Origin of the sequence: Actinophytocola sp. (assembly GCF_036555685.1) — a bacterium.
In the GTDB taxonomy this organism is placed as follows: Bacteria; Actinomycetota; Actinomycetes; order Mycobacteriales; family Pseudonocardiaceae; genus Actinophytocola.
In genome coordinates this window covers 1-49,721 of the sequence record NZ_DATBKY010000197.1, presented here as the reverse complement: position 1 = coordinate 49,721, position 49,721 = coordinate 1, and the positions used below count along the sequence as shown (strand labels likewise).

Annotated in this window: 46 protein-coding genes and 2 tRNA genes; 18 read left to right on the top strand and 30 right to left on the bottom strand. The window is 72.1% G+C overall.

The window, feature by feature from the left end:
• Positions 1 to 230 precede the first annotated feature (230 nt).
• Positions 231 to 605 carry a hypothetical protein gene (locus tag VH969_RS18765; protein WP_331975912.1) on the bottom strand — a complete coding sequence of 125 codons (375 nt, stop codon included), beginning with the start codon at positions 603 to 605 and terminating at the stop codon, positions 231 to 233.
• 133 nt (positions 606 to 738) lie between these two features.
• Positions 739 to 1,335, bottom strand: coding sequence for a CGNR zinc finger domain-containing protein (locus VH969_RS18760; RefSeq protein ID WP_331975910.1), 597 nt, complete (start codon positions 1,333 to 1,335; stop codon positions 739 to 741).
• 74 nt (positions 1,336 to 1,409) lie between these two features.
• On the opposite strand from VH969_RS18760, the gene VH969_RS18755 reads away from it, so the two are divergent.
• A complete protein-coding gene (locus VH969_RS18755; protein WP_331975908.1) occupies positions 1,410 to 1,943 on the top strand; it encodes a hypothetical protein in 534 nt (177 codons plus the stop codon).
• Positions 1,944 to 1,955: 12 nt separating this feature from the next.
• On the opposite strand, the gene VH969_RS18750 is transcribed toward VH969_RS18755, so the two are convergent.
• Positions 1,956 to 5,330 (bottom strand): pyruvate carboxylase, encoded by a 3,375-nt coding sequence (locus VH969_RS18750; RefSeq protein ID WP_331975906.1) that lies wholly within the window; start codon positions 5,328 to 5,330, stop codon positions 1,956 to 1,958.
• A gap of 150 nt (positions 5,331 to 5,480) precedes the next feature.
• Complete coding sequence (locus VH969_RS18745; RefSeq protein ID WP_331975904.1) at positions 5,481 to 6,635, bottom strand: S8 family peptidase; 1,155 nt, start codon at positions 6,633 to 6,635, stop codon at positions 5,481 to 5,483.
• Between the two features lie 185 nt (positions 6,636 to 6,820).
• On the opposite strand from VH969_RS18745, the gene VH969_RS18740 reads away from it, so the two are divergent.
• Positions 6,821 to 9,016 carry an MMPL family transporter gene (locus VH969_RS18740; protein ID WP_331975902.1) on the top strand — a complete coding sequence of 732 codons (2,196 nt, stop codon included), beginning with the start codon at positions 6,821 to 6,823 and terminating at the stop codon, positions 9,014 to 9,016.
• A gap of 122 nt (positions 9,017 to 9,138) precedes the next feature.
• On the top strand, positions 9,139 to 10,755 hold the full coding sequence (locus VH969_RS18735) for a coiled-coil domain-containing protein (RefSeq protein ID WP_331975900.1): 1,617 nt from the start codon (positions 9,139 to 9,141) through the stop codon (positions 10,753 to 10,755).
• A gap of 147 nt (positions 10,756 to 10,902) precedes the next feature.
• Here the strand turns inward: VH969_RS18735 and recG are convergent, their stop codons facing one another.
• On the bottom strand, positions 10,903 to 13,083 hold the full coding sequence (gene recG / locus VH969_RS18730; RefSeq protein ID WP_331975898.1) for an ATP-dependent DNA helicase RecG: 2,181 nt from the start codon (positions 13,081 to 13,083) through the stop codon (positions 10,903 to 10,905).
• A 112-nt stretch (positions 13,084 to 13,195) separates the two neighbouring features.
• On the opposite strand from recG, the gene VH969_RS18725 reads away from it, so the two are divergent.
• Positions 13,196 to 13,741, top strand: a complete 546-nt coding sequence (locus VH969_RS18725; RefSeq protein WP_331975896.1) for a DinB family protein — start codon at positions 13,196 to 13,198, stop codon at positions 13,739 to 13,741.
• A gap of 12 nt (positions 13,742 to 13,753) precedes the next feature.
• Here VH969_RS18725 and fakA read toward each other — a convergent pair whose 3' ends face one another.
• On the bottom strand, positions 13,754 to 15,424 hold the full coding sequence (gene fakA / locus VH969_RS18720) for a fatty acid kinase ATP-binding subunit FakA (RefSeq protein WP_331975894.1): 1,671 nt from the start codon (positions 15,422 to 15,424) through the stop codon (positions 13,754 to 13,756).
• A 201-nt stretch (positions 15,425 to 15,625) separates the two neighbouring features.
• Here fakA and rpmB point away from each other — a divergent pair, with 201 nt between their 5' ends.
• On the top strand, positions 15,626 to 15,817 hold the full coding sequence (rpmB, locus tag VH969_RS18715) for a 50S ribosomal protein L28 (protein ID WP_331975892.1): 192 nt from the start codon (positions 15,626 to 15,628) through the stop codon (positions 15,815 to 15,817).
• 91 nt (positions 15,818 to 15,908) lie between these two features.
• Here rpmB and VH969_RS18710 read toward each other — a convergent pair whose 3' ends face one another.
• From VH969_RS18710 to VH969_RS18695, 4 genes are read right to left on the bottom strand one after another with little or no spacing between them, the layout of a single operon-like run.
• Complete coding sequence (locus VH969_RS18710; RefSeq protein WP_331975890.1) at positions 15,909 to 16,586, bottom strand: uracil-DNA glycosylase; 678 nt, start codon at positions 16,584 to 16,586, stop codon at positions 15,909 to 15,911.
• Positions 16,587 to 16,634: 48 nt separating this feature from the next.
• Entirely contained in the window at positions 16,635 to 17,156 is a 522-nt protein-coding gene (locus VH969_RS18705) for a gamma carbonic anhydrase family protein (RefSeq protein ID WP_331975888.1), read from the bottom strand.
• Positions 17,138 to 17,623: a GNAT family N-acetyltransferase gene (locus tag VH969_RS18700; protein WP_331975886.1), complete on the bottom strand. Its 486-nt coding sequence runs from the start codon at positions 17,621 to 17,623 to the stop codon at positions 17,138 to 17,140. Before VH969_RS18700 ends, VH969_RS18705 begins: the two co-directional genes overlap by 19 nt.
• Positions 17,624 to 17,633: 10 nt before the next feature.
• Positions 17,634 to 18,596, bottom strand: a complete 963-nt coding sequence (locus VH969_RS18695; RefSeq protein ID WP_414638561.1) for a thiamine-phosphate kinase — start codon at positions 18,594 to 18,596, stop codon at positions 17,634 to 17,636.
• A gap of 121 nt (positions 18,597 to 18,717) precedes the next feature.
• Here VH969_RS18695 and VH969_RS18690 point away from each other — a divergent pair, with 121 nt between their 5' ends.
• Entirely contained in the window at positions 18,718 to 18,951 is a 234-nt protein-coding gene (locus VH969_RS18690) for an Lrp/AsnC ligand binding domain-containing protein (RefSeq protein WP_331975882.1), read from the top strand.
• A 19-nt stretch (positions 18,952 to 18,970) separates the two neighbouring features.
• Complete coding sequence (locus tag VH969_RS18685) at positions 18,971 to 19,540, top strand: DUF3515 domain-containing protein (protein ID WP_331975880.1); 570 nt, start codon at positions 18,971 to 18,973, stop codon at positions 19,538 to 19,540.
• 8 nt (positions 19,541 to 19,548) lie between these two features.
• Here the strand turns inward: VH969_RS18685 and VH969_RS18680 are convergent, their stop codons facing one another.
• Both VH969_RS18680 and pdxR read right to left on the bottom strand, forming a co-directional pair.
• Positions 19,549 to 20,646 carry a D-alanine--D-alanine ligase family protein gene (locus tag VH969_RS18680; RefSeq protein ID WP_331975878.1) on the bottom strand — a complete coding sequence of 366 codons (1,098 nt, stop codon included), beginning with the start codon at positions 20,644 to 20,646 and terminating at the stop codon, positions 19,549 to 19,551.
• A gap of 25 nt (positions 20,647 to 20,671) precedes the next feature.
• The gene (gene pdxR, locus VH969_RS18675) at positions 20,672 to 22,069 is read right to left on the bottom strand and encodes a MocR-like pyridoxine biosynthesis transcription factor PdxR (protein WP_331975876.1); all 1,398 of its coding nucleotides are present in this window, start codon (positions 22,067 to 22,069) and stop codon (positions 20,672 to 20,674) included.
• Between the two features lie 71 nt (positions 22,070 to 22,140).
• Here pdxR and VH969_RS18670 point away from each other — a divergent pair, with 71 nt between their 5' ends.
• Positions 22,141 to 22,818, top strand: a complete 678-nt coding sequence (locus VH969_RS18670; protein WP_331975874.1) for a pyridoxamine 5'-phosphate oxidase family protein — start codon at positions 22,141 to 22,143, stop codon at positions 22,816 to 22,818.
• Here VH969_RS18670 and VH969_RS18665 read toward each other — a convergent pair.
• Positions 22,815 to 23,258, bottom strand: a complete 444-nt coding sequence (locus VH969_RS18665) for a cysteine dioxygenase (protein WP_331975872.1) — start codon at positions 23,256 to 23,258, stop codon at positions 22,815 to 22,817. The two genes, VH969_RS18670 and VH969_RS18665, sit on opposite strands and share 4 nt — an antisense overlap.
• 256 nt (positions 23,259 to 23,514) lie before the next feature.
• Here VH969_RS18665 and VH969_RS18660 point away from each other — a divergent pair, with 256 nt between their 5' ends.
• Both VH969_RS18660 and VH969_RS18655 read left to right on the top strand, forming a co-directional pair.
• Positions 23,515 to 24,102, top strand: a complete 588-nt coding sequence (locus VH969_RS18660; protein WP_331975870.1) for an ECF RNA polymerase sigma factor SigK — start codon at positions 23,515 to 23,517, stop codon at positions 24,100 to 24,102.
• Positions 24,099 to 24,830: an anti-sigma factor gene (locus tag VH969_RS18655; RefSeq protein WP_331975868.1), complete on the top strand. Its 732-nt coding sequence runs from the start codon at positions 24,099 to 24,101 to the stop codon at positions 24,828 to 24,830. The genes VH969_RS18660 and VH969_RS18655 overlap by 4 nt, the downstream gene beginning before the upstream one ends.
• 4 nt (positions 24,831 to 24,834) lie before the next feature.
• On the opposite strand, the gene VH969_RS18650 is transcribed toward VH969_RS18655, so the two are convergent.
• Together VH969_RS18650 and VH969_RS18645 are read right to left on the bottom strand one after the other, a co-directional pair.
• Positions 24,835 to 25,845: an NAD(P)H-dependent glycerol-3-phosphate dehydrogenase gene (locus tag VH969_RS18650; protein ID WP_331975866.1), complete on the bottom strand. Its 1,011-nt coding sequence runs from the start codon at positions 25,843 to 25,845 to the stop codon at positions 24,835 to 24,837.
• Positions 25,838 to 26,581, bottom strand: a complete 744-nt coding sequence (locus tag VH969_RS18645) for a lysophospholipid acyltransferase family protein (protein WP_331975864.1) — start codon at positions 26,579 to 26,581, stop codon at positions 25,838 to 25,840. Before VH969_RS18645 ends, VH969_RS18650 begins: the two co-directional genes overlap by 8 nt.
• A 152-nt stretch (positions 26,582 to 26,733) precedes the next feature.
• Here VH969_RS18645 and cofC point away from each other — a divergent pair, with 152 nt between their 5' ends.
• From cofC to VH969_RS18630, 3 genes are all read left to right on the top strand, one after another.
• A complete protein-coding gene (cofC, locus tag VH969_RS18640) occupies positions 26,734 to 27,354 on the top strand; it encodes a 2-phospho-L-lactate guanylyltransferase (protein WP_331975916.1) in 621 nt (206 codons plus the stop codon).
• A gap of 96 nt (positions 27,355 to 27,450) precedes the next feature.
• The gene (locus VH969_RS18635) at positions 27,451 to 29,661 is read left to right on the top strand and encodes an RNA degradosome polyphosphate kinase (protein WP_414638560.1); all 2,211 of its coding nucleotides are present in this window, start codon (positions 27,451 to 27,453) and stop codon (positions 29,659 to 29,661) included.
• A 3-nt stretch (positions 29,662 to 29,664) separates the two neighbouring features.
• Positions 29,665 to 30,573 carry an NUDIX hydrolase gene (locus VH969_RS18630; RefSeq protein WP_331975862.1) on the top strand — a complete coding sequence of 303 codons (909 nt, stop codon included), beginning with the start codon at positions 29,665 to 29,667 and terminating at the stop codon, positions 30,571 to 30,573.
• A 171-nt stretch (positions 30,574 to 30,744) separates the two neighbouring features.
• Here VH969_RS18630 and VH969_RS18625 read toward each other — a convergent pair whose 3' ends face one another.
• From VH969_RS18625 to leuC, 3 genes are all read right to left on the bottom strand, one after another.
• On the bottom strand, positions 30,745 to 31,392 hold the full coding sequence (locus VH969_RS18625; RefSeq protein ID WP_331975860.1) for an HU family DNA-binding protein: 648 nt from the start codon (positions 31,390 to 31,392) through the stop codon (positions 30,745 to 30,747).
• Between the two features lie 155 nt (positions 31,393 to 31,547).
• Positions 31,548 to 32,150, bottom strand: a complete 603-nt coding sequence (gene leuD, locus VH969_RS18620) for a 3-isopropylmalate dehydratase small subunit (protein ID WP_331975858.1) — start codon at positions 32,148 to 32,150, stop codon at positions 31,548 to 31,550.
• A 15-nt stretch (positions 32,151 to 32,165) separates the two neighbouring features.
• Complete coding sequence (leuC, locus tag VH969_RS18615; protein ID WP_331975856.1) at positions 32,166 to 33,569, bottom strand: 3-isopropylmalate dehydratase large subunit; 1,404 nt, start codon at positions 33,567 to 33,569, stop codon at positions 32,166 to 32,168.
• 77 nt (positions 33,570 to 33,646) lie between these two features.
• Between leuC and VH969_RS18610 the strand changes: the two genes are divergently transcribed.
• Complete coding sequence (locus tag VH969_RS18610) at positions 33,647 to 34,348, top strand: IclR family transcriptional regulator (protein ID WP_331975854.1); 702 nt, start codon at positions 33,647 to 33,649, stop codon at positions 34,346 to 34,348.
• Here the strand turns inward: VH969_RS18610 and VH969_RS18605 are convergent.
• Positions 34,331 to 35,350 carry an AraC family transcriptional regulator gene (locus tag VH969_RS18605; RefSeq protein ID WP_331975852.1) on the bottom strand — a complete coding sequence of 340 codons (1,020 nt, stop codon included), beginning with the start codon at positions 35,348 to 35,350 and terminating at the stop codon, positions 34,331 to 34,333. The genes VH969_RS18610 and VH969_RS18605 overlap by 18 nt on opposite strands.
• Here VH969_RS18605 and VH969_RS18600 point away from each other — a divergent pair.
• A complete protein-coding gene (locus VH969_RS18600) occupies positions 35,349 to 35,849 on the top strand; it encodes a VOC family protein (protein WP_331975850.1) in 501 nt (166 codons plus the stop codon). The genes VH969_RS18605 and VH969_RS18600 overlap by 2 nt on opposite strands.
• Here the strand turns inward: VH969_RS18600 and VH969_RS18595 are convergent.
• Entirely contained in the window at positions 35,798 to 36,943 is a 1,146-nt protein-coding gene (locus VH969_RS18595; RefSeq protein WP_331975848.1) for an MFS transporter, read from the bottom strand. The two genes, VH969_RS18600 and VH969_RS18595, sit on opposite strands and share 52 nt — an antisense overlap.
• Positions 36,944 to 37,007: 64 nt before the next feature.
• On the opposite strand from VH969_RS18595, the gene VH969_RS18590 reads away from it, so the two are divergent.
• Entirely contained in the window at positions 37,008 to 38,654 is a 1,647-nt protein-coding gene (locus tag VH969_RS18590; protein WP_331975846.1) for a family 43 glycosylhydrolase, read from the top strand.
• 198 nt (positions 38,655 to 38,852) lie between these two features.
• Positions 38,853 to 39,389 carry a COG4315 family predicted lipoprotein gene (locus VH969_RS18585; RefSeq protein WP_331975844.1) on the top strand — a complete coding sequence of 179 codons (537 nt, stop codon included), beginning with the start codon at positions 38,853 to 38,855 and terminating at the stop codon, positions 39,387 to 39,389.
• A gap of 93 nt (positions 39,390 to 39,482) precedes the next feature.
• Here the strand turns inward: VH969_RS18585 and VH969_RS18580 are convergent.
• The 4 genes from VH969_RS18580 to gltX all read right to left on the bottom strand — a co-directional run bounded on the left by VH969_RS18580 (position 39,483) and on the right by gltX (position 42,215).
• Positions 39,483 to 39,555: transfer RNA gene (locus VH969_RS18580), tRNA-Glu, on the bottom strand.
• 59 nt (positions 39,556 to 39,614) lie between these two features.
• Positions 39,615 to 39,686, bottom strand: a tRNA-Gln gene (locus VH969_RS18575).
• Between the two features lie 28 nt (positions 39,687 to 39,714).
• A complete protein-coding gene (locus tag VH969_RS18570) occupies positions 39,715 to 40,572 on the bottom strand; it encodes an HAD family hydrolase (RefSeq protein ID WP_331975842.1) in 858 nt (285 codons plus the stop codon).
• Between the two features lie 158 nt (positions 40,573 to 40,730).
• Positions 40,731 to 42,215, bottom strand: coding sequence for a glutamate--tRNA ligase (gene gltX, locus VH969_RS18565; protein ID WP_331975840.1), 1,485 nt, complete (start codon positions 42,213 to 42,215; stop codon positions 40,731 to 40,733).
• Positions 42,216 to 42,303: 88 nt separating this feature from the next.
• Between gltX and VH969_RS18560 the strand changes: the two genes are divergently transcribed.
• A complete protein-coding gene (locus VH969_RS18560) occupies positions 42,304 to 43,542 on the top strand; it encodes an FAD-dependent oxidoreductase (protein ID WP_331975838.1) in 1,239 nt (412 codons plus the stop codon).
• 426 nt (positions 43,543 to 43,968) lie between these two features.
• Here VH969_RS18560 and VH969_RS18555 read toward each other — a convergent pair whose 3' ends face one another.
• The 6 genes from VH969_RS18555 to VH969_RS18530 form a co-directional block, all read right to left on the bottom strand.
• Positions 43,969 to 44,586, bottom strand: coding sequence for a DinB family protein (locus VH969_RS18555; RefSeq protein WP_331975836.1), 618 nt, complete (start codon positions 44,584 to 44,586; stop codon positions 43,969 to 43,971).
• Complete coding sequence (locus tag VH969_RS18550) at positions 44,580 to 45,947, bottom strand: L-serine ammonia-lyase (RefSeq protein ID WP_331975834.1); 1,368 nt, start codon at positions 45,945 to 45,947, stop codon at positions 44,580 to 44,582. The genes VH969_RS18555 and VH969_RS18550 overlap by 7 nt, the downstream gene beginning before the upstream one ends.
• Positions 45,948 to 46,054: 107 nt before the next feature.
• Positions 46,055 to 46,561, bottom strand: coding sequence for a sarcosine oxidase subunit gamma (locus tag VH969_RS18545; protein WP_331975832.1), 507 nt, complete (start codon positions 46,559 to 46,561; stop codon positions 46,055 to 46,057).
• Entirely contained in the window at positions 46,551 to 49,181 is a 2,631-nt protein-coding gene (locus tag VH969_RS18540) for a 2Fe-2S iron-sulfur cluster-binding protein (protein WP_331975830.1), read from the bottom strand. Before VH969_RS18540 ends, VH969_RS18545 begins: the two co-directional genes overlap by 11 nt.
• Positions 49,178 to 49,429: a sarcosine oxidase subunit delta gene (locus VH969_RS18535; protein ID WP_331975828.1), complete on the bottom strand. Its 252-nt coding sequence runs from the start codon at positions 49,427 to 49,429 to the stop codon at positions 49,178 to 49,180. The genes VH969_RS18540 and VH969_RS18535 overlap by 4 nt, the downstream gene beginning before the upstream one ends.
• A 19-nt stretch (positions 49,430 to 49,448) precedes the next feature.
• A partial coding sequence (locus tag VH969_RS18530) for an FAD-dependent oxidoreductase (protein ID WP_331975826.1) occupies positions 49,449 to 49,721 on the bottom strand: 273 nt, incomplete at its 5' end.

The following is a 49,721-nucleotide window of genomic DNA, read 5'->3' as shown; positions in this document are numbered from 1 at the left end:
CCCCCCCCCCCCCCCCCCGCCGCGGTCAGCGGACCCGGATCAGGCCCCACACCCCTCGGTGACCGCCCACCGCGGCACCCCGGACCGGCAGGCGTAGTCACCGCGGGTCCGCCGCCGTGAACCGGAGCGTGCGAACGCCTGCGACGTGCGACGCCCCGATGGCCCCACCGCGCGGCGAGGTCAGGTGCTCCGCCACCGGCCAGGTCTGCCGTGCACCAGGAAAGCCCGGCTCACCGGGCACGTGGACGTCGGCGTAGCGCCCGTCGACGACCGGCAGGCATGTCGCCGGATCCGTCCACTGTGCACCGGCCGGCTCGACGACGTGCGCCGTGGGCGTTCGCCCCTTCCTCGCCGCCACGCAGGTCGGCGAGGTCGCCGACGTGGATCCGCAACCGGCGCGGCCGGACGAGCGGGTCGGGTTGTGGCATCAGCTCGGCAGGCTCGCCCAGGTCGGGGAACGGGTCGGGCCAGCCGTCCTCGACGGCAGGCAGCGCGGCCTCGTTCTCGCCGAGTGCGAAGATCGTCCCGTTGCGGTCGTGGTCGCCGAGCGCGTCGAAGTCGGTTGGCACCTGAGGCGCGGCGACGTCGTACAAACGGACACTCATTCGGAACCCCCAGTTCCAAGCCGATCGGTCCCCACCGATCGAACCGGCCCCAGCCGGTGGCACACCGTAACGTCGGACGCCCCAAGATCACCAGAACCTGACCAAATCTGACGAAAACGGATTGCTCGAACTCTCACTTGCCGATCACGCGCTGCCGGGCCGCGTGCGCGCGGACCTTGGCCCGGTTGCCGCAGGCCGCCATGCTGCACCACACCCGCCGGCCGCGCGGGTCGAGGAAGAGCCAGCCGCAGTCGTGCGCCGGGCAGGCACGGACATCGGCGCGCTCCGGGCGGGTGAGCAGGTCGGCACCGGCGAGGGCGACCGCGTGCAGCGGCAGCCGGACGTCGCGGGACGGCGGGAGGGCGAGCGACACCTCGCCGTCCGGCGCCGCGGTGAGCCGGCGCAGCGCGTTCGCCTCGTCGACCCGCCCGGCCACCTCGGCGAAGCCGGTGCCGTCGAGGAGCAGACCGTACAGCGCGGCGCGGAACGACCGGACGTCGTCGAGGACCCCGGCCGCCGCCCGCGACGTGGCCGGCAGCTCGTCGGCCGCCGGGACCAGCCCGGTGAACTCGGCCCACACGGCGAGCGTGCGGTAGTCCCGCAGCCAGTCGGACGGCGCCGGCGCGCCCCAGCCCGCGAGCGTGTTGCACAGCTCCAGCGCCGGGTGCCCGCCGATCGGCTTGGGCAGCATGTGCTCGCCGACCCGCACGGCATACGGCGGGACCTTCACCCGACCCCCTTGACAGTTCGCTCCGCTAACCACTTGAATCAATTCTACCGGTTAGCAGTGAAGGAGACTGGGTCATGCGTTTCTCGGCGGTGTCCGCGGTGACCGTGGTGTTGTTCGCCTGTCTTTCGGGGGGTACCGCGGCCGCCGCCGAGACGCAGACCGCGAGCTTTGATCCGGAGCCGTGGCAACCGTTCCGCGCCACGAACTTCACCGCGCCGGCGGGCCGGTACTGCGACTTCGACCTCCAGGTCACCGCGGTCGAGGACGAGGAGGAGGTCCGCGTCGACGCCCGCTACCCGGACGGCGCGATCCGGCTGAACGAGTACCGGGGCAAGCTCGTCTCCCGGTTCACGAACCTCGCCACCGGCGAGTCGGTGCTGCGCGACCTGTCCGGCCGCGGCTTCGAGGAGCGCTACCCGGACGGCCGCACACTCAAGTCGTTCACCGTGATCGGCCCGTTCTCGTTCGGCTTCCGCGACGGCGACGGGTTCCCGAAGGGCTACTACCGCCTCTCCGGCCTGCACTCGATCTCGCTGACCCAGACCGGCGTCCGCTCGATGGCCGTGGACGCCGGCCCGGAGGAGAACATGTGCGAGACGCTCGGCTAGACCCCGCGGCGCTCAGCCCAGTACGGCCAGCAGGTCGCCGCCCTCGACCTGGGCGACGGAGCTGATCGCCAGGCGCTCCACGGTGCCGGCCTTCGGGGCGGTGATCGACGCCTCCATCTTCATCGCCTCGATCGTGGCGACCGTGTCGCCCGCCTCGACCTTGTCGCCCTCGCCCACCTGCAGCGTCACGACGCCCGCGAACGGCGCCGCCACGTGGCCCGGGTTGGACCGGTCGGCGCGCTCGGCGGCCGGCAGGTCGGAGGCCACGGAGCGGTCGCGGACCTGGATCGTCCGCAGCTGCCCGTTGAGGTTCGCCATCACGTTGCGCATGCCGCGCTCGTCGGCCTCGCCGATGGCCTCGAGCTCGATCAGCAGCCGGACACCGCGGTCCAGGTCCACCGGGTACTCGATCATCGGCTTGAGGCCGTAGAAGAAGTCCTTGCTGGCGAGCACGCTCGTGTCGCCGAACTGCTCGCGGTGGGCACCGAACTCCTTGGCGGGCTCGGGGAACAGCAGCCGGTTCAGCGTGGCGCGGCGGTCGCCGGCCAGCCCCGTACGGTCCTCTTCGGACAGCTCCGCCACCGGCTTCGGGTCCGCACGACCCTTGAGCGCCTTGCTCCGGAACGGCTCCGGCCAGCCGCCGGCCGGGTCACCGAGGTCGCCGCGCAGGAAGCCGATCACGGAGCCGGGCACGTCGTAGCGGCCCGGGTCGGCCTCGAAGTCCTCGGGGTCCACGCCCGCGCCGACGAGGTGCAGCGCCAAGTCACCGACCACTTTGGACGACGGGGTCACCTTGATCAGCCGGCCGAGCATCCGGTCCGCCGCGGCGTAGGTCGACTCGATCTGCTCGAACCGGTCCGCGAGGCCGAGCGCGGTGGCCTGCGTGCGCAGGTTCGACAACTGTCCACCCGGGATCTCGTGGGTGTAGACACGCCCGCTCGGCCCGGGCAGGCCGGCCTCGAACGGCGCGTACACCTTGCGCACGATCTCCCAGTACGGCTCGAGATCGCACACCGCCTGCAGGTCCAGCCCGGTCTCCCGCTCGCCGTGGTCGGTGGCCGCGACGATCGCGGACAGCGACGGCTGCGAGGTGGTGCCGGCCATCGAGGCCGCCGCACCGTCCACCGCGTCCACACCGGCCTGGATGGCGGCGAGGTAGGTCGCGAGCTGGCCGCCCGCCGTGTCGTGGGTGTGCAGGTGGACCGGCAGGTCGAACTCCTTGCGCAGCGCGGTGACCAGCCGGTGCGCGGCCGGCGGGCGCAGCAGACCGGCCATGTCCTTGATGCACAGCACCTGCGCGCCCGCGCCGACGATCTGCTCGGCGAGCTTCAGGTAGTAGTCCAATGTGTACAGCCGCTCGGCCGGGTCGGCCAGGTCGGCGGTGTAGCACAGGGCGACCTCGGCGACCGACGTGCCGGTCTCGAGCACCGCGTCGATGGCCGGGCGCATCTGCTCGACGTCGTTGAGCGCGTCGAAGATCCGGAAGATGTCGATGCCGGTGGCCGCCGCCTCCTGGACGAACGCCCTGGTCACCTCGGTGGGGTACGGCGTGTACCCGACCGTGTTGCGCCCGCGCAGCAGCATCTGCAGGCACAGGTTCGGCAGCGCGGTGCGCAGCGCGGCGAGCCGCTCCCACGGGTCCTCGGCGAGGAAGCGCAGCGCCACGTCGTAGGTCGCGCCGCCCCAGCACTCCACGGACAGCAGCTCGGGCATCAGCTGCGCCACGTACGGCGCGACCGTCACCAGGTCCTTGGTCCGCACGCGGGTGGCGAGCAGCGACTGGTGCGCGTCGCGGAACGTCGTGTCGGTGACGCCGACCGCCCGGGACTCCCGCAGCCACCGCGCGAAGCCGTCCGGGCCGAGCTCGGTGAGCTTCTGCTTCGAGCCGGCCGGCGGCGTGCCCAGCTCGATCCCGGGCAGCTTCTTCACCGGATCGATGACCTCGGGCCGCTCGCCGTGCGGCTTGTTGACCGTGACGTCGACGAGGTAGGTCAGCAGCCGGGTGCCGCGGTCGGCCGAGTGGCGCGCGGTCAGCAGGTGCGGCCGGTCCTCGATGAACGACGTGTTGATGTTGCCGGCGAGGAAGTCGGCGTCGTCCAGCACCGCCTGCAGGAACGGGATGTTCGTGGCCACGCCGCGGATGCGGAACTCGGCGACCGCGCGGCGGGCCCGGGCCACGGCCGCGCCGAAGTCCCGCCCGCGGCAGGACAGCTTGACCAGCATCGAGTCGAAGTGCGCGCTGATCTCCGTGCCGGAGAACGCCGTGCCGCCGTCGAGCCGGATGCCGGCGCCGCCCGGCGAGCGGTAGGCGCTGATGATCCCGGTGTCCGGGCGGAAGCCGTTGGCCGGGTCCTCGGTCGTGATGCGACACTGCAGCGCGGCGCCGCGCGTGCGCATCTCCTCCTGGCGCAGGCCCAGGTCGGCGAGCGTCTCGCCGGACGCGATGCGCAGCTGCGACTGCACCAGGTCGACGTCGGTGACCTCCTCGGTGACCGTGTGCTCGACCTGGATGCGCGGGTTCATCTCGATGAAGACATGCCGGCCGTCCTGGGAGAGCAGGAACTCGACGGTGCCCGCGTTGCGGTAGCCGATGTGTCGCGCGAACTCGACCGCGTCGGCGCAGATGCGGTCGCGCAGTTCCGGGTCCAGGTTCGGCGCGGGCGCGATCTCGATGACCTTCTGGTGGCGGCGCTGCACCGAGCAGTCGCGTTCGAACAGGTGGATGACGTTGCCCTCGCCGTCCGCGAGGATCTGCACCTCGATGTGGCGCGGGTGCACGACCGCCTGCTCGAGGAACACGGTCGGGTCGCCGAACGCCGACTCGGCCTCGCGCATGGCCGCCTCGACCGACTCGCGGAGCGCGCCCTCCTCGAGCACCCGCCGCATGCCACGCCCGCCACCGCCGGCGACCGCCTTGACGAACAGCGGGAAGCCGAGCTCGGCGCCGGCGGCGAGGAGCTCGGCCAGGTCCGCCGAGGGCGCCGACGAGCGCAGCACCGGCAGCCCGGCCTCCTTCGCGGCGGCGACCGCGCGCGCCTTGTTGCCGGTCAGCTCCAGGATCTCGGTCGACGGACCGACGAACGTGATGCCCGCGGCGTCGCACGCGCGCGCCAGCTCGGGGTTCTCCGACAGGAAGCCGTAGCCGGGGTAGACCGCGTCCGCGCCGGCCCTGCGGGCCGCGGCGATGATCTCCTCGACGGACAGGTACGCCCGTACCGGGTGGCCGGGCTCGCCGATCTCGTACGCCTCGTCGGCCTTCATCCGGTGCAGCGAGTTGCGGTCCTCGTAGGGGAAGACCGCGACCGTCCCGGCGCCGAGCTCGTAACCGGCGCGGAACGCCCGGATGGCGATCTCCCCGCGGTTCGCGACGAGGACCTTGCGGAACATGCCGGATACCTCCCGGTGCCGGTGACGGGTTCTCCGCACGTTACCCGGTTGTTCCCGCACGTCGGGAGTTCAGTCCCGCGTGACAGGCACCTCAAAACGGGGCGACGCCCGCGCCCCGGACCCGGGGTGCGGGCGTCGCCGGTCCGCTCGTCAGGGTCCGACGTAGAGCAGGCTGTTCGCGGTGTTCGGCGGCACGTTGCACAGCGCGCCCCGCGTGGCCCTCGAGGTGAGGTACGCGGCCACGTCGGCGGGCGACGCGGTCGGGTTGTCGTGCAGGTACAGCGCGGCGCCGCCGGCCACGTGCGGCGCGGAGGCGGAGCCGGACAGCGTGTTGGTCGCGGTGTCCGAACCGATCCACGGACCGGTGATCCGCACGCCCGGCGCGTACAGGTCGACGGCGGGGCCGAAGTTGGCGAAGCTCGCGACGCAGTCGTTCATGTCGGACGAGGCGACGGTGAGCGCCTCGGCCACGCGGCCCGGCGAGAAGTTGCCCGCGTCGGAGTTCGAGGCGCCGGCCACGACCGAGTAGCTCACGCCGGCCGCGATCGAGTTGCGGACCGCGGTGTCCAAGGCGGTGTTCGCGCTGCCGCCGAGGCTCATGTTGGCCACCGCGGGCTTGGCCGCGTGCGCGGTGACCCAGTCGATGCCGGCGATGACGTCCGAAGTGGAGCCCGAGCCGTTGTCGTCGAGCACCTTCACCGGCACGAGCGTGACGCCCTTGGCCACGCCGAACCGCGCACCGCCGAGGACGCCCGCCATGAACGTGCCGTGCCCGTTCCCGTCGGCCGTGCCGTCGCCGCCGCCCGCGGCGAAGCCCGGCTGGACGCGGCCGCCGAAGTCCTGGTGCGTGGCGCTGATGCCGGTGTCGATCACGTAGGCCGTGACGTTCTCGGCCTCGTTCGGGTAGTCGTAGACGTGGTCCAGCGGCAGCTCGCGCTGGTCGATCCGGTCCAGGCCCCAGGACGGCGGGTCGACCTGGCGGCCGAGCGCGTGCACCGGGGTGTCCCGGACGACGGCGGCGACCCCGCCCTCCCGCGCGAGCGCGGCGGCCTGCTCGTCCGTCAGGCGCAAGGAGAAGCCGTGCAGTGCGGCGGTGTAGGTGTGCTCCACCGCGCTGCCGAAGCGGTCGGCGACCGACGCCGCACGCGCCTGGACGCCCGGGCTGTCGTCCAGGACGACGATGTAGTCGGCGTGTCTCGCCGCGGGCTGCGCGTCGGAGGGGATCGCCGCAATCATCGCGGCGACCGTGCCGATCAGGCACGCGACCCCGACCTTCGCCAGCCTCTTGCCACTGCGCAGATTCATACCTTTTGGGGTAGTCGACCGACTGTGACCCGGGCAAGGTTCACCAGTTACCACCCGCATATCGTTTGCCTTTGCCATCCATTGGTAGGGCTGTCCTCACCCCGGGTTCGGGGGCGCGCACCCGTGTGCCCGGATGCGTTCGCCGAGATCATCTTTTCGTTGGCATACAACGGAAAGGACGTCACGTGAGCAGGCGAGCAGTGACGGTGCGCGTTGCTCGGTGGAGCGCGACCCATCCATGGCGGGCCATCGGCCTGTGGGTCGTGTTCGTCGCCGTGTGCTTCGCGGCCGGATCGTGGACGGGGACCACCAAGGCCTCCGACGAGGACATGGCGCAGGGCGACTCCGCCCGCGCGGCGGAGATCGTCGAGTCGGGGAACTTCGACGACCCGGCCGAGGAGAACGTGCTGATCACGTCCCGGTCGGGACGGCTGGACCGGGACGCCGCCGCGGCCGCGGCGGGGGACGTCGCGAAGCGGCTGGGGGCGCTTCGCGACGTCGAAGAGGTGGGCAGGCCGGTGCCCTCGCACGACGGGCAGGCGCTGCTCGTGCCGGTCACGATGGCCGGCGAGCCGGACACGGCGGCCGACCGGGTGGGAACGTTGCTCGACGCGACCGCGAAGGTGCAGGCGGACCACGCGGACGTGCGGGTCGAGGAGGTCGGCGGGCCGTCGATCGACAAGGGCATCACCGACCAGGTCGCGAACGACCTGTCGAAGGCTGAGTTCATCAGCCTGCCGGTGACGCTGCTGATCATGCTGGTGGCGTTCGGCGCGATCGTCGCGGCCGGGGTGCCGGTGCTGCTCGCGCTGTCCGCGGTGGGCGCGGCGTTCGGGCTGTCCGCGCTGGCCTCGCACGTCGTGCCGGCGGTGGACACGATCTCCAGCGTCATCCTGCTGATGGGCATGGCGGTCGGGGTGGACTACTCGCTGTTCTACCTCAAGCGGGAGCGGGAGGAACGCGCCAACGGGAGCTCGCACGTGCGGGCGGTCGAGATCGCGGCGGCGACCTCGGGCCACGCGGTGGTGGTGTCCGGCTTCGCGGTGATCGTCTCGATGGCGGGGCTGTACCTGGCGAACGACGTCGTGTTCGCGTCGCTGGCCACCGGTTCGATCATCGTGGTGGCGGTGGCCGTGCTCGGCTCGGTGACCGTGCTGCCCGCGCTGCTCGCCAAGCTCGGCCGCCGGGTGGACCGGCCGCGGGTGCCGCTGCTGTGGCGGCTGACGAACCGGAGCGGCCCGCCGCGCGTCTGGCCCGCCCTGCTGCGGCCGGCACTGCGGTACCCGCTGGCCACGCTGCTCATCACGCTGGTCGCGCTCGGCGCGCTGGCCTGGCCGGCGCTGGACCTGAAGCTCAAGTCGTCCACCGACGACGACCTGCCACGGGCGATCCCCGTGATGCGCTCCTACGACCGGCTGACCGCGGCGTTCCCGGGCGAGGGCGTGCACCACCTCGTCGCGGTGCGGGCGGAGCCGGCCAAGGCCGCGCAGGTCCGCGACCGGCTGACCGAGCTGTACGACCGGACGCGGGAGGACCCGCTGTACGCGAGCGTCGCGCCGCCGCACATCGAGGTGTCGGCCGACCACCGGGTGACGCTGCTCGACGTGCCGACCCGGCAGAAGCCGGGCACGGACGGCGCGACCCGGTCGCTGGAGGAGCTGCGGACCTCGCTGGTCCCGGCCGCCGTTGGATCGGTGGCCGGTGCGGACGCTGCGGTGGGCGGGCCCATCGCGTGGGACGTCGACTACACGAACAACCTGTCCGACCGGATGCCCGTCGTCATCGGGTTCGTGCTGCTGCTGACGTTCGTCATCATGCTGGTGACGTTCCGGTCGGTGGCGATCGCGCTGACGTCGTTGCTGCTGAACCTGCTGTCCGCGGCGGCCGCGTTCGGCACGCTCGTGCTCGTGTTCCAGCACTCCTGGGCGGAAGGAATCCTGGACTTCCACGCGAGCGGCTCGATCGTCGCGTGGATCCCGCTGTTCCTCTTCGCGGTCCTGTTCGGACTGTCGATGGACTACCACGTGTTCGTGGTGAGCCGGGTCCGCGAGGCCGCGCGGCGCGGCCTGCCGACGAGGGAGGCGGTCGGCTTCGGCATCAGCCGGTCGGCCGGAGTGGTCACCAGTGCGGCCATCGTGATGGTGTCGGTGTTCGCGATCTTCGCGACGCTGTCCATGAACGAGATGAAGCAGATGGGCGTGGGGCTCGCGGTCGCGGTGTTCCTCGACGCGATGGTGATCCGGGTGCTCGTGCTGCCGTCGCTGATGACCATGCTGGGCAGGGCGAACTGGTGGCCGGGACGAATCGGCCGTCCCCATGGGACACGAATTGATGATCAGCCGACCGAGGAGATGCGGAACATTCCGGAACCGGTTCGGTGAGTGCCGCGGTGACCAGTGGTACTGAAGGCCCCCCAGCCGTTCAACGACGGCAGGGTGGCCGTCGTCGGCTCAAGACGATAGGGGCCGCGTCACCTCTTGTGGCGACCATCTAAAGTGTGGCAATGCCTGCTGGTGATTCCGAAGCAAACGCCCGTGTCCCCCGTTTCGACACCGTTCTCCGGGGCTACAACCAGCGCCAGGTCAACGAACGCGTCACCCGCCTGACCTTCGACCTCAGCCACGTCCAGAAGAGCCGGGACGAGGCGGTCGCGAAGGTCGCAGAGCTGACCAAGGCGTTGGGCAGTGCCCAACAGCAGCTGATCGATGCGAAAGCGCAGCTCAACCGCATCGCCTCGAACCCCACCAGCAACGAGGCGATGTCCGAGCGACAGCGGCTGATGTGGCAGCTCGCCGAAGAGGAGATCGCGGAGTTCAAGCGCGACGCGGAGAACTACGACCGCACGACCAGGACCGAGGCCGACGAGTACAGCCACTCGACCAGAGCCAAGGCCGACGCACACGCGTCATCCACTCGCGACCAGGCCGACAAGTACGCGTCGAAGACGCGCAAGGAGGCCGACGACCACGCGGCCGAGATCCGCGCCAACGCGGACCAGTACGTCGTCACGACGAAGAGCGCCGCCGACGAGTACGCCTCGGGCGTGCGCGCCGAGGTGCAGAACTACGCCAAGGAGCAGAAGGCCAAGCACGAGGCGACCACCGCCGAGCTGGGCCAGCGCCGCAAGGCTCTCGAGGCGGAGTACGCCAAGAACCACGCCGCCCTCGAGCAGGAGTACGAGGGCCTGAAGGCGCGGCAGGTCGCCGAGCACGACCAGCTGATGGCCGACGCCCGCACCGAGGTCGAGCGTGCCGCCAAGGCCAACGAGGAGCGGATCGCGCAGCTCGACGCGGCCGCCCGGCAGCGCCGCGAGCAGCGGGACGCCGAGGCCGCCAAGCAGCGCGAGATCCTCGACATCAAGGCCGCGGACAAGCGTGCGTCGCTGGCCGAGGAGGCCGAGGTCGCGATGCAGGCCCAGCGCACCGAGCTGGAGCGCGAGCTGGCCGAGCGTGCCTCGCTCGCCAAGGACCGGGCCGGCAAGATCGTCGGCGACGCCGAGCGCGAGGCCGCCAAGATCCGCGAGACCGTCGCGGCGGAGCGGGCCGAGGCCGAGCAGGTCCTCGCCCAGCGCGAGTCGGCCGCCCAGGCCCAGGCGTCGAAGTTCCTCGACGACGCCAAGCGCCGGGCGGACGAGTCGGACAAGTCGCTGTCCGAGAAGCGGGAGACCGTCGAGAAGCACCTGGCCGAGCTGGAGCAGATCGCACAGCAGCAGGCCGAGAAGACGGTGGCCGACGCCGAGGCCCGCAGCCAGGCGAGCGACAAGGAGATCGCCGAGCGTCGTTCGCGCATCGAGAAGGAGCTGAACGAGCAGCAGGCGAACGCGAAGATCCGCGCCGCGAAGATCATCGAGGACGCCGAACAGCGGCTCGCCGAGGCCCAGGACCGAACGCGCCGCGCCGACGACTTCGAGCGCCGAGTGTCCGAGCAGGTCAGCGCGACGTACGCCATCCTCGGCGAGGCCCGGCGCCACTTCGCGAAGGCCATGGGCGCCGACGGCGGCGAGGCCAAGCCGGTGGACAAGGACGTCACGGAACGTTCCGCGGCACCCTCGTCCCAGCCGAGCCCGCATCCGAGGAACCCGGGCCACCAGCTGAAGGCCCCGGTGAACGGCAACAAGTAGCGACCAGGAGCGCAAGCGGCGCCCATGCCCACCAGGGCACGGGCGCCGTTTGCCGTGCAGGCGGAAGACGCTCCCCGAATCGCCCGGGTTCGCCCGGCCGAAAGACCTGGCCGAAAGTGCGGGAAAACAGAATTCGCGGCCGAGTGGTCAGACTTTTTCCAAATACTCGGCCCGCGAGTCATTGACCAAATTCGCGACCATCCGGCCAAGGCCGGGAAATTCCGCCAGATCCGGCGTCTGCGCGATCAACGCCTGCGCCTCCCGGCGCGCCTCCGCGATCAGGTCCTCGTCCCGCAGCAACGACAGCAGCTTCAACGCCGACTGCCGCCCCGACTGCGACGCCCCCAGGATGTCGCCCTCGCGGCGCATCTCCAGGTCGATCCGCGCCAGCTCGAATCCGTCCAAAGTAGACGCGACCGCGTCCAGCCGGTCCCGCGTGGCCGTGCCCGCCGGCATCTCCGTCACCAGCAGGCACACGCCCGCGGCCGTCCCCCGGCCGACCCGGCCGCGCAGCTGGTGCAGCTGGCTCACGCCGAACCGGTCGGCGTCCAGGATGACCATGGCCGTCGCGTTGGGGACGTCCACGCCGACCTCGACCACGGTGGTCGCCACGATCACGTCCAGCTCGCCCGCGGCGAAGGCGCGCATCACCGCGTCCTTCTCGTCCGTCGGCAGCCGGCCGTGCAGCACCGCCATCCGCAGCCCGGACAACGGCCCGGCGGCGAGCTCCTCGTACACGTCCAGCACCGCGAGCGGCGGCCGCCGACCGTCCGAATCGGACTCCAACGCCTCGTTCACGTCCTCGTCCGCCGACTGCTGCTCGCCGATGCGCGGGCACACGACGTACGCCTGGTGGCCCGCCGCGACCTCCTCGCGCACGCGCTGCCACGCGCGGTCGAGCCACGCCGGCTTCTCCGCGACCGGCACCACCGCCGAGCTGATCGGCGAGCGTCCGGCCGGCAGCTCGCGCAGCGAGGAGGTCTCCAGGTCGCCGTACACGGTCATCGCGACCGTCCGCGGGATCGGCGTCGCCGTCATGACCAGCACGTGCGGGCTGGCGTTCTCCCCCGCCCGCGTGCGCAGCGCGTCCCGCTGCTCGACGCCGAACCGGTGCTGCTCGTCGACCACCACGAGCCCCAGGTCGGCGAACTCCACCTTGTCCTGGATGAGCGCATGCGTGCCCACCACGATGCCGGCCGCCCCGCTGACGACGTCGAGCATCGCCTGCTTGCGCTGCGCGGCCGTGAGCGAACCGGTGAGCAGCGCGATCCGCGTCGCGTGCTCGGCGCCGCCCAGCTCGCCGGCCTGCGCCAGGTCGCCCAGCATCGTCGCGAGGGAGCGGGCGTGCTGTGCGGCGAGCACCTCGGTGGGCGCGAGCAGCGCCGCCTGCCGGCCGGCGTCCACGACCTGCAGCATCGCGCGCAGCGCCACGATCGTCTTGCCGCTGCCGACCTCGCCCTGCAGCAGCCGGTTCATCGGATGCTCCTTGGCCAGGTCGACCGCGATCGCCTCGCCGACCTCCCGCTGGCCCTCGGTGAGCGTGAACGGCAGCCGCTGGTCGAACTCCGCGCCGATGCCGTCGGCCGTGCGCTCGCAGACCGGGGCCGGCCGCGCGACCGCCGTGTGCCGCCGCTGGGCCAGCGCGAGCTGCACGGCCAGCGCCTCGCCCCACTTCAGCCGGTTGCGGGCGACCTGCACGCCGGCCCAGTCCTTGGCCAGGTGGATGGCCCGGACGGCCTCGTCGTAGCCGAGGTAGCCGTGGCGCGTGCGCAGCCGCTCGGGCAGCGGGTCGTCGACCGGCTCGAGCATGTCCAGCGTCTGCCGCACGCACTTCGCGATCTGCCAGGACTGCACCTTGGCGGCCGCCGGGTAGACGGGGATGAGCCCGACGAAGTCGTCGATCGCGGTGTCGGCCTTGTCCTCCTCGATCGGCTGGTAGTCGGGGTTGGTGAGCTGCAGCTTGTTCCGGTAGACCGACACCTTGCCGGCGAACAGCGCGCTCGAGCCGACCGGGACGCGGAACTGGAACTGCCGGAAGTTGAAGAACTTGCACTCGAGCGTGCGGCTGCCGTCGGTGAGCACGACCTCGAGGATCGTGCCGCGGCGCTGGCGCATGCGGCGCTCGTTGACCGACTTCACCCTGGCCAAGACCGTCGCGTGCTCGCCGAGCTCGAGACCCGCGATGTCGGTGAGCTCGCCACGCTCGGCGTAGCGGCGCGGGTAGTAGTGCACCAGGTCGCCGACGGTGTGCAGGTCCAGGGCGCCGGCGAGCGCCTTGGCCGTCTTGGCGCCGACCGCCAGCTCGAGCTTGTCGTCCATGGAGACCATCGCCCGCGATTATGTCGCGCCGGTCCGACAATCCGTCGAGGCCGCCCGGCATGGCGCCCCGCCGGTGCACGTCCGCCGCGTTTTGTCGGTGGCCGCTGGCATGCTCCGCGCCATGAAGCTGCAGCCCGCGGCCGGTCTCCCCGGCAAGCTGTCCGACCCGGCGAGGTCCGACCCGCCGCAGGTGGGCGACGAGCGGTCGATGCTCGAGGCCTACCTGGACTTCCAGCGCGAGACGCTCGCGCTCAAGTGCGCCGGCGTGGCCGGCCGGAAGCACTCCGAGAAGCTGGTCCCGCCGTCCGGGCTGTCCTTACACGGCCTGGTCCGCCACCTCTCCGGTGTCGAGCGCTGGTGGCTGCACAAGCAGTTCGCCGGCGACGACGTGGTGATGCTCTACTACTCCGACGACGACCCGAACCAGGACTTCGACTCGCTCGACGGCGACTTCGACGAGGCCCTGGCCGTGTGGCGGGCCCAGGTCGAGCGGTCCCGGGAGATCGTCGCGGCCGCGTCCTCGCTGGACGACACCGGCACCCGGGTCGCGGACGGCACCGAGTTCTCGCTGCGCTGGGTGCTGCTGCGGCTCATCGCCGAGTACGCCCGCCACAACGGCCACGCGGACCTGTTACGCGAGCGCATCGACGGCGACGTCGGCTGGTAGGGCGGTCGCGGCTCACTCGACGCCGAGGATGAGGACCGCGTCGGACTGGCCGCCGTGGTAGACGACGAGCTCGGTCTCCGGGTGCTCGCGGCGCAGGTAGTCGGTGAGCTCGGTGGCGAGCTCGTCCGGCGCGTCCGCGCCCAGCAGGGCGGTGACCAGCTCGCCGCCCATGCCGAGCATGCGCTCGACCACCCCGCACGCGGCCCGGTCGAGGGCGTCCACGCCGGGCGGGCCCGGCTCGATGAGCACGACCTCGCCATCGGCGAAGCCGAGCACGTCGCCGGACTCGCACGCGCCGATCCAGGTGATCGCGGCCTCGGCCGCCACCACCACCTCGCCCCGGCGGGTGGCCGCGGCCGCCTCGGCCATGGCCACCACGTCGTCGCCGGCGCGGCGGCGCGGGTCGTGCACGGCCACCGCGGCGAGCACCTGCACCGGTGACACGCACGGCACGACGACCACGTCCTGGCCGGCCGCCACCGCGCGGGTCGCCGCCTCGTCGGCCATCTCGATGAACGTGGCGTCCGCCGGCAGCACGCTGACGTGCGCGGCACCGGTGCCGGTGATGGCCTGCAGGAGGCGGTACGCGGTCTCGGTCTCGTCCGCGTCGTCGTCGAGGTGGACGAACGTGACGCCCTCGCGGATCAGCAGGTCGCCGAGCTCGGTGCTGCGCGCCGGCACGACCACGGCCCGGTCCTGCACGAACCGGGACGCCTCGGCGGACGGCGCGTCGGCGAACCGGGCCACCCGGATCTGCCGCGGCCGGCCGGTCTCGACGCCGACCTCGATGGCCGCGCCGATGTCGTTGCAATGCACGTGCACGGTCCAGAGCCCGGCGCCGTCTCCGACCACCGACACGCAGTCCCCGAGCCCGACCAGGGCGTCCCGCAGCCGCCCGATCGGATCCGCCGCCACGTCGACGTCCTCGAGGAGGTACATGACCTCGTAGGCGAACTCGTCCGAGCCCGACTCGCGCGCGGTGTACATCGCCGCGTGGCCGGCCGGCGCGGCGACGCGCTCGGTACGGGCACGCTGCGCGGCGGCGAGCGCGGCCGGCTGCTCGGCGACCACGGCCACAAGCGCGTCGAGCAGCACGACGACCCCGCGCCCGCCCGCGTCGACCACCCCGGCCGCGGCCAGCGCGGCGAGCTGGCGCGGTGTCTCGTCGAGCGCGGCGGCCGCGCCGGCGGCGGCCGCGGCCACCACGTCGCCCAGTTCGTCGGACGGTTCACCGTCCGCGGCGGACGCGGCTGCGGACAGCACGCTGATCATGGTCCCGGGCACGGGCTCGGCGAGCGCCGCCGCGGCCCGCGTGGCGCCCTGGGCCAGGGCGGCGCGCACGCCGGCGCCGGTGACGGCCTGCCCGGCCGCGTCGGCACCGACCGCGTCGGCGACCCCGCGCAGCATCTGGGAGACGATGACGCCCGAGTTGCCCCGCGCGCCCGCCAGCGCACCCCTGGCGAGCGCGGCAAGGGCGACGCTCGCCCGCGTGCGCGCCGGGGCCGGGGCGCGGAGCAGCGCGTCCAGCGCGGCACGCATCGTGTGCAGGAGGTTCGACCCCGTGTCGCTGTCGGCCACCGGGAACACGTTGATCCGGTCGATCGCCTCCCGGTGCGCGTCCAGCGACTGCACGCACGCCACCGCCCACCGGCGCACGTGCGCGGCTTCCAGCGCCCGCAGCATTCAGCCTCCCGCAACCAGCCCACCGGCCGCCCCCGAGCGACCTCGACATGCGGAGACTAGTGGGGTGACTGGTGGGGTGGTGTGCGGCCGCTCGGCGCGAGCCGATACCCTGTGAGGGTCTGCGCCGCAGTAGCGCGCGCAGTCGTGGCTTTCCGACCGCATCCGGTCGGTATCCAATTCATACCGAAAGGAGTGCCTGACGTGGCTGCCGTCTGCGACGTCTGTGGCAAGGGGCCAGGCTTCGGCAAGTCGGTCTCGCACTCCCACCGGCGCACGAGCCGCCGGTGGAACCCGAACATCCAGACCGTGCACGCGAAGATCGGTCAGTCCCAGCGCAAGCGGCTGAACGTGTGCACCTCCTGCCTCAAGGCGGGTAAGGTCACCCGCGGCTGAGCCGGGACACACGAAACGCCGGAAACCGGGCCTCACGGGGCCCGGTTTCCACATGTTCGGACACGTCTGCCCGCGCGTCTCGACCTCGAGGTCAGGGCAGCTTCCAGTCGATGGGCTGCGCGCCCTGCTGTTCCAGCAGCTGGTTGGCCCGGCTGAACGGCTTCGACCCGAAGAAGCCCGACCGCGCCGAGAGCGGGCTGGGATGCGCCGACTCGATGCACGGCACCGTCCCGAGCAGCGGCCGCAGGTTGCGCGCGTTGCGCCCCCACAGGATGGCCACGAGCGGACCGCCGCGCGCGGCCAGCGCGCGGATCGCCTGCTCGGTGACCTCCTCCCAGCCCTTGCCCTGGTGCGAGTTCGGCCTGCCCGGCTCGACGGTCAGTGCCCTGTTGAGCAGCAGCACGCCGTTCTCCGTCCACGGCGAGAGGTCACCGTTGGCGGGCGGCGGGTGGCCCAGGTCGTCGCAGTACTCGGTGTAGATGTTCACCAGGCTCTTCGGCAGCGGCCGCACGTCCGGCGCCACCGAGAAGCACAGCCCGATCGGGTGGCCGGGCGTCGGATAGGGGTCCTGCCCGACGATCAGCACCCGGACGTCGGCGAACGGCTGCTGGAACGCCCGCAGCACGTGGTTTCCGGCCGGCAGGTACTTCCGGCCCGCGGCGATCTCCGCACGGAGGAAGTCCCCCATCGCGGCGATGCGGTCGGCGACGGGCGCGAGTGCCTCCGCCCAGCCCGCCTCGACTACTTCTGGCAACGGTCGTGCGCTCAACTGTTCGCTCCGCAAGCTCCGCTCACGCCGGGGACCCTAGCGCGTCGCCTACGAAAGGCGGCGCAGCCCCGCCCGGTATTTCGCGATACGCGCCACGTAGTTCTCCACGATGCCCGACACCATCTCCTCGGGCACCTCGTAGCCCTCGCGCAGCCGGGCCGGCACGCCCAGCGCCATCCGCCGCGCGGGCAGGTGGCCGTTGAACGACATCACCGCGCCCGCGCCGAGCACCGCGCCGTCCTCGACGACGGACCCGTTCAGCAGCACCGAACCCGAGGCGATCAGGCACCGCGAGCCGACGACCGCGCCCTCGATGTGCGCGTTGTGCCCGACCGCGGAGTCCGGGCCGATCCGGGTCGGGTGGTAGTCCGTGCAGTGCACGACCGTGCCGTCCTGGATGTTCGTCCGCTCCCCGATCACGATCTCGCCGGAGTCCCCGCGCAGCACGGCCTGCGGCCACACCGACACGTGCGCGGCCAGGTGCACGTTGCCGATCACCGTGGCGTCGGGGTGCACCCAGGCGTCCGGGTGGATGGTCGGTTCGTGCTCGCCTAGCGCGTAGATGGGCAACTCTGCTCCTCCAGGATCTTGCCGAGGTGGACGGCCGACGGCTCGTTCGCGTAGTAGCCGAACTTCGCCACCTCGACGTAGCCGGCCGAGGTGTACAGGCCGATCGCCTCCGGCTGCTTCGTGCCCGTCTCCAGCACCATGCGCGGGTGGCCCGCCTCGGACGCGGTGCGCTCCAGCTCGGCCAGGACCGCACGGGCCACGCCGCGCCCGCGCGCCACCGGGGCGACGTACATGCGCTTCAGCTCCGCCTCGGGACCGTCCATGCCGACATGCACGCGCCAGCCGCCGCACGCGACGGCCCTACCGTCGAGGTAGGCGACGACGAACAAGCCGTGCGGCGGGGCGAACTCGGCCGGGTCGACCGGCGTCAGGTCCACCTCTCCGTAGCGGACGACGTACTCCTGCTGTACCTCGGCGATGAGCGGCGCGGCGTCGGGATGGTCGTAGGAAAGGATCTCGATGCGCACCCGGCGATTCTCACCCACGCCAGTGCTGCCACCCGGTGCCGCCCTCGTACGGCTTGCCGTCCACGGTCACCGCGCTGCCCCTGGTCACCGTGCCGATCGTGGTCCAGCCCTGCGGAACCGCCTTCGGGTCGGGGAACGTCGCGGCGAGCGCGTGATCCTCGCCACCGGTGAGCACCCAGTGCCGCGGGTCGGCGCCGAGCGCGGACGCCACGTCGACGAGCCGCTGCGGCACCTCGACGAGGTCGGTGCGCACGTCGATGGCCACATTGGACTCCGCGACGATGTGCCCGAGGTCGGCGAGCAGCCCGTCGGACACGTCGATCATCGCGGTCGCCCCGGCGATCGCCGCCTGCGGACCGGCCGCGTACGGCGGATCCGGCACGCGGTACGCGCCGACGACCGTCACCGGCGAGCGGAACCCGCGGCCCAGCACGGCGAGCCCGGCCGCGGCCCAGCCGAGCCGGCCCGCGATCGCGACGACGTCGCCGGGCATCGCGCCGGCACGCGTGACGGGCGGCCGATCCTGGAGATCGCCCAGCGCGGTGACAGAGATCACGATCTGGTCCGCGCTCACCACGTCGCCACCGACGAGGCCGGCACCCGCGCGGACGGCTTCCTTCCACATCCCGGCCGCGAGTCCCTCGGCCACCGCGCTGTCCGTCGACTTGGGGCAGGCAAGCCCGACGAGGAGTGCGGTGGGCGCCGCGCCCATCGCCGCGATGTCGACCATGTTGACCGCGATCGCCTTCTGGCCAACGTGTTCCGGCGTCGACCAGTCGAGCCGGAAGTGCACGCCCTCGACGAGCACGTCGGTGCTCGCGACCACGCGACCGTCCGCGGCGGCCACCACCGCCGCGTCGTCGCCGGGACCCAGCAGCGTCGTCGGCGGCTGGGTCCGGCCGGCCGTCACGCGTGCGATCAGCCCGAACTCACCCACGTCCGCGACGGTCTCCGGCGGGCCGTGCGACGACATGCCACGCTCACCGTTCATGGCCACCTCCGACAGTCGGATCCCCAAACGATCGGGAACTGCGGTACCTTTTGCTGCTCACGTTCCTACCTCTTGAGGGCTGCTCGACACGAAGGGGCGCGCCGTGGTTCACGCATACATCCTGATCCAGACCGAGGTCGGCCAGGCGGCCGCGGTCGCCGCCAAGATCTCGGAGATCGACGGGGTGACCACCGCCGAGGATGTCACGGGCCCCTACGACGTGATCGTGCGCGCCGAGGCCGAGAACGTCGACCTGCTGGGACAGCTCGTGGTCGCCCGAATCCAGAACGTGGACGGGATCACCAGAACCCTCACCTGCCCGGTGGTGCACCTCTGACGCATGCTCTAGTTGGGGGGTGGCCGACGATCAGCTCTCCCCGACCGCCGTCCGCATCGCCGTGGCGCTCGTGGCGCTGCTCGCGGTCGGCGTGGTGGTCGCGGGTCTCGTGTTGACCTCCGGCGACGAACCTGTCACGAATCCCTCGACGACAGCTGCTCCGCGCACCGGCCCCGTCGCGGTGGTCGGCGTCGACGCCCCCGACGCCCGCTCCGCCGACTGCGCGAGCCTGATGAAAGCGCTACCGAACACGTTGCCGGACAGCGGAAAGACGCTCCACCGGCTGGCGATCGCCAAACCCGCCCCGCCCGCGGCCGCGGTGTGGGGCGGCGATCGCGGCGAACCGGTGGTGCTGCGCTGCGGCCTCCCCCGGCCCGACGAGCTGACGCCGACGTCGGCGCTGCGCGACATCTCCGGCGTCCAGTGGCTCCCGATCGAGGGCGCGGGCGCGACGACGTGGGTCGTCGTGGACCGTGCCGTGTACGTCGCGCTCACCGTGCCGGCCGGCTCGGGCACCGGCCCACTGCAGGACGTCTCGGCTGCCGTGGGCGGCGCGCTGCCCGCCAGACCCGTGCGCGTCCGAGGCTAGCGCCGGAGTCAGCGCAGGCCGGTGCCTCGCGCGATCGCCGTGTCGACGAGGGTGGACAGCAGCGTCGGGTAGTCGACGCCCGTGATTGCCCACATCTTCGGGTACGCCGAGGTCGGGGTGAAGCCCGGCATCGTGTTGAGCTCGTTGATGACGAGCGAGCCGTCCGCGCGCACGAAGAAGTCGACACGGGCCAGGCCCTGGCAGTCCAGCGCGTGGAACGCCTGCACGGCCATCGCGCGCAGCCGGTCGGTCACGTCGTCGTCCAGCTTGGCCGGGATGTCGAGCTCGGCCACCTCGTCGAGGTACTTCGTCTCGAAGTCGTACCAGTCCGGGCCGTCCGCGCTGATGCGGATCTCCGCCGGCAGCGACGCCTCCACGCGGCCGTCCGGGAACTCCAGCACGCCGCACTCGACCTCGCGGCCCACGACCGCGGACTCGACGAGCACCTTGGGGTCGATCGCCCGCGCGGTCGCGACCGCACCGTCCAGTTCGGACCAGTCGGTGATCTTCGTGATGCCCGTGGAGGATCCGGCCCGCGCCGGCTTGACGAACGCCGGCAGGCCGAGCCGCGCACGCTGCGCCTCGGTCAGCGTGGCCGCGCCGCGGGGCAGCACCTCGTACCGGCAGATCGGCAGGCCCTCGGCGGCGAGCAGCTTCTTGGTGAACTCCTTGTCCATCACCACCGCGCTCGACAGCACGCCCGCGCCCGCGTAGGGCAGGCCGACCATCTCGAGCAGGCCCTGGATCGTGCCGTCCTCGCCGTAGGCGCCGTGCAGCACCGGGAACACGACGTCCACCTTGGACAGCACCTCGCCCTCGCGGCCGCGCTCGAGCACGACGAGGTTCGCCGCCGACGGGTCCGCGGGCAGGGTCAGCGCGGTGCCGGAGGAGATCGTCGGCATCGTCCGACCCTCGATGGCGAGCGTCGTGGGGTCGGCGGGGCCGAGGACCCAGGAGCCCTGTGGGGTGATGCCGACCGGCAGGACCTCGAAGCGTTCCGGGTCGAGGTTCGCGAGCACGCTCGCCGCCGAGACGCACGACACCGAGTGCTCACTGCTCTGCCCACCGAACACGACTGCCACGCGGATGCGGTCTTGGCTGGCCATGGCGCCCGACCCTACCCCCAGGTGCTCAGCCACCCGTCCGCGCCAGTTCGACCAGGACCGGCAGCGCGCCGCGCAGCTCCTCGCGGGAACACGCGGCGTAGCCGAGCGCGATGCCGAACCACCGCGCGCGGCCGACGTGATGCCTGGCCAGGCCGTCGAGCAGCAGCCCGCGGTCCAGCGCGCGGCGGACGAGCTCACGCTCCGCGTCCGCCGACCCGACCGGCACGACCACGTGCGCGCCCGCCTCGTCGCCCAGTACCCGCACGCCGCCCCGCACCAGCGCGTCGACCACGAGCGAGCGGCGCTCGGACAGCTCGCGGCGCAGCCGGCGCAGGTGGCGGCCCAGGTCCCCGTTGCGGGCGAACTCCACGACGACCAGCTGACCGGCGGGTGCCGGGCCGCTGCCGGTGCGGTCGCGGTGCGCGAGGATCGCGGCGACGACCGCGGGCGGGGCGACCATCCAGCCGACGCCCAGCGTCGGCGTGAGGATCTTCGACGTCGTGCCCAGATGGACGACCACGTCCGGGGCGAGCGCCGCGAGCAGCGGCAGCGGCGCCACGTCGTAGCGCAGCTCGCCGTCGTAGTCGTCCTCGATCACGAGCCAGCCCCGCTCCCGCGCACGTTCCACGAGCGCCACCCGCCGGGCCGCGGACATCCGCCCGCCGAGCGGGTACTGGTGGGCGGGCGAGCAGTAGACGGCCTTCGCGCTCGCCGGCACCGAGTCGAGCAGCAGGCCGTCCGCGTCCACCGGGGCGGGCACCACCCGCAGCCCGGCGGCACGCAGCGAGCCGACCGCGCGCTGGTAGCCCGGCTCCTCGACGGCCACCACGTCCCCGGGATGCAGCACGGCACCCGCGAGCTCGGCCGCCGCGGTCGAGGTGCCGGACGTGGCGAGGACCGCCTCGTGACCGTCCTGTCCGGACAGCGTGCCGACCCGCAAACCCCGGTGGCGCAACAGATGCTCGGCCACCGTGGCGCGGTAGCTGGCCAGCCCGGCGCGGTTGGGCCGGACCATCGGCGCCACGTGTGCGGCCGCCCGCCACGCCCGCCGCCACGCCGCGGTGTCGATGCCACCCGCCCACGGCGAGCCCGGCGTGAGGTCGAGCGCGGAGTCCGCGGCGGTGTCCCGGCGGACGGGCTTCGGGTCGGTGCGCAGCGAGCCCGGCGGTTCGGTCGTCACGTACGTGCCCGACCCGTGCCGGCCGGCGATCCAGCCCTCGGCGTGTAGCTGCTCGTACGCCGCAGCGGTGACCGTGCGGCTCACCTCGAGCTCGGTGGCCAGCGCGCGGGTGGACGGCAGCCGGTCGCCGCTGCGCAGGCGGCCGTCACCGGCCGCCGCGCGGAGCTGCTCGGCCAGCTGCACGGCGAGCGGCGTGGCCGACGAGCGGTCGAGCGTCACCGGCAGCGCGGGTGTCTCCGCCATGAAAAGTGGCCTTCCGGAATCGGCAAGTCGTGGCCCTTCCAGGATGCCACTCCCCCGGCCAGTCTGGACGGGTGACCCAGCAGACGCTCTCGCCCACGCCACGCAGCACGATCCGCCGCGGCAAGGACCGCGCGCGGACCGACCGCGCCGAGCTGTACGCCGTCCTCGACGCCGGCCTGATCTGCCAGCTCGCGTTCGTCGCCGGCGGGTCGCCGATCGTCGTCCCCACCGGCTACGGCCGTGACGGCGACACGCTGTACGTGCACGGCTCGACCGGCGCGGCGAGCCTGCGCACGGCCGCCGCCGGCGCGGAGGTCTGCGTGAACGTCACGCTGCTCGACGGCATCGTGTACAGCCGGGCCGTGTTCCACCACTCCGTGAACTACCGCTCCGCCACGGTCCACGGCGTCGCGCGCCAGCTCACCGAGCGCGCGGAGAAGCTCGCCGCGCTCGCCGTGATCACCGACCACCTGGCGCCCGGCTCCTGGGAGTACGCAAGGGAGCCGACGAAACTGGAGCTCGCGAAGACGGCCGTGCTGGCGCTGGACCTCGGCGAGGCCGCGGTCAAGATCCGATCCGGACCGCCCGGCGAGGACCCCGACGACCTCGTGCCGGCGCGCAACGGGTCCGCGTGGGCCGGTGTCCTGCCGCTGCGCCGGACGTGGGGCGAGCCGGTGGCCTGCCCCGAGCTGCCCGACGGCGTGGCCGTGCCGGCGCACGTGACCGGGCGCGCGGACCCGTACCGCTAGGAGGCCCGCGGCAGCGGCTCGAGCTGGCGCATCGTCCGCGCCGCCCGGTACACGTGGATGCTCACCGCCGGGTCCGGGCCCGCGTTGCGGACCTCGTGCTCGTAGCCCGGGCCGAACACGCGGGACTGCCCGACGCCGACCCGGTGCGTGACGCCCCGGTTGACCACGTACTCGGTCAGCTCGCCGGAGACGATCGTGAACGCGCCGCTCGCGTGGCCGTGGTCGTGCAGGTCCGTGGACTGGCCGGGCAGCCAGCTCATCAGCCACACCTCCTGGTCCGGCGTGCGTTGCACGAGCACGGTGTAGCGCTGATCGGGGTCGTAGCGGAGCAGGTGGCCCCAGCGGTCGCGGTCGCGCGCGTACTCGTGGGCGATCAGGGCCGGGTGGACGGTCGGGGCGGTGGCGGCGGACGCGATCGTGTTCTCGGGCACGGCGAACATGGGAGGAGAACCCTTCTGGGCGAGGTGTCGGCGGGTCAGCGGCTCGGATCAGCGAGCCGGACACAGCGCGCTGGCGACCCGGCGGAGGTGGAGGTAGCCCCGCCGGCTGTTGCGCACGTTGGTCGACACGAGATCAGGAAACAGGTCGCGCGAGGCGGGGTCAAATCGGCCCACTTCGTGGGACGCTGTGACCCCAATCCGGCGAAACGTCGGCTCCGAATGCCCGTAGATGCCGGGACGAGGAGCGAGGGTGAGCATGGTCGAACGGGTTCGGCGGGTGCGCGAGGACCAGGCGGCTGGGCCGGACACGGCCGAGCTCATGCGACGCGTGGCCCGCGGCGACGAAGCGGCGTTCGAACAGATCTACGACCTGCTGATCGGACCGGTCTACGGGGCGGTCCGGCGGATCGTGCGGGACCCGGCGCAGTCGGAGGAGGTGGCGCAGGAGGTGATGGTCGAGCTGTGGCGCACCGCCGCGCGCTACTCCCCCGAGCGCGGCAGCGTGCTGACGTTCGCGATGACGCTCGCCCACCGGCGGGCGGTCGACCGGGTGCGCTCGGCGCAGGCGGCCGCCGACCGGGAGGACCACGTCGGCAGGCGCGAGGCGAGCCGGCCGTTCGACGAGGTGGCCGAGCAGGTCACCGCGCGCTTCGAGCAGGAGCAGGTGCGCCGCTGCCTGCAGACGCTCACCGAGCTGCAGCGGGAGTCGGTGGTGCTCGCCTACTACGGCGGCCGGACGTACAAAGAGGTGGGAGAGCTGCTCGAGACCCCGCTCGGGACGATCAAGACGCGGCTCCGGGACGGGCTGATACGCCTGCGGGACTGCCTGGGGGTGGTCGGATGAACCCCAACATGAACGCCGACGTGCACGCGCTGACGGGCGCCTACGTGCTGGACGCGGTGTCGCCCGACGAGCGCATGGTGTTCGAGCGGCACCTCGGCGACTGCGACGCCTGCCGCCAGGAGGTCACCGAGCTGCGCGAGACCGCGAGCCGGCTCGGCGCCGCCGTGGCCGAGCCGCCCCCGCCGCGGCTGAAGGCCTCGGTCATGGCCCAGATCCGCGACACCCGCCAGCTGCCGCCGGAGGCACCCGTCGTGCCGCTGCGCCGGGACCGCTCGCCGTGGGCGCTGCGGCTGTCGGCGGCGGCCGCCGTGGTGCTGCTGGTGGTGTCCGGCGTGCTCGGCGTGCTGCTGGTCCAGGCACGGCAGTCGGACGAGCCCACCGACGCGCAGGCCGCGGCGATCGCGGAGATCGTCCGGGCCGGCGACGCGCGGGTCGTGAACCAGGCCGACGCGGACACCGGCCGGATGACCGCGCTGATGTCGAGGTCGGCGGACAAGATGCTGCTGCTCACCGGCGATCTGAAGGCCGCCCCGAGCGGCCACGACTACCAGGCGTGGACGATCGGGTCGAAGATCGAGTCCGCGGGGCTGATCCAGCCGGACGACGGCAAGGCCGCCCTCGAGGTGAGCGGCATCGACGCGGCCCAGGCGGTCGGCATCACGATCGAGCCCGCCGGCGGGTCGGACCAGCCGACGAGCGACCCGATCCTGACGTTCGAGGTGACCTGACGGCTCAGCGCTCCGGTTTGGTCTTGCGGCCGATGAGCTCACCCGCCATCTCGCGCGGGTCGAACCCGTCGTGGCACACGCGGTGCACGACCTCGGTGATCGGCATCTCGACGCCGTGGCGCAGGGCCAGCTCGCGGATCGCCGAGCAGGACTTCACGCCCTCGGCGACCTGACCGTGCGCCGCGGCCAGGGCCTGCTGCACGGTCTCGCCGCGGCCGAGCCGCTCGCCGAACGTGCGGTTGCGCGACAGCGGCGACGAGCACGTGGCCACCAGGTCGCCGAGGCCGGCCAGCCCGGCGAACGTCATCGGGTCCGCACCCAGCGCCACGCCGAGCCGGGACGTCTCCGCGAGCCCGCGGGTGATCAGCGTCGCGAGCGTGTTGTCGCCGAAGCCGAGCCCGCCGGCCATCCCGCAGGACAGGGCGATCACGTTCTTGCACGCCCCGCCGAGCTCGCAGCCGACGACGTCGGTGATCGTGTACGGCCGGAAGTAGCCGGTGGTGCACGCCTGCTGCACCGCGATCGCGCGCTCGTGGTCGGTGCACGCGATGACCGACGCGGTCGGCTGCCCGGCGGCGATCTCCTTGGCCAGGTTCGGCCCGGACACGACCGCGACCTGGCTCTCCGGCACGCCGAGCACCTCGACGACGACCTCGCTCATCCGCCGCAGCGAGCCGAGCTCGACGCCCTTCGCGAGGCTGATGAGCGTCGCCGTGGGGTCGATGAGGCTGCGCCACGCGGTGAGGTTGTGCCGCAGGCTCTGGCTCGGCAGCGCGAGCACGACCGCGTCGGCCCCGTCGAGCGCGACCCGGGGGTCCGAAGTGGACCGCAGGTTCTCCGGCAGCGGGACGTCCGGCAGGTAGTCCGGGTTGACCCGGTCGCCGGCGATCGCCTCGGCGACCTCGCGCCTGCGTGCCCACAGGGTGACCTCGCGGCCCGCGTCGGCGAGCACCTTCGCGAACGTGGTGCCCCACGAACCGGCGCCGAAGACCGCGATCGGCCCGATGTCAGGCATCCTCGGGTTTGCCCTCCTTGCGTGCCTTGCGGGGCACGAAGAACTCCGCCGGCGCGGGCTCGTCGCGGATCTGCGCGAGCTGGGCGCGCACCCGGGTCATGAGCAGGTCGGTGATCTCGCGCAGCAGGTCGTTGCTCACCGGCCGGTCGCGGTAGGCGGACAGGTCCACCGGCTCGGACACGTTGATGTAGACCTTCTTGCGCGGGAAGGGCCGGAACTTCTTGGTGTAGCCGTTGAGGATGAAGTTGGTCCCCCACCGGGCCGCGGTCACGACGGGCACGTCGTGCTCGAGGCAGTGCAGGGCGAGCCGCGCGACGCCGGTCCGCGAGTGCATCGGCCAGCCGTCCGGGTCCTTGGTGATCGTCCCCTCCGGGTAGATCACCACGAACTTGCCGTCCTGCAGCGCCTCCTTCGCGGCGACGAGGCTGTCGCCCGCGCTCGCGCTCGCCCGGTACACCGGGATGCTGCCGGCGCGGGAGATGAGGTGCTTGAACACCGGCGCGCGGAACAGGCTCTCCTTCGCGAGGAACCGCGGCACCCGGCCGTTGCGGTGCACGAACACGGCGTCCACCGGGGGGTCGAGGTGGGAGATGTGGTTCATCACGAGCAGCACGCCGCCGCGCCGGCGGATGTTCTCCGCCCCGGTCGGCGTGGTCTTACCGACCCCGGCCAGCGGGTAGAAGATGCACGCGGTCACCCACACCCAGAACCCGGTCTTCTCCAGTCGAGCCGGCACCTGCTCCTCCTCAGTCAAAGTTGCCCGTGAGTATGCCCGCCCGGCGGCGCGGCCTCCGTACGTCCTGCACGATGGGGGGCGTGGATCACGTAGCCGATCTCGCCGCCGATCTCGCCGCCGATCTCGCCGCGGATCTTGCCGTGGACCTCGCCGTGGACCTGGTGGTGCCGATCAAACGCCTGGACCGGGCGAAGTCGCGGCTGCGTGGCGCGGTCGCCGCACCACACGCCGACGTGGTGCTCGCACTTCTGGTCGACACGGTGACCGCGGCCGCGAGCGCCGCGGGCGTGCGGCGCGTGCTGGTGGTCTGCGAGGACACCCGGGTGCCACCGGCGCTGCGGGGCACCGGTGTGGAGTGCGTGGACGAGCGCGGGCTGCCCGGGCTCAACGCGGCGCTGTCGTTCGGGGCGCGCGTGCTGCGCGAGCGCGACCGGCGCGGCGTCGTGGGCGCGTTGCAGGCCGACCTGCCCGCGCTGCGCCCCGCCGACCTGGCCGCGGCGATCGCGCTCGCCGGTGGCCGGCGGGCGTTCTGCGCGGATCGTCCCGGTACGGGCACGACACTGTTGCTCTCCGCCGCCGGCGGGTCACTCGAACCACGCTTCGGGCCCGGTTCGGCCGCCGCGCATGCGGCGAGCGGGGCGCTCGCGATCGGCGCCGAACTGGACTCGCTCCGCTGTGACGTGGACACGGCCCGCGATCTCGGAATCGCCGCCGCGCTGGGTCTCGGCGCGAGAACCAGGGCTCTTGCCGGCCGGAAGCCGACGTTCACCTGACCGTACGAACAGGGGTCTCGCGCAGATGCGTAATTGCTGGACAATGGGGCTGTGAGCACGGAGAGCATGGAGCAACCAGGCACCACGCCACCTGCGATGGAATCCACCGCACGTGACGCCGTCCAGGACGTCGTCGACGAGGTCGCCGAGGAGGTCGCCGGGCTCGAGGCGGGCACGGCCCAGCCCGAGCCGCGGGGGGTGCCGTCCGCGCCGCCAGCGGTCACCCCGGACGTCGCGGAGACCGACCTCCCGGAGCTGCCGGACGACCGGTACATCAACCGCGAACTGTCCTGGTTGGACTTCAACGCCCGGGTCCTCGCGCTCGCCGAGGACGAGTCGCAGCCGCTGCTCGAGCGTGCCAAGTTCTTCGCGATCTTCGCGTCCAACCTCGACGAGTTCTACATGGTCCGGGTCGCCGGGCTGAAACGCCGCGAGGAGACCGGCCTGTCCGTGCGCAGCGCCGACGGGCTGACCCCGCGCGAGCAGCTGGCCTACATCTTCAAGCGCAACCAGGAGCTCGTCGAGCAGCAGTCCGCCGCGTGGGAACGGCGGCTGCGCCCGATCCTCGCCGAGCGGGGCATCCGTATCGCGAAGTGGGCGGAGCTGACCGACGAGCAGCGCGAGCGGCTGACCCGTTACTTCCGCGAGCAGATCTTCCCCGTGCTCACCCCGCTCGCGGTCGACCCGGCGCATCCGTTCCCGTACATCTCTGGGCTGTCGCTGAACCTCGCGGTGACCGTGCGGGACCCGACGGGCGGCGGCGAGCGCTTCGCGCGCGTCAAGGTGCCGAACAACGTCTCCCGGCTCGTGCCGATCGACCAGAGCCGCGACGACCCGGACGCGATGTTCCTGCCGATGGAGGAGCTCATCGCGGCACACCTCGGCGACCTGTTCGCCGGCATGCAGGTGACCGAGGTGCACGCGTTCCGGGTCACCCGCAACGCCGACCTCGAGGTCGAGGAGGACCGCGACGAGGACCTGTTGCAGGCACTGGAACGCGAGCTCGCGCAGCGCCGGTTCGGCCCGCCGGTGCGGCTCGAGGTCGCCGACGACATGAGCGAGCACATGCTCGAGCTGCTGCTGCGCGAGCTCGAGGTGGACCCGCACGACGTCGTCGTCGTGCATGGCCTGCTCGACCTTTCCTGCCTGTGGCAGCTCTACGGCGTCTCGCGCACCGACCTGAAGGACCCGCCGTTCGTGCCCGCGACGCATCCGGCGTTCGGCGAGCGGGAGACGCCGAAGAGCGTGTTCGCGACGCTGCGCGAGGGCGACGTGCTGGTGCACCACCCGTACGACTCGTTCTCCACGAGCGTGCAGCGGTTCATCGAGCAGGCGGCGAACGACCCGTACGTGCTCGCCATCAAGCAGACCCTCTACCGCACGTCCGGTGACTCGCCGATCGTCGACGCGCTGATCGACGCGGCGGAGGCGGGCATACAGGTCGTCGCGCTCGTGGAGATCAAGGCGCGCTTCGACGAGCAGGCGAACATCAAGTGGGCGCGCACGCTGGAGAAGGCGGGCGTGCACGTGATGTACGGCATGGTGGGACTGAAGACCCACTGCAAGACCGCGCTCGTGGTGCGCCAGGAAGGCTCGGTCATCCGGCGCTACTGCCACATCGGCACCGGCAACTACAACCCGAAGACCGCGCGGCTGTACGAGGACGTCGGACTGCTCACCGCCGAGCCGTCGATCGGCGCGGACCTCACCGACCTGTTCAACGTGCTGACCGGTTACGCGCGGCAGGACGAGTACCGCAGCCTCATGGTGGCGCCGTACGGGATCCGCCGTGGCATCGTCGAGCTGATCGAGCGCGAGGTCGAGCACCTGCGCGCGGGCCGGCCCGCCGGCGTGCGCATCAAAATCAACTCACTCGTGGACGAGCAGGTCATCGACGCGCTGTACCGCGCCTCCCAGGCGGGCGTCGAGGTCGACATCGTCGTGCGCGGCATCTGCGCGCTCAAACCGGGAATCGCCGGGCTGTCGGAGAACATCCGGGTGCGCTCGATCCTCGGGCGCTTCCTCGAGCACTCGCGGGTGTTCCACTTCGTCGGCTCGAACGAGCACTGGATCGGCAGCGCGGACCTCATGCACCGAAACCTCGACCGCCGCGTGGAGGTGCAGGTGCGCATCACGGACGAGAAGCTCACCGCGCAGCTGGACGAGATGTTCGCGTCCGCCCTGGATCCCGCGACCCGCTGCTGGGTGCTCGAACAGTCGGGCGAGTGGTCGGCGTCCCCGGCGGACGGTTCGTCGGTCCGCGACCATCAGGCGCAGTTGCTCGCCAAGCACCTCGCGCAGGCCTAGCGGATGGCTGGAGAGATCACGGCCGCCGGCGCTGTCGTGTGGCGGCGCGGCGCCCGCGAGGCCCCGCAGATCGCTCTTGTGCACCGGCCGCGCTACGACGACTGGAGCCTGCCCAAGGGAAAGCTGGAACGCGGCGAGAGCACCCGGGAGGCCGCGGCGCGGGAAGTGGCCGAGGAGACCGGGTTCCGCGTCGCGCTCGGGCACCATGTCGGGCGCACGAGGTACCGCGTCACCCGCCCGGAGCCGGCGACGAAGGTCGTCGAGTATTACGCCGCGCGGCCACTGGACGGTTCATTCGAGCCCGGGGACGAGGTCGACGAGCTGCGCTGGCTCGCCCCGGACGCGGCCAAGGAGTTGCTGAGCTACGACCACGACCGGCGCATCGTGGACGCGTTCACCGCGCTGCCGCACGACACCACGACGCTGCTTCTGGTGCGGCACGCGAAGGCCGGCAGCCGCGCGTCGTGGGACGGCCCGGACGACGAGCGCCCGCTGTCGGTCAACGGCAGGCACCAGCTGCCGCCGATCCACACGCTGTGCGGGCTGTACGGCGCCTCACGGGTGCATGCCGCCCCGTTGGTCCGGTGCGTGGAGACCGTGCGCGCGGTGGCCGAGTCGCTGGGCGTTGCGGTGACCGAGGAGCAGCTGCTGTCCGAGGCGGGCTACACCGGCAACGAGGACGCGGCGCTGGCCCGCCTGCTCGATATCGCCGGTGCGGGCGGCACGCCGGTGGTGTGCAGCCAGGGCGGCGTCATCCCGGACCTGGTGTCGCGTGTGGCCGGTGCGGCCGGGCTGCCGGTCGGCGAGTTGGCGGCGAAGAAGGCCAGCGTCTGGGCCCTGTTCTTCACCTGCGACGACCACGCGGACGGTGGCCCCCGGCTCGTGGCGGCCGACTACATCCCCCGACCCTGAGGAATTCTCAGGAATCCCCGCGGCCGGCGATACACCACTCTTTGGCAGTGCGCCAAAAAGCATGCCCGGACTCCGGGCCGCGGCGGGAAAGCCGCCACGGGACGCGGAACCGGCCGGACAAGCCGAAGGCCACCCGCCGGGTGGCGGGTGGCCTTCGGACCGTTCCGGTACCTACTTCTTGCGAGTCGTGCGCGACGTCGTGGCCTTCTTCGCCGCCGGACGCGCCTTGGCCGTGGCCTTGGCGGTCGTCGTGCGCTTCGCCGGGGTGGCCTTCTTCGCCGTCGACTTCGCGGGGGTCTTCGCCGCCGTGGACCGGGTCGCCTTGGCCGGAGTGGCCTTCTTGGCGGTGGTCTTGGCAGCCGTCGACCGGGTGCTGCTCTTCGCCGTGGTGGCGCGGGCGGTACGGGCGGCCGGCTTCGCCGCCGTGGCCCGCGTGCGCGTCGTCGTCGAGGTGCGGCTCGCCGCCGGGCGGGCCGCGGCCGTGCGGGTCGAGGACGCGGTGCGGCTCGAGGCCGAACGCGTCGCGGCAACCTTGGGCAGCTTCTTCGCGCCGCTCACGACGTCCTTGAACGTCGTGCCGGCACGGAAAGCGGGCACGTTCGTCTTCTTCACCCGCACCGTCTCGCCGGTGCGCGGGTTGCGGGCGGTGCGGGCAGCACGCGCGCGCTTCTCGAACACACCGAAGCCGGTGATGTTGACCTTCTCGCCCTTGTTGACCGTGCGCACGATCACGTCGACGAGACCATCGACCGCAGCGCCTGCGGCCTTCTTGTCGCCGAGGCGATCCGAGAGCGCCTCGATGAGTTGGGCCTTGTTCACCCTTCAGTCCTCCGTTGACCACACTTGCGTTCTCGGCCAAACCGGCCGACTTCTGGCCACCGTATGCCTATTGCGCGACAATTTCCACGCGACGCGCCCAAATTCCCCGCTCGGGGGACCGGATTCTGTTTGCGTGGCTGCTATTCGGCGGCCAGTCAGGAAGGGAGTGTAGAGGTCGTGGTCGGCTTCCAACTCGGGCGACCCCCTTCATACGCCCCGATGGCGTCCTCGTGGCGCAGGGTCAGGGCGATGTCGTCGAGTCCTTCGAGCAGCCGCCAGCGCGTGTAGTCGTCGATCTGGAACGGCGCGGTGAAGTCCTTGGCGTGCACGGTCTTGGCCGCCAGGTCCACGGTGACCTCCGTGCCCGGCTCGGCCTCGAGCAGCTTCCACAGCAGCTCCACGTCCGGCTGCGCGCACTCGGCCGCGAGCAGGCCCTGCTTGCCGGCGTTGCCCCGGAAGATGTCCGCGAAGCGCGCGGAGATGACCACCCGGAACCCGTAGTCGGACAGGGCCCACACGGCGTGCTCACGGGACGATCCGGTGCCGAAGTCGGGCCCTGCCACCAGGACGCTGCCCGCCCTGAAGGGCTCCAGGTTCAGCACGAAGTGTTCGTCGGCCCGCCACGCCGCGAACAGTCCGTCCTCGAATCCGGTACGACTCACCCGCTTGAGGTACACGGCCGGGATGATCTGGTCGGTGTCCACGTTGGACCTGCGTAGGGGCACTCCGACGCCGGTGTGCGTGGTGAACGGATGCATGTCGGCTACCTCTTTTCAGCTCAGGTCGTCGGGCGAGGAGAGGGTGCCGCGGACCGCCGTCGCGGCCGCGACCAGCGGCGAGACCAGGTGCGTCCGCCCGCCCTTGCCCTGCCGGCCCTCGAAGTTGCGGTTCGATGTGGACGCGCTGCGCTCCCCCGGGCGCAACTGGTCAGGATTCATTCCAAGGCACATGGAGCAACCCGCGGACCGCCATTCGGCGCCCGCGTCCGTGAAGACGGCGTCCAGCCCCTCGGACTCCGCGACCGCCCGCACCTTCATCGAACCCGGCACCACGAGCATCCGCACGCCCTCGGCGACCTTGCGGCCCCGCAACACCTCCGCGGCGGCCCGCAGGTCCTCGATCCGGCCGTTGGTGCACGAGCCCAGGAACACGGTGTCGACGTGGATGTCCCGCAGCGGCGTGCCGGGGACGAGGTCCATGTAGGTGAGCGCCTTCTGCGCCGAGTGGCGCTCGTTCTCGTCGGCGATCCGCTCGGGGTCGGGAACCGCTTCGGACAGCGGCAAACCCTGTCCCGGGTTCGTGCCCCAGGTGACGTACGGGGTGAGCGCGCTCGCGTCGATGTGCACCTCGGCGTCGAAGGTGGCGCCCTCGTCGGTGCGCAGCTCGCGCCACGCGGTGACGGCCTCGTCCCACTCCGCGCCCGCAGGCGCGTGCGGGCGGCCCTTCAGGTAGGCGAACGTCGTCTCGTCCGGCGCGATCATGCCGGCGCGGGCCCCCGCCTCGATGGACATGTTGCAGATCGTCATCCGCGCCTCCATCGACAGCTGCTCGATGACGCGGCCGCGGTACTCCAGGACGTGGCCCTGGCCGCCGTTGGTGCCGATCTTCGCGATGACCGCGAGGATGATGTCCTTCGCCGTGACACCGGGCCGCAGCTCGCCGTCCACATTGATCGCCATCGTCTTGAACGGGCGCAGCGGGAGCGTCTGGGTGGCGAGCACGTGCTCGACCTCGGACGTGCCGATGCCGAACGCGAGCGCGCCGAACGCGCCGTGGGTGGAGGTGTGGCTGTCGCCGCACACCACGGTCGTGCCGGGCTGGGTCAGGCCCAGCTGCGGTCCGATGATGTGCACGATGCCCTGTTCGGCGTCGCCCATCGGGTGCAGCCGGATGCCGAACTCGGCGCAGTTCTTGCGCAGCGTGTCCACCTGCGTCTTGGACACCGGGTCCGCGATCGGCAGCTCGATGCCGGTCGTCGGCACGTTGTGGTCCTCGGTGGCGATCGTGAGGTCCGGCCGGCGCACACGGCGGTTGGCGAGCCGCAGGCCGTCGAACGCCTGCGGGCTGGTCACCTCATGGACGAGATGGAGGTCGATGTACAGCAGGTCGGGTTCGGCGCCGTCGCCGCGCCGGACGACGTGCTGGTCCCATACCTTCTCGGCAAGAGTCTTCGCCATGTGGATTCACTTCCAATGTGTGTTCCCACGATCCGGGAGACTGGACTTCCCATATACCGGGAACATAATATCGAGACGTGGGACAGCATAGCGGCATCGGTGTTCTCGACAAGGCAATGGCCGTGCTGGAGGCCGTGGCCAAGGAGCCGTGCGGGCTCGCCGAGCTCTGCACGCGTACCGGGCTGCCCCGCGCCACGGCACACCGCCTGGCCGTAGGGCTCGAGGTGCACCGCTTGCTGCGCAGGGGATCCGACGGCCGCTGGCGGCCCGGCGCGGCACTCGCGGAGCTGGCCGGCGGCGCGGTGGACCCGTTGCTGGACGCGGCGAGCTCGGTGCTGCCCCGGCTGCGCGACCGTACGGGCGAGAGCGTGCAACTGTACCGGCGGGACGGCTCGCAGCGCGTGTGCATCTCCACGGCCGAGCCGCCGAGCGGCCTGCGCGACACCGTCCCGGTGGGCGCGCGGCTGCCGATGTCGGCCGGTTCGGGGGCCAAGGTCCTGGCGGCGTGGGCCGATCCGGCCACGCAGCGCACATTGCTGTCCGACGCCGTGTACGGCGAGCGGGCCCTGCTGGAGGTCCGCCGGCGCGGGTGGGCCCAGAGCGTGGGCGAGCGGGAGCCCGGAGTAGCCAGCGTTTCCGCCCCGGTACGCGACGGGTCGGGAGCGGTCGTCGCGGCGGTGTCGGTGTCCGGCCCGATCGACCGGATGGGCCGGCGGCCCGGTGCCCGCTGGGCGGCGGACCTGCTCGCGGCCGCGGACGCCCTACAGGCCCGCCTCTAGCCTCCGTTCGGGCTCCACTGAGGACGCCGCGCGCCGCCGGTACGCGGCCGGCGTGATGCCCGCGTGCCGGGTGAACGCCGCGGCGAAGGCCGCCTCCGAGCCGTACCCGACGCGTGGCGCGATGCTCGCGGCGGTCGCCCGCTCCACGGTCAGCAGCGTCATCGCGTGGCGCATCCGGCACTGGTAGAGGTACTTCATCGGCGTCTGCCCCACGGTGGCGGCGAAGCGGGCCGCGAACGCGGCCCTGGACAGGCCCGCCGTCCGCGCGAGCGACTCGAGCGTCCACGGCGCGGCGAGGTCGGCGTGCAGCGCGGCGAGCGCGCGGGCGATGTACGGGTCGCGCAAGCCCTGCAGCCAGCCTGGTTCATCGGCCGTCTCGACGTGGTGGCGCAGCGCGCGGGTGATGAGCGCGTCGGAGAGCCGCGCCATCACCACCTCGCTGCCGGGCCCGCCCTCCGTCGCCTCGGTGGCCAGCGCGTCGGTGAGGCTCGTGAGCCACGGCGGCGCGCCGGTCACGTGGATGCACCGGGGAAAGCCCGCGACCGCCGGGTGGTCCTCGTGGCCGAGCAGGAACGCGCCACACACGATGTTCGTCGCCGCGCCGGCGCCACCCGCCGTCAGCCGCGCACCCCGTGCGCGGTGGACGAGGTCGAGGGAGGACACCAGCGGCGCGTGCCGGCCGTCGGTCGAGCCGAGCGTGTGCGAGTCCGCGCGCGGCAGCACGACGAGGTCGCCCGCACGCAACCGCCGCGGCGCCACGCCGTCCAGCGTCAGGTCGCACTCGCCCTCGACGACCACGTGCACGCCGCGCAGACCACCGTCGAAGCGGACCCGCCAAGGGGCACGCAACCGCAGCAGCCGGTAGCTCGCGCTCTGCAGCCGCAGCTCCCGCAGCACCGCGCTCAGCACGTCCATGCCGCACCCGTGGAAGACGAACGATGAGGAAACCTGGACTTCGCAGCGTAGATAGTCCACGGCGGGCACGTCTAGCGTCGTCGCCATGACCACACTTCGAAGCACCACAACGAGAAGCGGCGTGGCCGGCATCGTCCAGGTGACCGTGCCGGTGTCCGACCTGGCCCGCAGCGCGGCCTGGTACCGCGACCTGCTCGGGCTGACCTACGTCCGCGAGTTCAGCGACGCCGAGCGCGTCACGGGCTGCGCGCTCGTCGACTGGACGGCTCGCTACATGATCGCGCTGCGCCTGAGATCGACGATCGCCGGTGCGCCGGACCTGCGTGGCGAGCACCCGATCATCCTGGAGGCCACGGACGAGGCCGCGGCCGAGCGGTTGCGCGCCCGTGCCGGGGAACTGGGTGTCGCCGTGACCGGTGGCGTGCACGCCGACGGCACGTGGCTCGAGTTCCTCGACCCGGACGGGATCGCGCTGCGCGTGGTGCACACCGCAGCCGGCCCCAGCGGGTTCCTCGGCGTCGGCGCGGACGGCTTCTACGACGCGCCCCGCCTGGCGCTGTCCGGAGTGGAGGCGCGCGCCCGGTAGCGCAGCAGCACGGCGATCGCGAGCGCCGCGGCCACCGGGACCGCGACGAGCGCGGGCAGCAGGAGCTCCGAGGTCGCCTGCATCGTGTAGCCGATGGCCGCCGGGAAGGCGACGTTGCCGACCATGGAGGCGGTGATCACGGCGGCGTTGCCGCGCCGCGGGTTCGGCAGCGTCGCCGCGTTCCACGCCAGCGCGGTCGGGAACACGGGGCCGGCCAGCATGCCGGCGAGCAGGTACCCGAACGGTGCCACGCCGGGCAACGCGACCAGCGCCAGCGCCGCGAACGCCGCGGACAGCACACCGGCGATGATCGCCGGTGCGGACCGGACGGCGGCGAGCAACGGGGTCAGCAGCCGGGTCACCGCCATTCCCAGCCAGAACAACGACGTCAGCGCGGACGCGGCGCCGGGGTCGTACCCGTGTGCCTCCAGATGCACGGTCTCCCAGCTGCTGAGGCCGGTCTCGAGCCCGGCGTAGCAGAACATCAGCCCGCAGAACAGAAGCAGCACCGACCCGGGCCGCCCGGCGTGCTCGGTGGTGTCCCGGCGGCCGGCCACCGCGCCGAGCTCGCGGGACGGCAGCGCCAGGAGCACCGCGACCGCGAGCCCCGCGAACAGCACGGGATAGCCGATGCCGCGCGTGCCGCCGACGAGCGCCGGCCCGGCCACGGCGCCGAGCGAGAACGCGCCGTTGACGAGGTTCGCGAGCGTCACCCCGCGGCGGCCGGCCTGGCCCGCCATCGCCGTGTTGACGACGAGGACGAGCGCGCCGAACCCCACGCCGGCGACGACCGCCGCGACGAGCGGGAGCGGCCACGGCCCGCGCACCGCGAGCCCCGCACAGCCGGCGACGAGCAACGCGCCCGGCACCACGACGAGATACCGGCGCGCCCACCGCTCGGGCAGCACGCCGCCCGTCGCGATGCTCGCCATCGAGCCGGCGAAGAACCCGCTCACGAGCAGTCCCGCGGTCGCGGCGGTGAGCCCGTTGTCGTCGCGCACCACCGGGATCAGCGGGCCGAGCGTCGCCTGGAACAGCCCGAGGAGCCCGAACAGCACGACGCAGCGGACGACCTGCCGCCGGTCAACCGTCACCGTCTCCCCCGCTTCCTCGTTTCTCGTTAACCATGCCCGGTCCGCGGGCGGCAAGATGAGAGGCATGCGAAGGAACGCCCTGCTCGTCTTCCTTGCCGCCGCCCTGCTGCTCGCGTTCGTCCCCGGTGCGGCCGCCGCCCGGCCGCCCGGGACGACCGACGCCACCTACTTCAACAACGCCGCCACACCGGGTGCGGATCCACACGTCCTGTTCGACCGGGCGAGCGGGTACTACTACGCGTACTCCACCGAGGGTGCCGACCCCGGGTGGAACTTCGCCATCTACCGCTCCCCCGATCTCGCCACGTGGGAACACGTGCCGGGCGGCGCGCTGCGTGCCGGCCAGGACGGCGACTGGGCGCACGACTGGTTCTGGGCGCCCGAGGTCTACCACAACCCGGCGACGGGCCTGTACTTCATGTTCTACGCCGGCCGCATGAACAAGCACGTGGCCGAGCACTTCCGCTACCCGGACTTCGAGGAGGCGAGCAAGGTCGGCGTGGCCGTGTCGCGCTCGCCGGCGGGCCCCTTCCACGACATCGCCGAGGCACCACTGGACTACTACCCGTACGACCCGGCGTACCACGACGTGAACCTGATCATGGACGCCACGCAGAAGAAGCCGCCGGCGACCCGCGAGGAGGGCGAGACCGCGCCACTGGGCACGTACCTCCCCTACATCGACCCGGACGTCTTCTTCGACGCGGACGGGCGGATCTACCTGTACTACTCGCGCAACGCGTACCGGAACTGGGTGTGGGACGACGACCTCGGCAAGTACATCGAGGAGTCCAACATCTACGCCGTCGAGCTGACCGGTGACTGGTGGCGCGACCCGACGGGGCGGACGATGCCGTCGATCGCGCCCGCGTACCGCAACGCGAACCTCGCGCCGGACGACCCGCCGGGCACGCGCAAGGACGGCTTCGTGCCGATCGTGAACTACGGCTCGGACAAGCAGGACTGGGAGAACGCGCACGTCGACGACTACGCGAAGACCGGCGGGCAGAAGAAGGACCGGCGGTGGGCGGAGGGCTCGACGACGATCCGGACCGTCGACCGGCACGGCAGGCCGCTGTACTACCTGACGTACTCGGCGAACAACTTCGAGAACGAGTTCTACGGCGTCGGCTACGCCACCGCGCGCTCGCCCCTCGGCCCGTGGCGCAAGAGCCCCGCCAACCCGATCCTGTCGCAGGACCCGGCGAAGGGGCTGTACTCCACCGGCCACGGCAGCATCGTCGACTCCCCGGACGGGCGCGCGCACTACTACGTGCACCACGGCCGGCCCGCCACGACGTCGCCGCGCGCGCTGTACACGTCGGCCATGGCGATCGGGCCCGGCGGCATGTCGATCGAGTCGTCCACATCGGACGAGCCACTCCCGTCCGGTGTCGGCCCGCTCGCGATCGGCGCCGGCGACCGCGTCCTGCACGCTCCGGCCACCACCACGGTCCACGTGCGCTCCGCGCCGGGAGCGGAGTTCGACCTGGCGAACCCGCTGAACCGGCTGCGCGCCACGCTCCGCCCGGCGGACGCGGGCACCGTCGCCGTGCGGGGCGGCGAGGTGAGCGTGACCGCCGTCCGGCCGGCCGTGCTGACGGTCGTGTACCAGCGCGAGCTCGCCGCGGGCGGCTACCGCGACGTGGCGAACCTGCGGCACGGCAAGCGGATCCCGGTCCGCCTCACGATCCCGGTGGTGCCTCGCTGAGACCGGCGTACCTCGCTCCCACGACCACGACACGCGGCATCGCCGCGGTGACCGCTCCCCCGCGCACGATGCACTACGCGCCAAGGGGAGGAAAGGTTCAGTTCCGTCGGTGACGTCACACGAATGCGAACCGGCTGAACCCTTCCGCGGCGCCAGGCGTAACCACCGCACACATGGTTGTGAGAGCAAGGAGCAAAGATGTCCACTAAGGACAGCAACCCCACGACACGCCTGCGCGCGACCCGCGCCGTGCTGTTCGGTGCGGCGCTCGGCGCGGCGGCGCTGCTCGCCGCCTGCGATTCCGGCGGTGCCACCGACGCGTCCTCGGCCGCGGTGGCGGTCCATACCAGGGAGCAGCCGAACCTGGGCACGGTTCTCGTCGACGCCGACGGCAAGACCCTGTACTTCGCCGATCAGGAGTCCGACGGCACGATCCACTGCGTCGACGAGTGCCTCAGCTTCTGGCACCCGGCGACCAGCTCCGACAGGAGTGGTTCGGTGCCCGACATCGACGTGCTCCACCGCGCCGACAACGGCAAGGAGCAGCTGACCTACCAGGGCAAGCCGCTCTACACGTTCCAGCAGGACCACGGCACCGGTGACGCCAAGGGCGACCGGTTCGAGGACGAGTTCGGCGGCACCCACTTCGTCTGGCACGCGGCGGTCGTCGACGGGAGCGCCACCCCGACGCCGTCGTCCGGGGACTCCGGCGGCGGCGTCGTCGGCGGCTACTGATCTCGACGCCAACGAGACGCCAACGATTCGGGTAATTGCGGCAAAAAGAAACGCGGTGGCGCCGACTGCAAAGTCAACGCCACCGCGTAAATGTAGCCCCGACGGGATTTGAACCCGCGCTACCGCCTTGAGAGGGCGGCGTCCTAGGCCGCTAGACGACGGGGCCGCGCCGATCAACTCGGTCGAGCAGAGAGGACGCTATCAAAGGTGATTTCGTTCTCTCTGCTGGGGTACCAGGACTCGAACCTAGACTAACTGAACCAGAATCAGTCGTGCTGCCAATTACACCATACCCCACCAGCACCGCAGGTCACGGAGCCGCGGCTCACCGCCCGTAGTGCCGGGAAGAGATGTTAGACCACAGGCCGCCGGCACCGGAAATCGGGGCGGGGCCGGCTGACAGGTCGGGCGTGCGGTACTCGGTGACGAGCAGTTCGGGCAGGTCGGCGAGGGACTCGATCACGTGGACGCCCGCGCCGGCCCGCACGTCGTGACAACCCGTGAGCGACCGGTCCAGCCACACTCCGTGCAGGCCCGCGTCGCGTGCGCCGAGGGCGTCCGCCTCCAGCAGGTCACCAACGTGCATGGTCTCCTCGACGGGCACGCCGAGCCGGGCGCAGGCGGTGTGGAATATCACCGGGTCGGGCTTCGCCGCGCCGAGCTCGCCCGCGATGACGACCGTGTCGAAGAAGCGGCCGATGCCCAGCCGGTCCAGCTTCGCGCGCTGGTGCGAACCCGACGCGTTGGTCACCGCCGCGAGCTTGACGCCGGCCGCACGCAGCCAGTCCAGGCACGGCAGCGTGTCGTCGTAGAGCCGCCAGGACGCCCGCAGCCGCGTGCTGCGCCGCCGCTCCAGGTCCGCGACCAGCTCGTCGTCCAGCAGCGCGCCCAGGTCCGCGAAGAAGGCCTTGGTGCGCTCCTGGTGCATCTGCTCGTAGGACAACCGGCCGGCGACCACGAGGGCCACGTGCTCGTCCGTCGTGCGCTGCCAGCACGCCCACATGTCGTCGCGCCCGATGAGGTCACAGAGGGCCTGGCGGGAGGTGCTGGTGAAGTCGATGAGCGTGTCGTCGATGTCGAGGCAGACGGCGCGAATCGGGATGGGCAGGTGCTCGTGTTCCAGACGGTCGCCGGCCGCGGCCGGCGGGCGTGCGGGCCCCGCGGCCTCGGTCTGAAATGGCACCAGCCCAAAGGTCATCAGGCGAGGCTAGGCCCTGTTCGGCAGAACTTGAATGGGCTAACCAGGGGATTGTTGCTCTACTGACACGATTAAGTATGTAACCGGCCCGACGAGGTCGAATACGGTCTATCGGTTGTTGTCAGCCTCGTGTTACCGGGTTGTCAGGATTTCGCATGACGCAACCGGCCGAGTGACCGGTCGCGGCCCAGCAACTCCATCGACTCGTACAGCGGCGGCGAGACCGTCCGGCCCGTGACAGCTACCCGGACGGGTGCGAACGCCTTGCGGGGCTTGAGACCGAGCCCGTCGACCAACGCGGCCTTGAGCGCCTCCTCAATGGCCGGTGTCGTCCACTCCGGGACCGCCTCGAGCGCCGCGATGCTCGCGTCGAGCACCGGATCGGCGGCCTCACCGAGCGTTTTGGCCGCCGAGTCCGGCTCGGGCGCGAAATCCTCGTCGGCGACGAAAAGGAATCGGACCATCTCGACGGCGTCGGAAAGCACCGTCACCCGTTCGCGCACCAGCGGGGAAATGGCGCTCAGCGCCCTCATCTGCTCGTCGGAGGGGTTCTCCGGCAGAACTTTGGCCGATATGAGGTATGGAATCACCCGCTCGACGAAATCCGCGTCGGAAAGGCGCCTGATGTGGTCGGCGTTGATCGCCTCGGCCTTCTTGAGATCGAATCGCGCCGGGTTCGAGCTCACCCGCGAGATGTCGAACGCCTCGATCATCTCCGCCATCGTGAAGACGTCCCGGTCCTCGGCGATGGCCCAGCCGAGCAGCGCGAGGTAGTTGAGCAACCCCTCCGGCAGGAACCCGCGGTCCCGGTAGTTGAAGAGGTTCATCTCCGGGTCACGCTTGGACAGTTTCTTGTTGCCCTCGCCCCGCACCAGCGGCATGTGGGCGAACCGCGGCGTGAAGGAGGCGACACCGATCCGCTCCAGCGCGCCGTACAGCGCCACCTGCCGCGGCGTGGAGGGCAGCAGGTCCTCCCCGCGCAGCACGTGCGTGATGCGCATGAGCGCGTCGTCGACCGGGTTGGTCAGCGTGTAGAGCGGCTTGCCGTTGGCCCGCACGAGCACCGGGTCGGGCACGCTGCCGGCCTTGAACGTGATCTCCCCGCGGATGAGATCGGTGAACGTGAGGTCCTCGGCCGGCATGCGCAGCCGCAGCACGGGCTCGCGGCCCTGGGCGCGCAGCTCGGCCTTGCGCTCGTCGGTGAGATCGCGGTCGGCATTGTCGTAGCCGAGCTTCGGGTCCTGGCCGGCCGCCCGGCGGCGCTCCTCGACCTCCTCGTTCGTGGAGAACGACTCGTACAGCTCACCCGCCTCGAGCAACCGCCGCGCCACGTCGGCGTAGATCTCGCCGCGCTCACTCTGCCGGTACGGCCCGTCCGGGCCGCCGACCTCGGGTCCCTCGTCCCAGTCGATGCCCAGCCAGCGCAGCGCGTCGAGCAGTGCGTGGTAGCTCTCCTCGGTGTCCCGCGCGGCGTCGGTGTCCTCGATCCGGAACACCAGCTTGCCGCCGTGGTGGCGGGCGAACGCCCAGTTGAACAGCACGGTGCGGGCGAGCCCGACGTGCGGGGTACCGGTGGGGGACGGGCAGAAGCGGGCCCGGACGTCGGCGGGCAGTGATGCGGTACTCATGGCCCGATCAGCGTATCCGCCTTGACGGTTGGCTCTTCCCGGTGCATGCTGAATTTATTCAACACAAGATGAAATACCTGGAGGGATCATGAACACCGAGCGGACGACCTGCCTCGTCGCCGGTGGCGGGCCGGCGGGGATCGTGCTCGGACTGCTGCTCGCCCGGGCCGGGATCGAGGTGACCGTGCTGGAGAAGCACGGCGACTTCCTGCGGGACTTCCGCGGTGACACCGTGCACCCGTCGACCCTGGACCTGCTGGACGAGCTGGGGTTGGGCGAGCAGTTCGCGAAGCTGCCGCAGCGGCGGCTGGAGCAGGCGCAGGTGCCGTACGCGAACGGCACGCTGAAGTTCGCCGACTTCACCGAGCTGAACGGCAGGCACAAGCACCCGTACGTGGCGCTCGTGCCGCAGTGGGACCTGCTCGACCTGCTCGCCGGCGCGGCGAAGAACGAGCCGTCGTTCACGCTGCGGATGAACACGGCGGCGACCGGCCTGGTCGTCGAGGACGGCCGGATCACCGGCGTCGAGTACCGCACCAGCGAGGGCACGACCGGGCGGATCATGGCCGAGCTGACCGTGGCGTGCGACGGCCGGACGTCGGTGCTGCGCAAGGCGGCGGCGATGGCCGTGCGGGACTTCCCCACGCCGCTGGACGTGTGGTGGTTCCGCCTGCCGCGGGAGGACACCGACCCGTCGGGTGCGGTCGGTGTGGTGAGCGCGGCGCGGGCGGCGGTGCTGCTGGACCGCGGAACGTACTGGCAGGCCGCGACGCTGATCAAGAAGGGCTCGGACCCCGAGCAGCGCAGGGGTTCCGTGCGCGACATGGTGGCGAGCATCGCGGCGGTCGCGCCCTGGCTCGGCGACCGGGTGGACGCGCTGCGGTCGTGGGACGAGGTGAAGCTGCTGGACGTGCGGCTCGATCGCCTGGAGCGCTGGTACCGCGACGGCCTGCTGTGCATCGGCGACGCGGCGCACGCGATGTCACCGGTGGGTGGCGTGGGCATCAACCTGGCGGTCCAGGACGCGGTCGCCACGGCCACGCTGCTGGCCGAGCCGCTGCGGCGGGGCACGCTCACCAGGGGAGACCTGGCGAAGGTGCAGCGCCGCCGCATGCTGCCGACCGTGGTGGTGCAAGGCATGCAGCGGTTCCTGCACGCGCGGGTCCTGGCCCCGGCCCTGGCGGGCGACATCGACATGGTCAACCGCGAGAAGCCCCCGGTGCCGATGCGCCTGGTCGAGCGCTTCCCGAAGCTGCGCGCGATCCCGGCGTTGGCGATCGGGTACGGCGTGCGCCCCGAGCACGCCCCGGCCTTCGCCCGCCGCTAGCGGATGCCCGACCCGGGCAGGATTCCACCGTGGGCTCGAAGTACCCGGTCCTGGCCGCGCCGGCCGGCACCGGCACGCCCGCCGAGCGTGACGGTGCCCGGTCGGCGCCCCGCCTGCCGCGACGCGTCGCCCGGTACTCGAGCGCGCCGCGGGCCGGTCCTGGCCGTCGACGTTCGCCGGACGTGCGTCGTAGGTCTGGTTCGTCGCGACGATGGTGTCCGGCGCGGCGGTGAGGTAGCGCGGCTCGTTCGCGCCCGGGTACACGAACACCCGCCGCTCGGGCCAGCCGTCGACCGTCGGGCCGCCGACCGGGATCGTCGCCGCGCCGAGTGAGGCCGTGGCCAGGCGCGGCTCGTTCGTCTCCACCCGCGCCGGCACCTCGGAAGAGTCACCGCGGTGCGACGAGCGGCGAAGACCCGCGGTTACTCAGCCCGGGGTGCCGTCCCAGCGCCAGGAAGTGCGCCGCTCCCGTCCGGGCAGCGAGGCGCGGCCGGTGCACCACAGCATGGTCTGCCACCGGTCGAAGCCGGCCGGGGCGTCCGGGAACAGGCGGGTCAGCACCCGGTCGCAGACGTCCTGCGGTGGGGTCCACGACAGGCCCAGCCCCGCCGCGATGTCGTGCGTGTGCACGACCGTCTCGACCGTGCCCATCGCCGCGAAGCCAGCCGGGTCGGAGCGGCCGAACACGTGGTACGCGCGCACCCACGGCGGCCGGACGCGGACCGTCGCCGACAGCAGCCCGGCGCACGCCGCCACGACCCGCAGCAGCCCGGGCACCCCCGCGGCACGGTCCGCGGCGACCGAGTTGAGCGGCCCGTCCGGCCGGCGGCGCGCGGCCGCGAACGGCACGTGGTCGTCCGCCGGCGGCTCGGGCGGGCTGAGCTGGGTGGCGTAGAAGAACAGGTCGTCGGCGAGATGCTCGGCCGTCTCCCAGCAGGTCCAGGTCAGCGGGCCGGCCGGGACGTCCCAGTCGGCGCCGGCCGCGACGGCCAACCGGGACAGCGACAGCCGGACGGCGAGATCGAGGTCGTCGGCCGTCAGCATTCGATCACGTTCACCGCCAGGCCGCCGCGGGCCGTCTCCTTGTACTTGATCTTCATGTCCCTGCCGGTCTCGCGCATGGTCTTGATGACCTTGTCCAGCGACACCACCTGGTTCCCGTCGCCGTGCAGCGCCATCCGGGCGGCGTTGATCGCCTTCACCGACGCCATCGCGTTGCGCTCGATGCACGGGATCTGCACCAGCCCGCCGACCGGGTCGCAGGTCAGGCCGAGGTTGTGCTCCATGCCGATCTCGGCGGCGTTCTCCACCTGCTCCGGAGTGCCGCCCAGCACCTCGCACAGCGCGCCGGCGGCCATCGAGCACGCCGAGCCGACCTCGCCCTGGCAGCCGACCTCGGCACCCGAGATCGACGCCGTCTCCTTGTAGATCACGCCGATCGCGCCCGCGGTCAGCAGGAAGCGGATCACGCCGGCCGGCGAGGCGCCCGGCACGAACCGCGCGTAGTAGTGCAGCACCGCGGGGATGATCCCGGCCGCGCCGTTGGTGGGCGCGGTGACCACGCGGCCGCCCGACGCGTTCTGCTCGTTCACCGCGAGCGCGAACAGGTTCACCCAGTCCATGACGCGCAACGGATCCGTCGAGAACGGGTCGGTCGACAGCCGCTGGTACATCTCACGTGCCCGGCGCCGCACCTTGAGCCCGCCGGGCAGCACGCCGTCGTGCGTGCAGCCCGCGTGCACGCACTCCTGCATGACCTGCCAGATCCCGCTCAGCCCGGCCCGGACCTCGTCCTCGCTGCGCCACGCGGTCTCGTTGGCGAGCATCACCTCGCTGACCGGCAGCCCGGTGTGCCGGCAGTGCGCGAGCAGCTCCGCGCCGGTCCGGAACGGGTAGGCGACCTCGGTGTCGTCGACCTTGATGCGGTCCGCCCCCTGGGCCTGCTCGTCGACGACGAACCCGCCGCCGACCGAGTAGTACGTCCGCTCCCGGTCGACGCCCTCGCCGGTGGCGTGGAACCGCATGCCGTTGGGGTGGAACGGCAGGCTCTTGCGCCGGTGCAGCACGAGGTCCTCGTCCGGGTCGAAGCCGATCTCGTGCTTGCCCAGCAACGCGAGCCGCTTCGTGGCGCGGATCCGGTCGACCCGGTCGGCGACCGCGTCCGTGTCTACGGTCTCCGGCTCCTCCCCGGCCAGCCCGAGCAGCACCGCGCGGTGGCTGCCGTGCCCGTGCCCGGTGGCGCCGAGCGAGCCGTACAGCTCCGCGCGCACCGAGGTGACCGACTCCAGCAACCCGTCCGCCGCCAGCCCGGCCACGAATGTCCGCGCGGCCCGCATCGGACCGACGGTGTGCGAAGAGGACGGTCCGATGCCGACGCTGAACAGCTCGAACACGCTGATGGGCACTGGTCCGCCTCCCCGGGAATTGAGTGTTGGTTGCGTTCTCGACGCATTGTGCGGTCGGTCGCTTGCTTGTGGCCGGGTGCCGTCACGATCCGCTGAGTCGCCGTTTGTCACTCCCTGGCGGCGTCCACCAGCCAGTCCGCCAGGTACGGCGCGAACGACCCCCGTACCAGCACATGGTAGGTGGGCCGGTCGTCGACCTGCCGCAGGATGACCTGTGCGCGGGCCAGGAGCGTCTGCGCGCACTGCCCCGGCCCGAACGCCCGCGGATGCAGGTCGATCGACATGCCCTTCTCCAGCACGTCGCGGGCGTGCGGGCCGGACAGCTCGATCGTCGTCCGGTTGGCCGACACGTCGACAACCGACTCCACGGACTCTCCCGTGAGTTCCGCCACGCCGTCGCCGTCCGGAGCGACGACCAGGTACTCGTCCGGGCCCAGCCAGAGGATCGCCCGCTCCCCCGCGGTCGTAACCCGGTTCGGCGCGGGCACCGGGAGCCCGAGCAGCTCGGCGCCGGTGGTGCGCACGTCGATCATCGTCAGGAACGGGATCTCCCGCACGTCGTCCCGGCCGGCAAGCGGGCTGCGTCGAAGATCCGGGCGCGGGTCAGCCGTCACGGCGCGCTCCCTCCGGGTCGTAGAGCACCGGCTCCACCACGGTGGCCGCGATCGTCCGGTCCCCCAGCGGCGCGTGCAGCACCTGGCCGAGCCGGTCGCGGCCGCTTTTCACCAGCGCCAGCGCGAACGTCCGGCCGAGCGCGGCACTGCGGTAGCTGGACGTGACGTGCCCGAGCATCGGCACCGGTGGCTCGAGCGGCGTCCCCGCGGCGACCAGCTGCGCGCCCTCGGGCAGCAGCTCGGTGGGATCGACCGGCAGCAGGCCGACGAGCTGCTTGCGGTCCGGGCGGGCGGTGTCCGGCCGGCGCAGCGACCGGCTGCCGACGAACTGCTTGCGCTTGGACACGATCCACTCCATGCCGAGGTCGATCGGCGTGACCGTGCCGTCGGTGTCCTGCCCGACGATCGGATAGCCCTTCTCCGCACGCAGCACATGCATGGTCTCGGTGCCGTACGGCGTGATGTCGAACTCGGCCCCCGCCGCGTACACCGCCTCCCACACGGCGAGCCCGTACCAGGTGGCCACGTTGATCTCGAACGCCAGCTCGCCGGAGAAGCTGATGCGCGCGATCCGGGCCGGCACGCCGTTCGCCAGCGTGGTGTCGGCGAACGTCATGAACGACAGGTCCACGGCGGACGGGGCGAGCTTCGCCACGACCTGGCGCGACCTCGGCCCCACCACGGCGATCGTCGCCCACTGCTCGGTGACCGACGTCAGCCGGAGCCGCAGCGCCGGCCACTCGGTCTGCAGCCACTCCTCGAACCAGTCGAGCACCGCGGCCGCGTTGCCGGTGGTGGTCGTGGCGAGGAAGCGCTCCTCGGCCAGGCGCAGCACCACGCCGTCGTCGAACACCATGCCGTCCGCCTTGCACAGCAGGCCGTACCGGGCGGCGCCGACCGCGAGCTTGCGGAACGCGTTGGTGTACATGCGATTCAGGAACTCCGCCGCGTCCGGGCCGACGATCTCGATCTTGCCGAGCGTCGACGCGTCCTGCATGCCGACGCCGGTGCGCGCCGCGGCGCACTCGCGCAGGACCGCCGCGGTCATGTCCTCGCCGCGCCGCGGGTAGAACCACGGCCGCTTCCACTGGCCGACGTTCTCGAACTCCGCGCCGCGGGCGACGTGCCAGTCGTGGATGGACGTCACGCGTGCCGGGTCGTGCAGCGCACCCCGGTCGCGGCCGGCCAGCATCGCGAACGGCACCGGCGTGTACGGCGGGCGGTAGGTGGTCGGCCCGGGCGGGCCCGCGCCGAGCGCCTCGGCGATGACGCCGAGGGTGTTCACGCCGGCGGTCTTGCCCTGGTCGTGTGCGGTGCCGATCGTCGTGTAGCGCTTGACGTGCTCGGCCGAGCGCATGCCGGCCCCGGTCGCACGCAGTATGTCGGCGACCGTGGCGTCGCGCTGGAGGTCGACGAAGTGCTCGTGCCAGCGGCCGTCGGGCGACTGGATGGTCCACAGTGGCTGGTTCGGGTCGAGGTCTCCGTTCGCCGAGCCGACCGAGACGTTCGCCTGGAAGGAGCGGTCCGGGACGAACGCGGCGAGCGACTCGTCGTAGCGCAGCGTGCCGCGGGCCTGGCTGTGCAGGTGCACCACGGGGTTCCAGCCGCCGGACACCGCGACGAGGTCACAGTGGACCGTCTCGACCGGACCGCCGGTGGGCGCGCCGAGGTGGGCGGCGCGCACCTCGGGGTCGCCCTCGGTGCCGACCACGACCGTGCCGAACCGCACCTCACCACCGGCCGCGCGCACGGCCGCCGCCCGGGCCGACCCGGCCCGCGCGTCGGCCACCAGCACGTCCACACCAGACGCGAGCAGGTCGAGCGCCGTGTCGTAGGCGCTGTCGTTGGTCGTGCACACGACCGCCCGCGTGCCGAGGCGGACCGCGTACCGGTTCAGGTACGTCCGCACCGCGCCGGCCAGCAGCACGCCGGGCCGGTCGTTGCCCGCGAACACCAGCGGGCGCTCGTGCGCGCCGGTCGCGAGCACCACCCGGCGGGCGCGCACGTGCCACAGCCGCCCGCCGCGCGGGCGCCGCTCGGCGATCGTCAGGTAGTTGTGGTCGTAGTAGCCGAACACCGTGGCCCGGGTCAGCACGCGTGTCTCCGCGAACCCGGCGAGTTCGGCCGCCGCCTCGTCGACCGACGCCCACCGCTTCGGAACGGACAGCGCGGAGCCGCCGACCTCGGACCCCTCGTCGGCCAGGATCACCCGCGCGCCCGACCGGCCGGCGTCGAGCGCGGCGGCGAGCCCGGCCGGTCCCGCGCCGGCCACCAGCACGTCGCAGTGCACGTGCTGGTGGTCGTAGCGCTGCTCGTTCGGCTCGACGAGCCGGCCCCGGCCGGAGAGCGTCGAGGCGACGAGCCCGTCGGTCAGCTCGACGGTGGTGGCCGGCCGCATCGGCTCGGGGCCGACCTGCAACAGCGCGTTGGGCTCGGCCACGCCCGCGTCGACGATCCCGCGCGGCCGGTTCCGGTAGGCGCTGCGGCCGACCTCGCGGACTCCGTTCGCCAGCAACGCCGACGCGACCGTGTCCCCGCGGTAGCCGGTGTAGCGCACCCCGTCCACGGTGAACGTCAGCGGCGCGGACCGGTCGACGCGGCCACCCTCGGCGAGCCTCATGAGCGGTCCTCGAGGAACCGGTGGGTCGCCGTGTCGCGCACCGCGTCGAACCACCGCCGGCAGCCGTTCGTGTGCACCCAGCGCTCCGCGAACGGGCCCTTCGGGTTGTCGCGGACGAACACGTACTCGGCCCACTCCGCGTCGGTCAGCGCCTCCGGGTCGGCCGGATAGGCCACGCCGGCCTGGCCGCCGTAGGAGAACTCCACCTCGTCCCGGTCGCCGCACCAGGGACAGCTAATCAGCAGCATGCGAACCCCTCGTGGGAAGTCAGTGCGCGACAGCGGCGGCGCCGTGCTCGTCGATCAGCGCGCCGGTCGTGAACCGTTCCAAACCGAACGGTCTGTTAAGCGCGTGCGGCTCGCCGGTGGCGATCGTGTGCGCGTACACCCAGCCCGACGCGGGCGTGGCCTTGAACCCGCCGGTCCCCCAGCCGCAGTTGACGAACAGCCCGTCGAGCGGCGTCGGTCCGATGATCGGCGACGCGTCCGGCGAGACGTCGACGATCCCGCCCCACGTGCGCAGCACGTGCGCGTGCCCGAA

Bases quoted from the DNA above. Each gene is read 5' to 3' on its own strand.
- VH969_RS18555 (WP_331975836.1), bottom strand. From the start codon at position 44,586: ATGCTGACGGCCGACGACCTCGATCTCGCCGTCCGGCTGTCGCTGTCC.
- fakA (WP_331975894.1), bottom strand. From the start codon at position 15,424: ATGCTGCGGGCGCTGGAAGCCGCGCACGTGCGCCGGTGGGCGGTGGCG.
- VH969_RS18535 (WP_331975828.1), bottom strand. From the start codon at position 49,429: ATGCTGCTGATTAGCTGTCCCTGGTGCGGCGACCGGGACGAGGTGGAG.
- VH969_RS18650 (WP_331975866.1), bottom strand. From the start codon at position 25,845: ATGCCTGACATCGGGCCGATCGCGGTCTTCGGCGCCGGTTCGTGGGGC.
- leuC (WP_331975856.1), bottom strand. From the start codon at position 33,569: ATGGCGAAGACTCTTGCCGAGAAGGTATGGGACCAGCACGTCGTCCGG.
- VH969_RS18655 (WP_331975868.1), top strand. From the start codon at position 24,099: ATGAACCCCAACATGAACGCCGACGTGCACGCGCTGACGGGCGCCTAC.
- VH969_RS18765 (WP_331975912.1), bottom strand. From the start codon at position 605: ATGAGTGTCCGTTTGTACGACGTCGCCGCGCCTCAGGTGCCAACCGAC.
- VH969_RS18630 (WP_331975862.1), top strand. From the start codon at position 29,665: ATGGCTGGAGAGATCACGGCCGCCGGCGCTGTCGTGTGGCGGCGCGGC.
- VH969_RS18695 (WP_414638561.1), bottom strand. From the start codon at position 18,596: ATGTCGTCGCACGGCCCGCCGGAGACCGTCGCGGACGTGGGTGAGTTC.
- recG (WP_331975898.1), bottom strand. From the start codon at position 13,083: ATGGTCTCCATGGACGACAAGCTCGAGCTGGCGGTCGGCGCCAAGACG.
- VH969_RS18585 (WP_331975844.1), top strand. From the start codon at position 38,853: ATGTCCACTAAGGACAGCAACCCCACGACACGCCTGCGCGCGACCCGC.
- VH969_RS18680 (WP_331975878.1), bottom strand. From the start codon at position 20,646: ATGGCCAGCCAAGACCGCATCCGCGTGGCAGTCGTGTTCGGTGGGCAG.
- VH969_RS18750 (WP_331975906.1), bottom strand. From the start codon at position 5,330: ATGTTCCGCAAGGTCCTCGTCGCGAACCGCGGGGAGATCGCCATCCGG.
- VH969_RS18590 (WP_331975846.1), top strand. From the start codon at position 37,008: ATGCGAAGGAACGCCCTGCTCGTCTTCCTTGCCGCCGCCCTGCTGCTC.
- VH969_RS18600 (WP_331975850.1), top strand. From the start codon at position 35,349: ATGACCACACTTCGAAGCACCACAACGAGAAGCGGCGTGGCCGGCATC.
- VH969_RS18605 (WP_331975852.1), bottom strand. From the start codon at position 35,350: ATGGCGACGACGCTAGACGTGCCCGCCGTGGACTATCTACGCTGCGAA.
- VH969_RS18660 (WP_331975870.1), top strand. From the start codon at position 23,515: ATGGTCGAACGGGTTCGGCGGGTGCGCGAGGACCAGGCGGCTGGGCCG.
- VH969_RS18635 (WP_414638560.1), top strand. From the start codon at position 27,451: ATGGAATCCACCGCACGTGACGCCGTCCAGGACGTCGTCGACGAGGTC.
- VH969_RS18755 (WP_331975908.1), top strand. From the start codon at position 1,410: ATGCGTTTCTCGGCGGTGTCCGCGGTGACCGTGGTGTTGTTCGCCTGT.
- VH969_RS18560 (WP_331975838.1), top strand. From the start codon at position 42,304: ATGAACACCGAGCGGACGACCTGCCTCGTCGCCGGTGGCGGGCCGGCG.
- VH969_RS18745 (WP_331975904.1), bottom strand. From the start codon at position 6,635: ATGAATCTGCGCAGTGGCAAGAGGCTGGCGAAGGTCGGGGTCGCGTGC.
- VH969_RS18540 (WP_331975830.1), bottom strand. From the start codon at position 49,181: ATGAGGCTCGCCGAGGGTGGCCGCGTCGACCGGTCCGCGCCGCTGACG.
- gltX (WP_331975840.1), bottom strand. From the start codon at position 42,215: ATGAGTACCGCATCACTGCCCGCCGACGTCCGGGCCCGCTTCTGCCCG.
- VH969_RS18725 (WP_331975896.1), top strand. From the start codon at position 13,196: ATGAAGCTGCAGCCCGCGGCCGGTCTCCCCGGCAAGCTGTCCGACCCG.
- leuD (WP_331975858.1), bottom strand. From the start codon at position 32,150: ATGCATCCGTTCACCACGCACACCGGCGTCGGAGTGCCCCTACGCAGG.
- VH969_RS18665 (WP_331975872.1), bottom strand. From the start codon at position 23,258: ATGTTCGCCGTGCCCGAGAACACGATCGCGTCCGCCGCCACCGCCCCG.
- VH969_RS18735 (WP_331975900.1), top strand. From the start codon at position 9,139: ATGCCTGCTGGTGATTCCGAAGCAAACGCCCGTGTCCCCCGTTTCGAC.
- pdxR (WP_331975876.1), bottom strand. From the start codon at position 22,069: ATGGCGGAGACACCCGCGCTGCCGGTGACGCTCGACCGCTCGTCGGCC.